This is a genomic window from Streptomyces sp. NPDC026515 (genome assembly GCF_055567595.1).
Window position 1 is genome coordinate 1 of sequence record NZ_JBVHQD010000039.1, and the last position, 47,800, is coordinate 47,800.

At 68.5% G+C, this 47,800-nt stretch carries 46 protein-coding genes and 6 pseudogenes; 33 read left to right on the forward strand and 19 right to left on the reverse strand.

The genetic code is table 11. The features are described from left to right. Window positions 1-368: 368 nt before the first annotated feature. The gene (locus ACZ4O3_RS42515; RefSeq protein ID WP_467727736.1) at window positions 369-929 is read left to right on the forward strand and encodes a hypothetical protein; all 561 of its coding nucleotides are present in this window, start codon (window positions 369-371) and stop codon (window positions 927-929) included. 5 nt (window positions 930-934) lie between these two features. Next, on the forward strand, window positions 935-4,306 hold the full coding sequence (locus ACZ4O3_RS42520) for a CHAT domain-containing protein (protein ID WP_467727737.1): 3,372 nt from the start codon (window positions 935-937) through the stop codon (window positions 4,304-4,306). Window positions 4,307-4,320: 14 nt separating this feature from the next. Here ACZ4O3_RS42520 and ACZ4O3_RS42525 read toward each other — a convergent pair whose 3' ends face one another. The 3 genes from ACZ4O3_RS42525 to ACZ4O3_RS42535 all read right to left on the reverse strand — a co-directional run bounded on the left by ACZ4O3_RS42525 (window position 4,321) and on the right by ACZ4O3_RS42535 (window position 6,770). Then, on the reverse strand, window positions 4,321-5,265 hold the full coding sequence (locus ACZ4O3_RS42525) for a hypothetical protein (protein WP_467727738.1): 945 nt from the start codon (window positions 5,263-5,265) through the stop codon (window positions 4,321-4,323). A 6-nt stretch (window positions 5,266-5,271) separates the two neighbouring features. Beyond that, window positions 5,272-5,685, reverse strand: coding sequence for a hypothetical protein (locus tag ACZ4O3_RS42530; RefSeq protein WP_467727740.1), 414 nt, complete (start codon window positions 5,683-5,685; stop codon window positions 5,272-5,274). A gap of 210 nt (window positions 5,686-5,895) precedes the next feature. Further along, window positions 5,896-6,770 (reverse strand): IS5 family transposase gene (locus ACZ4O3_RS42535; protein WP_467727742.1). Its coding sequence is split into 2 segments (ribosomal slippage): window positions 5,896-6,378 and window positions 6,381-6,770, totalling 873 coding nucleotides; the frame shifts between segments, so codons are not numbered across the junction. A gap of 10 nt (window positions 6,771-6,780) precedes the next feature. Here ACZ4O3_RS42535 and ACZ4O3_RS42540 point away from each other — a divergent pair. The 4 genes from ACZ4O3_RS42540 (at window position 6,781) to ACZ4O3_RS42555 (ending at window position 10,872) form a co-directional block, all read left to right on the forward strand. Continuing rightward, window positions 6,781-6,984, forward strand: a complete 204-nt coding sequence (locus tag ACZ4O3_RS42540; RefSeq protein WP_467727743.1) for a hypothetical protein — start codon at window positions 6,781-6,783, stop codon at window positions 6,982-6,984. Window positions 6,985-7,084: 100 nt separating this feature from the next. Beyond that, the gene (locus ACZ4O3_RS42545; RefSeq protein ID WP_467727745.1) at window positions 7,085-7,564 is read left to right on the forward strand and encodes a nuclear transport factor 2 family protein; all 480 of its coding nucleotides are present in this window, start codon (window positions 7,085-7,087) and stop codon (window positions 7,562-7,564) included. 120 nt (window positions 7,565-7,684) lie between these two features. Then, complete coding sequence (locus ACZ4O3_RS42550) at window positions 7,685-8,296, forward strand: TetR/AcrR family transcriptional regulator (protein ID WP_467727746.1); 612 nt, start codon at window positions 7,685-7,687, stop codon at window positions 8,294-8,296. 212 nt (window positions 8,297-8,508) lie between these two features. Next, window positions 8,509-10,872, forward strand: coding sequence for a glycosyl hydrolase family 95 catalytic domain-containing protein (locus ACZ4O3_RS42555; protein WP_467727747.1), 2,364 nt, complete (start codon window positions 8,509-8,511; stop codon window positions 10,870-10,872). A 244-nt stretch (window positions 10,873-11,116) separates the two neighbouring features. Here ACZ4O3_RS42555 and ACZ4O3_RS42560 read toward each other — a convergent pair whose 3' ends face one another. Beyond that, window positions 11,117-13,198: an NPCBM/NEW2 domain-containing protein gene (locus ACZ4O3_RS42560; RefSeq protein WP_467727749.1), complete on the reverse strand. Its 2,082-nt coding sequence runs from the start codon at window positions 13,196-13,198 to the stop codon at window positions 11,117-11,119. Between the two features lie 453 nt (window positions 13,199-13,651). Here ACZ4O3_RS42560 and ACZ4O3_RS42565 point away from each other — a divergent pair. The 5 genes and pseudogenes from ACZ4O3_RS42565 to ACZ4O3_RS42585 form a co-directional block, all read left to right on the forward strand. Further along, window positions 13,652-14,125 (forward strand): annotated as a pseudogene (locus ACZ4O3_RS42565) (transposase); the annotation flags it as partial. Window positions 14,126-14,400: 275 nt separating this feature from the next. After that, a complete protein-coding gene (locus tag ACZ4O3_RS42570; RefSeq protein WP_467727751.1) occupies window positions 14,401-15,438 on the forward strand; it encodes a transposase in 1,038 nt (345 codons plus the stop codon). A 250-nt stretch (window positions 15,439-15,688) separates the two neighbouring features. Then, window positions 15,689-17,788 carry an MMPL family transporter gene (locus ACZ4O3_RS42575; RefSeq protein ID WP_467727799.1) on the forward strand — a complete coding sequence of 700 codons (2,100 nt, stop codon included), beginning with the start codon at window positions 15,689-15,691 and terminating at the stop codon, window positions 17,786-17,788. A gap of 45 nt (window positions 17,789-17,833) precedes the next feature. Further along, window positions 17,834-19,105 (forward strand): sensor histidine kinase, encoded by a 1,272-nt coding sequence (locus tag ACZ4O3_RS42580; RefSeq protein WP_467727753.1) that lies wholly within the window; start codon window positions 17,834-17,836, stop codon window positions 19,103-19,105. After that, window positions 19,102-19,791: a response regulator transcription factor gene (locus ACZ4O3_RS42585; protein ID WP_467727755.1), complete on the forward strand. Its 690-nt coding sequence runs from the start codon at window positions 19,102-19,104 to the stop codon at window positions 19,789-19,791. Before ACZ4O3_RS42580 ends, ACZ4O3_RS42585 begins: the two co-directional genes overlap by 4 nt. 297 nt (window positions 19,792-20,088) lie before the next feature. On the opposite strand, the gene ACZ4O3_RS42590 is transcribed toward ACZ4O3_RS42585, so the two are convergent. From ACZ4O3_RS42590 to ACZ4O3_RS42600, 3 genes and pseudogenes are all read right to left on the reverse strand, one after another. Beyond that, entirely contained in the window at window positions 20,089-20,250 is a 162-nt protein-coding gene (locus ACZ4O3_RS42590; protein WP_467727757.1) for a hypothetical protein, read from the reverse strand. A gap of 127 nt (window positions 20,251-20,377) precedes the next feature. Continuing rightward, a pseudogene (locus tag ACZ4O3_RS42595) lies at window positions 20,378-20,554 on the reverse strand (IS630 family transposase); the annotation flags it as partial. After that, window positions 20,551-21,489 (reverse strand): annotated as a pseudogene (locus tag ACZ4O3_RS42600) (IS256 family transposase). The pseudogenes ACZ4O3_RS42600 and ACZ4O3_RS42595, both read right to left, overlap by 4 nt. 390 nt (window positions 21,490-21,879) lie before the next feature. Here ACZ4O3_RS42600 and ACZ4O3_RS42605 point away from each other — a divergent pair. The 5 genes from ACZ4O3_RS42605 (at window position 21,880) to ACZ4O3_RS42625 (ending at window position 26,277) form a co-directional block, all read left to right on the forward strand. Beyond that, window positions 21,880-22,860: an NAD(P)H-quinone oxidoreductase gene (locus ACZ4O3_RS42605; RefSeq protein ID WP_467727758.1), complete on the forward strand. Its 981-nt coding sequence runs from the start codon at window positions 21,880-21,882 to the stop codon at window positions 22,858-22,860. 299 nt (window positions 22,861-23,159) lie between these two features. Further along, window positions 23,160-23,645: a winged helix-turn-helix transcriptional regulator gene (locus ACZ4O3_RS42610; RefSeq protein WP_467727760.1), complete on the forward strand. Its 486-nt coding sequence runs from the start codon at window positions 23,160-23,162 to the stop codon at window positions 23,643-23,645. Window positions 23,646-23,841: 196 nt separating this feature from the next. Next, complete coding sequence (locus tag ACZ4O3_RS42615) at window positions 23,842-24,126, forward strand: hypothetical protein (protein ID WP_467727762.1); 285 nt, start codon at window positions 23,842-23,844, stop codon at window positions 24,124-24,126. A gap of 414 nt (window positions 24,127-24,540) precedes the next feature. After that, window positions 24,541-25,182, forward strand: coding sequence for a lipoyl(octanoyl) transferase LipB (gene lipB, locus ACZ4O3_RS42620; protein ID WP_467727763.1), 642 nt, complete (start codon window positions 24,541-24,543; stop codon window positions 25,180-25,182). Window positions 25,183-25,344: 162 nt separating this feature from the next. After that, window positions 25,345-26,277, forward strand: a complete 933-nt coding sequence (locus ACZ4O3_RS42625) for an IS5 family transposase (RefSeq protein WP_467727765.1) — start codon at window positions 25,345-25,347, stop codon at window positions 26,275-26,277. Between the two features lie 9 nt (window positions 26,278-26,286). Here ACZ4O3_RS42625 and ACZ4O3_RS42630 read toward each other — a convergent pair whose 3' ends face one another. Then, window positions 26,287-26,517, reverse strand: coding sequence for an e9imm peptide (locus tag ACZ4O3_RS42630; protein WP_467621826.1), 231 nt, complete (start codon window positions 26,515-26,517; stop codon window positions 26,287-26,289). A 353-nt stretch (window positions 26,518-26,870) separates the two neighbouring features. Here ACZ4O3_RS42630 and ACZ4O3_RS42635 point away from each other — a divergent pair, with 353 nt between their 5' ends. From ACZ4O3_RS42635 to ACZ4O3_RS42650, 4 genes are all read left to right on the forward strand, one after another. Beyond that, the gene (locus ACZ4O3_RS42635) at window positions 26,871-27,644 is read left to right on the forward strand and encodes an enoyl-CoA hydratase/isomerase family protein (RefSeq protein ID WP_467727767.1); all 774 of its coding nucleotides are present in this window, start codon (window positions 26,871-26,873) and stop codon (window positions 27,642-27,644) included. Between the two features lie 5 nt (window positions 27,645-27,649). Further along, window positions 27,650-28,885, forward strand: coding sequence for a CaiB/BaiF CoA transferase family protein (locus tag ACZ4O3_RS42640; protein WP_467727769.1), 1,236 nt, complete (start codon window positions 27,650-27,652; stop codon window positions 28,883-28,885). A 98-nt stretch (window positions 28,886-28,983) separates the two neighbouring features. Next, entirely contained in the window at window positions 28,984-30,942 is a 1,959-nt protein-coding gene (locus ACZ4O3_RS42645; protein ID WP_467727800.1) for an acetoacetate--CoA ligase, read from the forward strand. A gap of 438 nt (window positions 30,943-31,380) precedes the next feature. Next, on the forward strand, window positions 31,381-31,749 hold the full coding sequence (locus ACZ4O3_RS42650) for a hypothetical protein (protein ID WP_467727770.1): 369 nt from the start codon (window positions 31,381-31,383) through the stop codon (window positions 31,747-31,749). 383 nt (window positions 31,750-32,132) lie between these two features. On the opposite strand, the gene ACZ4O3_RS42655 is transcribed toward ACZ4O3_RS42650, so the two are convergent. Then, entirely contained in the window at window positions 32,133-32,693 is a 561-nt protein-coding gene (locus ACZ4O3_RS42655) for a TetR/AcrR family transcriptional regulator (protein ID WP_467727772.1), read from the reverse strand. A gap of 389 nt (window positions 32,694-33,082) precedes the next feature. Between ACZ4O3_RS42655 and ACZ4O3_RS42660 the strand changes: the two genes are divergently transcribed. Together ACZ4O3_RS42660 and ACZ4O3_RS42665 are read left to right on the forward strand one after the other, a co-directional pair. Continuing rightward, window positions 33,083-33,859 (forward strand): Hint domain-containing protein, encoded by a 777-nt coding sequence (locus tag ACZ4O3_RS42660; protein ID WP_467727774.1) that lies wholly within the window; start codon window positions 33,083-33,085, stop codon window positions 33,857-33,859. Then, entirely contained in the window at window positions 33,850-34,164 is a 315-nt protein-coding gene (locus ACZ4O3_RS42665; RefSeq protein WP_467727776.1) for a hypothetical protein, read from the forward strand. Before ACZ4O3_RS42660 ends, ACZ4O3_RS42665 begins: the two co-directional genes overlap by 10 nt. 97 nt (window positions 34,165-34,261) lie before the next feature. On the opposite strand, the pseudogene ACZ4O3_RS42670 reads toward ACZ4O3_RS42665, so the two are convergent. Then, a pseudogene (locus ACZ4O3_RS42670) lies at window positions 34,262-34,913 on the reverse strand (site-specific integrase); the annotation flags it as partial. Here ACZ4O3_RS42670 and ACZ4O3_RS42675 point away from each other — a divergent pair. Together ACZ4O3_RS42675 and ACZ4O3_RS42680 are read left to right on the forward strand one after the other, a co-directional pair. Beyond that, the gene (locus tag ACZ4O3_RS42675; RefSeq protein WP_467727777.1) at window positions 34,914-35,183 is read left to right on the forward strand and encodes a ZIP family metal transporter; all 270 of its coding nucleotides are present in this window, start codon (window positions 34,914-34,916) and stop codon (window positions 35,181-35,183) included. Beyond that, window positions 35,180-35,347 (forward strand): hypothetical protein, encoded by a 168-nt coding sequence (locus tag ACZ4O3_RS42680; RefSeq protein ID WP_467727778.1) that lies wholly within the window; start codon window positions 35,180-35,182, stop codon window positions 35,345-35,347. Before ACZ4O3_RS42675 ends, ACZ4O3_RS42680 begins: the two co-directional genes overlap by 4 nt. Window positions 35,348-35,476: 129 nt before the next feature. Here ACZ4O3_RS42680 and ACZ4O3_RS42685 read toward each other — a convergent pair whose 3' ends face one another. The 3 genes from ACZ4O3_RS42685 to ACZ4O3_RS42695 all read right to left on the reverse strand — a co-directional run bounded on the left by ACZ4O3_RS42685 (window position 35,477) and on the right by ACZ4O3_RS42695 (window position 37,321). Further along, a complete protein-coding gene (locus tag ACZ4O3_RS42685; RefSeq protein WP_402528346.1) occupies window positions 35,477-35,860 on the reverse strand; it encodes a DUF6510 family protein in 384 nt (127 codons plus the stop codon). Window positions 35,861-35,864: 4 nt separating this feature from the next. After that, window positions 35,865-36,563 (reverse strand): ferredoxin reductase, encoded by a 699-nt coding sequence (locus ACZ4O3_RS42690; RefSeq protein ID WP_467727801.1) that lies wholly within the window; start codon window positions 36,561-36,563, stop codon window positions 35,865-35,867. 158 nt (window positions 36,564-36,721) lie between these two features. Further along, a complete protein-coding gene (locus ACZ4O3_RS42695) occupies window positions 36,722-37,321 on the reverse strand; it encodes a sulfite oxidase-like oxidoreductase (RefSeq protein ID WP_467727780.1) in 600 nt (199 codons plus the stop codon). 226 nt (window positions 37,322-37,547) lie between these two features. On the opposite strand from ACZ4O3_RS42695, the gene ACZ4O3_RS42700 reads away from it, so the two are divergent. After that, window positions 37,548-38,195: an RraA family protein gene (locus tag ACZ4O3_RS42700; RefSeq protein WP_467727782.1), complete on the forward strand. Its 648-nt coding sequence runs from the start codon at window positions 37,548-37,550 to the stop codon at window positions 38,193-38,195. A gap of 245 nt (window positions 38,196-38,440) precedes the next feature. Here the strand turns inward: ACZ4O3_RS42700 and ACZ4O3_RS42705 are convergent. Further along, a pseudogene (locus ACZ4O3_RS42705) lies at window positions 38,441-38,632 on the reverse strand (ATP-binding protein); the annotation flags it as partial. A gap of 205 nt (window positions 38,633-38,837) precedes the next feature. On the opposite strand from ACZ4O3_RS42705, the gene ACZ4O3_RS42710 reads away from it, so the two are divergent. From ACZ4O3_RS42710 to ACZ4O3_RS42725, 4 genes are all read left to right on the forward strand, one after another. Then, on the forward strand, window positions 38,838-39,077 hold the full coding sequence (locus tag ACZ4O3_RS42710; protein ID WP_467727783.1) for a hypothetical protein: 240 nt from the start codon (window positions 38,838-38,840) through the stop codon (window positions 39,075-39,077). Further along, window positions 39,077-39,454 (forward strand): fic family toxin-antitoxin system, toxin component, encoded by a 378-nt coding sequence (locus tag ACZ4O3_RS42715; RefSeq protein ID WP_467727784.1) that lies wholly within the window; start codon window positions 39,077-39,079, stop codon window positions 39,452-39,454. Before ACZ4O3_RS42710 ends, ACZ4O3_RS42715 begins: the two co-directional genes overlap by 1 nt. A 474-nt stretch (window positions 39,455-39,928) precedes the next feature. Then, window positions 39,929-40,105, forward strand: a complete 177-nt coding sequence (locus tag ACZ4O3_RS42720; protein ID WP_467727786.1) for a hypothetical protein — start codon at window positions 39,929-39,931, stop codon at window positions 40,103-40,105. Between the two features lie 356 nt (window positions 40,106-40,461). Beyond that, on the forward strand, window positions 40,462-40,851 hold the full coding sequence (locus tag ACZ4O3_RS42725) for a hypothetical protein (protein WP_467727787.1): 390 nt from the start codon (window positions 40,462-40,464) through the stop codon (window positions 40,849-40,851). Window positions 40,852-41,098: 247 nt separating this feature from the next. On the opposite strand, the gene ACZ4O3_RS42730 is transcribed toward ACZ4O3_RS42725, so the two are convergent. Together ACZ4O3_RS42730 and ACZ4O3_RS42735 are read right to left on the reverse strand one after the other, a co-directional pair. Beyond that, complete coding sequence (locus tag ACZ4O3_RS42730; RefSeq protein ID WP_467727789.1) at window positions 41,099-41,494, reverse strand: hypothetical protein; 396 nt, start codon at window positions 41,492-41,494, stop codon at window positions 41,099-41,101. Window positions 41,495-41,533: 39 nt separating this feature from the next. Then, window positions 41,534-41,836, reverse strand: coding sequence for a hypothetical protein (locus ACZ4O3_RS42735; RefSeq protein WP_467727803.1), 303 nt, complete (start codon window positions 41,834-41,836; stop codon window positions 41,534-41,536). Between the two features lie 101 nt (window positions 41,837-41,937). On the opposite strand from ACZ4O3_RS42735, the gene ACZ4O3_RS42740 reads away from it, so the two are divergent. Both ACZ4O3_RS42740 and ACZ4O3_RS42745 read left to right on the forward strand, forming a co-directional pair. Further along, window positions 41,938-42,315: a hypothetical protein gene (locus ACZ4O3_RS42740; RefSeq protein WP_467727790.1), complete on the forward strand. Its 378-nt coding sequence runs from the start codon at window positions 41,938-41,940 to the stop codon at window positions 42,313-42,315. Between the two features lie 344 nt (window positions 42,316-42,659). After that, window positions 42,660-43,929, forward strand: a pseudogene (locus ACZ4O3_RS42745) (IS256 family transposase). A gap of 100 nt (window positions 43,930-44,029) precedes the next feature. On the opposite strand, the gene ACZ4O3_RS42750 reads toward ACZ4O3_RS42745, so the two are convergent. Continuing rightward, complete coding sequence (locus ACZ4O3_RS42750) at window positions 44,030-44,428, reverse strand: PIN domain-containing protein (RefSeq protein WP_467727791.1); 399 nt, start codon at window positions 44,426-44,428, stop codon at window positions 44,030-44,032. Further along, a complete protein-coding gene (locus ACZ4O3_RS42755; RefSeq protein ID WP_467727792.1) occupies window positions 44,428-44,703 on the reverse strand; it encodes a hypothetical protein in 276 nt (91 codons plus the stop codon). The genes ACZ4O3_RS42750 and ACZ4O3_RS42755 overlap by 1 nt, the downstream gene beginning before the upstream one ends. A gap of 483 nt (window positions 44,704-45,186) precedes the next feature. Here ACZ4O3_RS42755 and ACZ4O3_RS42760 point away from each other — a divergent pair, with 483 nt between their 5' ends. Then, window positions 45,187-45,354 carry a hypothetical protein gene (locus ACZ4O3_RS42760; protein ID WP_467727794.1) on the forward strand — a complete coding sequence of 56 codons (168 nt, stop codon included), beginning with the start codon at window positions 45,187-45,189 and terminating at the stop codon, window positions 45,352-45,354. Between the two features lie 325 nt (window positions 45,355-45,679). Here the strand turns inward: ACZ4O3_RS42760 and ACZ4O3_RS42765 are convergent, their stop codons facing one another. Next, on the reverse strand, window positions 45,680-46,231 hold the full coding sequence (locus tag ACZ4O3_RS42765) for an SMI1/KNR4 family protein (RefSeq protein WP_467727796.1): 552 nt from the start codon (window positions 46,229-46,231) through the stop codon (window positions 45,680-45,682). 807 nt (window positions 46,232-47,038) lie between these two features. Between ACZ4O3_RS42765 and ACZ4O3_RS42770 the strand changes: the two genes are divergently transcribed. Continuing rightward, window positions 47,039-47,386 (forward strand): hypothetical protein, encoded by a 348-nt coding sequence (locus ACZ4O3_RS42770; RefSeq protein WP_467727797.1) that lies wholly within the window; start codon window positions 47,039-47,041, stop codon window positions 47,384-47,386. Window positions 47,387-47,800: the final 414 nt, after the last annotated feature.

Sequence of the window (47,800 nt, forward strand, 5' to 3'; positions counted from 1 at the left end):
TGCCTCCAGCACCGCAAGCTGTTCGACGAACAAACCGCCTTCCTCGTCGAACTCGCCTCCGCCGCTTGACGAGTTAGAACCCTGAGGTGTCTCACCGGGCAATACACCTAGAACTTCAAAAATTAGGGCATCCAGGTACTAAACAGCGGAACGGAGCGCCCTCTGAGGAAAAGGCGACGCCGCCAAGGCGATGCCCAAGGAGGCGATCAGGGAGCTGGCCCGGGGGTGGCTGCACGCTGCTCGGTTGAGGGTGACTGTCCTCGTGGGATTCCCGGAAGCAGGGGTAATTACGTCGAAGTGGTGTACGTCAGGGGGACGTAGTGCCTCATAGTGAGTGAACCGTATTCGTCGCGTCAGGGGGACAGGCGATGGATTTCTTTGTGCTGCTCGTTGTCATCGGACTGGTATGGCTCGTGGTGGCTGTCGTACGCAAGATGATGTCGTCGCCACCAGGGCACCATGGGCAGACCGCGGGACGCTACTACCCGGACATCGACGAAGAGGACTTCGAGCCCGCCGTCACGCCGCGCGGGACCGCGCACCGGGACATCCCGCCGCTGTTCCCCGACTTCTATCACGGGGTGCTGTTCGCGGTGGGGAAGGAGCCGACGCCGCAGAACCTGCTCGCACTGGTCGAGTACGTGAGCCAGATGCTGACGATGAACGCCGTCGTGTGGTTCCAGCAGACGGGTGACGCGGCGGCGCAGGAGCGGTTCATGAACCGCTTCCGCGGGGGTGGCGGTGACGACCAGAAGCTGGAGTTGGTCACCGACGACATGATCGACTTCCTGTGGGCGTGGCGCCCGTCGACGCGTCAGGCGCTGCGCGACTGGATACCCGACCTGGAGCGGATGCTGACCGGACCGGACAGCAGGTTGTGGCGGTTTGGGGATGAACTGCCCTTCGGGATCTGGGAGATGAAGGACTGAACGCCATGTGTGATCCGTCCCGGCACGACGGGGTGCTCGATCCGGTCACGGCGCTCGCCCGGGTACACGAGCGGCTGGCGCGCTTTCGTGCGGGGGAGACGGCAGCCGTCCTCACCGAGGAGGCGACAGCGGAGGCCGCACGGGCCGTTTCCGAGCAACCCACCCCCGAGGGCGTCGTCGCGGTCGCCTGGCTCTACGAGTACCGGGCCCTCGCCGTCGAGGAACTGGCGGGTGAAGACGCAAAGTTGGCCCTCAGACTGTTCGGCAAGGTCGTTCGGGTGCTGCCACGGGAGGTGCCCACGCATGTGGCGCACGTACTCGCCATGCTGGACGCCCCTGCCCACGACGCCATTCACCGGGTGTCGCGGGCAGTGGCCGACGCTGAGCAACTGCTGGAGAGCGGTGCGGCGTCCGTCAGCCCCGCCCCGCTCGACCAGGTGGCCGAACTGCTCACCCGGGCGCTCGACGAGTGGCCCCGGAACGGGACGCGACGACACGACGCTCTCGGGCTGCTCGGCACCGCACTTCGGCGCAGGTACGCCTTCGATCCCGGGGAGCCGTGGCGCCTGGACAAGGCGGTCGCGGTCCTCACGGAGGCCGTGGCCGCCGGTCCCGCCGAGGACCTGTTCGGCCACACGCATGCCCACAACCTCTGCACCGCCCACCTCGACCGTTACGACGCGACGGGCGACCTCCGGGACCTGGAGGCAGCGGAGGAGGCGAACGCGGAGGCGCTGCGCAGGGTCGTGGCCGGGGATCCGCAGCGCACCCGGTTACTGACCCAGCGCGCGGACATCCTCCGTACCCGTACCTCGGCGGGTGTGGACAACCGCCTGGCGGAGGCGGCGGCCACATGCCGGGAGGCGATCCGTGCGCTGCTGCCGCAGAGTGCCGCGGCGCCTTATGTCCACTCGACCGCGGCGAACGTCCTCGCCGACCACTACGTGTACGGGCACGACCTCGACGTGCTCGACGAAGCGATCGACAGCGCGCGCATCGCGGTCACCGGGATCCCCGAGCAGGACGGTCGCGAGGCGGTCCTCGCGACCTACGGCAGACTGCTCATGCTGCGTGCCCGGCACACCGGGACCACGGCCGGCCTCGACGCTGCACAGGACGCCCTCGCCGCGGCCGTCGGGACGTTGCCGGCGGGCCACTCCGGTCGTACCGCCCACCAGAGCGACCTCGCGGACACCCTCTACGAGCGCCACCTCGCCACCGGCGCCGAGTCCGTCCTGCAACAGGCCCTCGAACACGCCCGCCAGGCCATCGACGGCGCGGCCGCGACCGGCACGGTCGTCCCCGATCTGCTGAACAGCCTGGGACGCATCCTGATCGCACGCTATGAGCTGACCGGCGACCCCACCGACCTGACCGAGGCCGTCGAACAACTCCGGCAGGCGGAGGAAGTGTCACCGCCGGGCAGCAGAATGCGCGGTATCACCCTGCTCCATCTCGGCAACGGGCTGATGCTCCAGGCCGCCCTCGTCATCGGAACCGAACGTCGGAACCGGGCGTACGCTGAGACCATGGCCGTGCTGGACGCGGCAGTAGAAGCCCTGCCGCCTGGACCGGACCAGCAACTCGCGCTCAACAACCTCGCCCTGGTCGTCCGCGGCCACGATGGTGGCGACCGCCCACAGGCACTGCGCAGGGCGCGCCGCATCTTCCGGGAGATCCTCGCCGCGGCCCCGGCGAACAGTCGGACCAGCGAACTCGCCATGTTCAACCTGGCGTTGACCCTGCTGCAGGAGCACGAGCAGCCTGGCAAGAACGAGCCGGACACGGACGACCGCCTCACCGAGGCGGAGGACCTGCTACGGGCGGCGCACAGCCGGGAGTCCCCCGGTCGGCATACCTCTGCGACCGTCGCCTGCGCGTTGGCACGTTGCCTCGCCCTGCGGGCCGCCGCCGACGGCAGGCCCGGCCCGCACGCGGAAGCCGTCGCCCTGCTGCGCTCGGTCGTCGAGGCCGCCGACGGCCACACGCCCAGCAGCCGGGTCTCCGCCGCCGCGCAGTTGGGGCGCCTGCACGCCACTACCGGTGACTGGGCCGCCGCCGAGCGCGCATACGCACGAGGGATCGAGCTGCTGGCCGCCGCCGCGGCGCCGCGGAGCGGCCGGGACGCGCAAGAACGCCACATCGGTGCCTTCTTCGGTCTTGCCGCGGACGCCACCGCCAGTGCCCTGGGCGCCGGCGATCCCGTACGCGCGCTCGAACTGCTGGAGACGGGCCGCGGCCTCCTGCTTCCCGCCCCGCGCCGCGGCCCGTCGCCCGACTCGTGGCCCGCGGCCGCGGACGGCCGTACCGTGGTCGTCGTGAACACCGGCAGACTCCGGTGCGACGCGCTGCTCGTGCGCGACGGGGCAGTCACGGTCGTTCCGCTGCCGGGACTCGACCACGCCACTCTCGTCCGCCAGACCGGCACCTTCCTCTGGGGCGTCCAGCGCGCCCAGGATCCGGCGTGCCCTCCCGAGGACCTGTACAAGGCTCAGCATGTCGCGGTTCCGAGCGTTCTGCGCTGGCTGTGGAACACCACCGTACGTCCGGTACTCGACGCCCTCGGTCTGACCGGGCCGCCGGTCGCGGGCGCGCGCTGGCCGAGGATCTGGTGGTGCCCGACCGGGCTGATGTCCTTCCTGCCGCTGCACGCGGCGGGCGAGCACCGCTCGATGTACGACGGGTCGACGGGCGCGGGCGCCATCGACCGGGTGGTCTCCTCGTACGCTCCCAGCCTGCGCGCTCTGGCCACGGCCGCCCGGCGGGCCGATGCCGTACGAGGCGGGGCCGGGGACCTTCTGGTGGTGGCACCGGAAACCCCTGGCACCGCCGTCCTGCCCCAGGTACCGCGCGAGGTCGCCGGGATCAAGGGGCATCGCCCCGGCTGCACTGTCCTGTTCGGGGCCGAGGCCACGAAAGAGCGGATCCTCCAGGAGATCCCACGGCACGCATGGTTCCACTTCGCCGGACACGGCACCCAGAACATCGAAATCGCCGACAGCGCGAGTCTGGTGCCCCACGACTACGGTTTGGGAGGCCGCCTCGGGCTGTCCGACCTGGGAGAGCTGTCCCTGGACAAGGCGCAACTCGCCTTCCTGTCGGCCTGCCAGACCGCGGTGGGCCACCTCGCACTGGCGGACGAGCACACGCATCTGGCCGGGCTGCTGCAGGCGGTGGGTTTCCCGCACGTCGTCGGCACCCGGTGGACCGTACGCGACGGCGTCTCCGCGGCCGTGGCGACGGAGTTCCACCGGCTGGCGGCCCTGCACGGCAGTGCCTTCGACCCGGCGCTCGGTCTGCACCTCGCGGTCCGGGAGACACGCCGAGTCCATCCCCAGCCGTACGCGTGGGCGCCCTTCGTGCACTTCGGGCCGTAGGGGCCGGGTCCGGATCAGCTGCCTGGGTCGAACACCAGCGTGGGGTCGTCGGAGCCGCGGTACACGTGGGCCGTCAGCCGTAGGCCGGCGAGCGGTTCGTCCGCCGCGGTCGCGGGGAGCGGATGACGCAGTGCGCGGTACAGCTGCTGACGGTGCAGGTCGAACGCGACCTGGAGCAGGACCGCGTAGTCCTGGCAGGCACGCGGGAGCCACCATCCCCAGGCGCCGACGACGAAGAGCAGGGCGGACAGAGCCCACGGTGTCCAGTACACCGCGGGCAGTACGAGCACCGCCCACAGGCCGGCCGCGACCGTGGCGTCCAGCCGGTTCCGGGCGACCGCAAGATCACGTTGGAGGGTCTCGGGGAGCAGGGTCCACAGATGCGGCCACAGCAGCACCGCGTCCAGGCCGTACTTGTGCTGCGGCTCGGCTTCTGCGGAGCGCAGAATGTTCCCTACGCGCGTCGGCATGGCCAGCGCCGGCTCGCGCGGGCTCCACCGCAGCCGGGCCTCCAGCCTGGCGTGGTCGGCGCGTTCCTGTGCGCTGAGCGGAGGTCGGCCGGCGGTCGACGGACCTCCCTCAAGACGCGTCTGGAGCGGCCTCCACGCGGCGGCATCGGCGGCACGGCGTCTGTTGTGTCGCTGTCGCAGCCACCCGCTCACCCCGGACAGGAACCGGGGCCAGTACCCCTCCATGAGGCGCAGGGCGGGAAGCGTCAGCTGCCGCATGAGCGCACCGGATCCGGCGAGTGCGATCAGTGCCACCAGCAGTAGCGTGATCTGTTCGCCGGGGTGCATCGTGCCCACGGCGTCGAGCCGGTCCGCCAGGGCCTGCCCGGGGTGGGGCTGTCCACCGACCCAGGCCAGCATTATGATCAGCCAGTACACCGCCGCGGCCAGCCCCGTGGCCAGCCAGCGCTCGACGAGCTTGCCGGCGGCCGCGCTCCAGAAGGTCGGCACCTCGCCTCACTGTGTCTCACGGCTCAGCACGCGGGTGCACACGGAACAGCGCGGCACCGGGTCGCCCATGAACCCGCGTATCCAGGTGTCGGTGCTCGCACACCCGAGGGTCTTGCACACGTACCGAGGAGCCGGCACGGCGGAGGCAGCGAACCCCGCACCCGCCAGCCCCTTGTACCCGCTGCTGCCCGGAGCCGTGCTCCGTTCCTGATACGGGTCGGGACGCGACTGAATCCAGGTGCGGACCCGGACGTCGGCGTACAGGGCCCGGCGCAGTTCCTCGGCTCCGCCGGGGCGGGACGAGGCGGCGATCGCGCGGTGGATGTCCGCCGCGATCCGGGAAGCGTCTGCGCCGACGAGCGTCGGCAGCATCCCGAGTATTTCCCTGGCGAGTGCCGCCCACGAGCGATGGTGCTCCATGCTCCGCCTCCCCCGGTCGGAACCGTCTACGTGCCCGATGCAAGTGTGACAGTTGCCGTCGAGCCGCGTGGGGCGATCGCCGGTTCCCCGGGCCGGCGGGAACGGCGCTGCACACACCTGCGGTCACCTCAGACGACCCACCGGGCGCGCAGACCGTGCAGCTGGGGCTCCGTCACTCCCGCTAGCTAGGGTGCGTTTCGAAAGTGCTGGTCACAGCCACTCGTTGATAGCCGCGACCAGCACGGTCGTCTCGTAGCGGACGGCGAGCTTCTCGTATCGCGTGGCGACCGCGCGGTGGCGCTTGAGGCGATTGATGCCGCACTCAACCGCGTGGCGTTCCTTGTAGTCGGTGTTGTCGAACTTCGGCGGCCGGCCGCCGTGCGAACCGCGTTTCTTGCGGTTGGCGACCTGGTCGCGTTTCTCCGGGATCGTGCAGCGGATACCGCGCTTGCGCAGGTAGGCACGGTTCGCGCGGGAGCCGTACGCCTTGTCGGCTCGAACCTTGTCCGGCCGGGTGCGCGGGCGGCCCGGTCCGAGCCTGTGCACCCGGATACGGCCCAGGACCACCTGGAACTGCGGGGAGTCGCCGCGCTGCCCGGCGGTAATCACCAGTGACAGCGGCTTCTGCGCCTGTTCGACCGCCAGGTGGAGCTTGGTCGTCAGCCCGCCCCGGGAGCGTCCGAGCCCGTGGTCGTCGGGCTCGGTGAAGACACCACCTGGCGGCTCGACCTGCAGATCCCCCTTTTGCGGGCACCCGCCGCATGCTGGTGGGCGCGGGCGATGGTCGAGTCCACCGAGACGTCCCAGGTAATCAGCCCCTCGGCATCGGCCCGGGCCTGCAGCTGCTCGAAGATACGGTGCCAGGTACCGTCCCGCTGCCAACGCCGGAACAGACCGTAGATGGTCTGCCACGGGCCATACCGCTCGGGCACGTCCCGCCAGGGAGTACCAGCGCGGGTGCGCCAGCGTATGCCGTCTATCAACTGCCGCTTCGTGTGCACCGGCGGACGCCCGGGCTTCTTCCCGACCGGGAGCAGCGGCTCCAGCTTCGCCCACTGCGCATTCGTCAAATCATGCCTCCCCACGAAGTGGATCTTGACACATCAAGATCCACTTCTGAAACGCACCCTAGCCTTCACCGCCTCCGGCCGACTCTCCCTGCGGGAACTGGGCCTCGGCCAGAAACTGCTCGCCTACCTCCCGATCCCAGTTCTCGGCGACGCCGTGGACCTCACCCTCGACGTGGTCCTGCTGCCGTACGACCCGACACCCATGCTGAACGACATTCCCATCGACTGACGCACCGCGCCGGGGCGGGACGGGGAGGGCGGCAGGTCCGAATTCATGCCTGTGGGGTATGGGTCGATGCGTGGATGATCATTGTTCCGGCCATCGCGCGATGCTGGAATCGAGTCATGTCCTGGCCCGCTACGTCCGCGCCAATGACACCCGCAACGGCTCCACTCTGGGGGAACTCTTCACCAAGGACGTGCTGGTCGAGATCTTCCAGCACGACGGCAGAGGCGGCCGTACCGAACTCGCGCCGCCCACCCGCGGCCGGGACACCCTGGTCAACATCTACGACAACTTGATGCCTCCGCACGAGCCGGACCACTGGAGCCATCACGTCACCTCCGACCACATTGTGAAGGTCGAGGGTGACCGGGCCACCCTCAGCGCCCAGTTCATGATGTTCCGGGTCCAGGGCGTGCGTAAGCCGGCCGGGGGCCGGCCGGCCGGGACGTTCGGCGCGCAGGGCACCATCACACCGGAGGAGAGCGGCTATTACGAGACGGACCTGGTCCGAGAGGACGGCGTCTGGCGCATCGCGCACCACCGCGTCCTGCACGATATCCCCTTCGTCATCCCGGCCGGCTGATCAGGGCGGTCTCCCGCCGGACGCTCCTTTCCAGCCGCACACAGTGGCAACGCCCCGGACCCTGGTGTCCCGGGGCGTTGCCACTCTCCGTCCGCAGGGCAGGAGAGGAACGCAATCATCATGAACTCACCCACGGGGAAGTCAGGTTCGGGCGGCAGGCCGCGGGCCGACGCGGTACGCAACCGTGATCTCCTGCTGCGCACCGCCCGTGCGGTGGTGACCGAGGACGGAGCGCACAAGGTGACGATGGAGCACCTCGCCGAACGGGCCGGAGTGGGCAAGGGCACGGTGTTCCGCCGGTTCGGCAGCAGGTCGGGGCTGTTCCAGGCGCTACTGGAGGACGACGAGCGGGAGTTCGACGCGCGGTTCCGGCAGGGACCACCACCGTTCGGGGCGGGCGGCGACCCGCTGACCCGCCTTGCCGTTTACGGAGGCGAACGGGTCGCCTTCCTGCTGGAACGGCACGCGGTCGTTCGCGCCTGCCTCGACCGGCGCCTGCTCTGCACCACCCCCGAGTCCGCCACCCAGGACCACCTGCGGCTGCTGCTCCGGCAGGCCGGGATCGGCTTCGGCGACCCGGACAGCCTCGCGGCCCAGCTCACCGGGGCGCTGGAGGGTCCGGTTCTCTTCCGGCTGGCGCAGCCCGACTCCGCGGTCACGCCGTCCGGTGCGGGAGCCGAGTCCCTGGTCGCCTGCTGGCGGACGCTCGTCGAACGTCTTGCATGCCCATGACGTCCTCTCCTCAAGTCGATACATCGGACCTAAACAGGGGAGAGGGTAGCGAGGATGAAAAATAAAGGCCATGAAAAGGGGCGTATCGCCGCAGAATTTCTCTAACGCAAAGTAAAGGTCGGATGAAAAGCGTCCGTTCTGTTGACATGGTCGAAACATGCCACCTACGTTTCGGGCTCGCGCGCTCATGCCTCCCTGGAAGGGAACTCTCCGTGCCCGCTTCCTCCCGTCGCGATTTTCTCCGCCTCAGTGGTGCCGCCGGCGGCGGCCTCGCCCTCGTCGGCGGCCTGCCCGCCTTCACGGCGCACGCCGCGCCCGACCGGCCGGCCGATGTGGATCTCGTCCCGGAAGACAGAGCCACCACCATCTGGTACCGGACGCCCGCCGATGAGGCGCACATCATCCAGGAGGCCCTTCCGGTCGGCAACGGCCGCCTCGGTGCCCTGGTCGGGTGCGATCCCGCCAGCGACTTCGTCTACATCACCGAGGGCTCCTTCTGGACCGGCGGACGCAACGACACGGTCACCGATGACGGGCAACTTCCCTACGGACGCGACGACTTCGGCAGCTTCGGCCTGCTTGCCAAGCTGCGCATCACCCTGCCCGGGCACACTGGCCCCCAGTTGACCGACTACCGCCGCCAACTCGACCTGAGCAACGGCGTGGTGTCCGCGTCGTACAAACTGCGCGGGGTCCGCTACCGCCGTGAGGTGTACGCCAGCCACCCGGACGACGTGGTCGTGGTCCGGTTCACCGGCGGCCCGCACACCGGCAAGATCTCCCTGGCCGGCACGCACGACGAGACCACCTCCGGCGGCAGCGGCCGGCTCACCTTCACAGGCAAGCTCGGCAACGGCCTGCGCTACGCGGCGGCCGTGACCGCCGCCAGCTCCACCGGCCGGATCAAGGTGGACGGCGACAGCCTCTCCTTCACCGACTGCCAGGAACTGCTGATCGTGCTGTGCGCGGGCACCGACTACTCGCCCGACGCAGACCGCAACTTCCGCAACCCTAAGAGCGACCCGCTGGCCCTCTCCCAGAGCAAGGTGGCCGCCGCCGCCCGTGTCTCCGGGAACCAACTGCTCGACACCCACGTCGCCGACTACCAGAAGCTCTACAACCGCTTCTCCATCGACCTGGGCCGCTCCACCACCCTCCAGCGCTCCCTCGACTCCTGGTCGCGCATCGCGGTCCGCTACACCGACCGCACCACGCCCGACCCGGAGCTGGAGGCTGCCTACGTCCAGTACGGCCGCTACCTGACCATCACCGGGTCCCGCGACTGGCTCCCGATGAATCTCCAGGGCATATGGGTGCACAACAACACCCCGGACTGGTACGCGGATTACCATACCGATATCAACATCCAGATGAACTACTGGCTGGCCGACCCGGCCGGCCTCGGGGAGAACTCGTACGCCCTGGCCCGGTACTGCGTCTCTCAGTTGCCGGTGTGGACCGATGTCACCAAGCGTCTGTTCAACAACGAGAAGAACCGGTTCCGCAACAGCAGCGGCAAGATCGCCGGTTGGGCGGTGGCGTTCTCCACCAACATCCACGGCGGCAGCGGCTGGGCCTGGCACCCGTCGGGCAACGCCTGGCTGTGCAACTCCCTGTGGCGGCACTACGAGTACAGCCAGGACCGCGCCTACCTGGAGCTGATCTACCCGGTCCTCAAGGGCGCCGCCGAGTTCTGGCAGGCCCGCCTGATCACCAAGAACATTACCGACGCAGACGGCACCTCCCGCGAGGTGCTGATCGACGACACCGCATGGTCCCCCGAGCACGGACCGGACAGCAAGGGCATCACCTACGCGCAGGAACTCGCCTGGGAGCTGTTCCACGAGTTCACCACCGCCGCCCGCGAACTGGGCCGGGACGCCGACCTGGCCGCCGCGCTCACGGCCATGCAGAAGAAGCTCTATCTCCCCCAGGTGAGTTCCAAGACCGGCTGGCTGGAGGAGTGGATGACCCCGGACAACCTGGGCGAGACGACCCACCGGCACCTGTCCCCGCTCATTGGGTTCTTCCCCGGTGACCGGATATCCGCCGACCGCAGCCCGGCGGAACTGGTCGAGGGCGTGCGCGCTCTGCTGACGGCCCGCGGCACGGACACCTTCGGCTGGGGCTGCGCCTGGCGGTCGCTGTGCTGGTCGCGCCTGAAGGACGCGGACAACGCCTACCAGCTCTACCTGAACGTGCTGCGGCCCTCCGTTGCCAACAGCAACGGCACCTCGGCCAACTGGTTCGACATGTACAGCCAGGGCAGCTACACCATCTTCCAGATCGACGCCAACCTCGGCGGCGCCACGGCCGCGCTGGAGATGCTGTTGTACTCCAGGCCCGGAGTGATCGAGCTGCTGCCCGCGCTCCCCGGCGCCTGGGCGGAGAAGGGCTCGGTGGCCGGGGTGGGCGCCCGCGGCGGCTTCACCGTGGACTTCTCCTGGCGCGACGGCAAGGCGACCTCGGTGACCGTCCGCAGTGTCGGAGGCACCACGACCGAACTGCGGGCCGGCCGGTTCCGCAAGCAGATCAGCCTCAAGCCGGGCAAGTCCGTGACGGTCCGCATTCCCTGACGGGCGGACCGAACACCCGTGGGCGGTGGCACCTTCACGTGCCGCCGCCCACGCGGTGTTCAGCCAGCGGCCGGACCTTGGCGGTCGCCGTGGAGCTCCAGGGCCGCGTTCAATACGCCCTCCACCAGAGCGTCGCCGGACAGTCGCGCGACACCGACCGCCGCGGCGCTGTTGGTTTCCTGGTTGCCCCATACGGTGGGCTCCGCCCCGCGTGATCTCTCCCACGGGGGCCTCTCCGATCAGTTCAGCAGGTGGCGTTCAGGCCGACCCAGTCGGCGCGGTCGTTGTAGCCGCCGTCCCCGGCGTCGCCGACCACCAGGTCGAGGACGCGGACCCCGGTCAGGTCGATGTCGGCCTGGCGGGTGGTGTCGCGGTCGAGGACACCGCTGTCGAACAGCACCTTGCCGTCACCGAGCACCTGGAATGTCGACGTGCCGCCTTCCGGGCCGACGTTGCGTACCGCGTCGTCGATGCCGACGGTGGTCGTCAGCCGAGTGCAGCGGTCGCCGAGGTAGTAGCGGATGGTGGAGGGGGAGGCGACGCCAATGCCGGTCGGGTGTTCCTGGCCGAGCAGGCTGAGCGGCGTCCAGCCGCCGACGCTGCGGTCGACGGTGGGGCTCATCCATCCGCTGGTGGCGCTGATCCAGTCGTGGTGGGACAGAGAGGCGTCGCCGCGCGGCGGAGCGGGTGCCACCACGAGTGTCGTGGCCGTCTCCTGCCGTAGACGCAGTTTGCCGGTCGTCTCGTAGGAGGTGGTGGCGGTCAGGCCGGCGCTGCCCGGTGCGGCGGTGTCCGGCAGGGTGACCGTGAAGGTGAAGGTCGTGGAGCGGCCCGGCATCAGCAGTTTCGGCGCGGTGCCGGTCGAGCGGGCCGTCCACCCAGTGGGAACCGCCAGCTTGACGCGGGGATCGAAGACGGGCTGCGGGCTGTCGTTGCGGACGCCGACCTGGACCTGCGCCTGGTCGCCGCCGGCGGCCACTGGGGCGATACCGGCCGGCACCGTGTCGCCGCCGACCTTCGTGACCTGAGGCAGGCCGGCGACGACGTGCGGGAGAACGGGCTTGCCCGCTGCCCGGGCGACGCGGAAGAGGACTGCGCCATGGGCCGGGACGGCCGCACTGATCGTGCCGGCGCTCTCGGTGACCCGGTCGGTCCAGGCGTTCTTCAGGGTGAACCGGCTGCCGGTCAGTCCCACCGAGGACGCCTTTGTGGCGAGGGTCGCCGGGCTGTCGCCGCGGTTGAGCAGCACCACGGCCCGGTCGCCGTTCGCGAGCCGCTTGACCCAGGTCTCCGTCGTGCCCGCCGGGCCGACGCGGACGGCCTGGATTGCGGCGCTGTCCTGGTTGATCGCGAGGACGTCGCGGTCCGCGAGGATACCGAGCGAGGCCTTTCTGAGCTTGCGGATGTCGCTGCCGATCACCAGCGGTGCGGCCGCTACCGACCAGAGCGTCATCTGGGTGCGGAACTCCTCGTCGCTCATGCCGAGTTCGGGGCCCAGGTAGTCCGGGTCGTTGAAGTGCCCCGGGCCGGCCGCCTCGGGATGGAGCGCGTTCGCGTCGTAGTTGCGCAGCACGTCCTTGAACTTGATCTCACCGACGAATCCGACGTCCGTGTACGTGCGCCAGGACTGGGCGATGGCCGGTGCGTAGGACCAGGAGTACGTCGACTGCTGCGTCTCGGGGTGGTTGCCCCAGTCCGGGGAGGTGACGGGGTTGCAGAGGTTGAAGATCATGGGGCGCCCGCTGGCGTTGTCGCGCAGTGCCTTGGCGAACTGGGTGTAGACGGTCTTCGGGTCGAGGTCTGCGGCGATGCCGCAGAGGTAGTCCACCTTGACGGCGTCGAACTCCCAGGCGGCGAACTGGTCGGCGTCGCGCTGGTAGTAGCCGTGGCTGCCCAGTCCGCATTTGCCGGGGATGTAGGGGCCGGCGTCGGTGTAGATGCCAGCCTTGAGGCCTTTGGAGTGGATGTAGTCGACGAGCGGCTTCAGCCCGTCGGGGAACTGGGCGGGATTGGGCACCAGGTCGCCGGCCGCGCTGCGTGGGGTGGGCGCGGCCCAGTTGCCGTCGATCCAGACGTACTTGTATCCAGCGTCGCGCAGGCCGCTGCTGACCAGGAAATCGGCGGTCGACTCGATCTCCGCCGCGGTCGGGTCGCCGCCGAGTGCGTAGTAGGTGTTCCAGCCCATGTACGGCGTCGGGCTCAGGACTTGTGCGGATGCCGACGTCGTGGTGGCGGTGTCGCCGTGTGGGGGAGTGGCGTGGGCGGGGGCCTGCGCGACCAGTAGCGTGGTCAGGAGGGCCAGGAAGACGGTGAGATGTCGTTTCACGTCGGATCCTTCGTTGTCCGATCAGGCGTGCCGAACCGCCCCGGTCGGGTATCTGAGGTGCCGCTGCGCGATGGTTGATGCGGCGGGTGTACCGGGGACCAGTCAATGTCCGCTTGCCTGCGGGTGGTTGCGAGGATCTTGCAGGGGGCGTCGAACCGCGTCAAGATTAATTACTAAATTAAGCATTGGTTCGGTCCTGTGGCAAAGGCTAGTGTCCTGCGCCAGAGATCCGTCGGCAGATCTGTCTCGTCTCGGCGGTCGGATTCCCGCTGCCAACCAGGCGCGTTGACCGTTCGCGGCTCAGTCGGGATGGTGTCCCGCCGAGTGGTGTAGCAGCGATCTCCGCATAGCCCCTGGTCATGGGGCAGCCATCGCGCAACTCTCCGAGTAGCGGAGCTCGTTGAAGTGAGAGGTGACGCGATGGCCTTGTCCCAGCATGACTTACTCCGCCTGATGGAGTCACTGCGTACGGCGGACGGAATCGAGTTGATCAGAGTCCTGGCCCAGCGGATCCTGCAGGAACTCATCGAAGCCGAGGCCACCGCCCACATCGGCGCGGAACCCGGCGAGCACACCGAGACCCGCACGACGATGCGCAACGGGCACCGGACGAAACTGCTGACCACGCAGGCCGGGGGCCTGGACCTGGCGATCCCCAAGGTCCGCACCGGCAGCTTCTTCCCCAGCCTGCTGGAACGCCGGCGCCGCATCGACCAGGCCCTCTACGCGGTCGTCATGGAGGCATACGTGCAGGGCGTGTCCACCCGGACCGTGGACGACCTGGTCAGGGCCCTGGGCGGGGACACCGGGATCTCCAAGAGCGAAGTCTCCAGGATCTGCGGCGACCTCGACGTGGAGCTGAGCGTGTTCCGCACCCGGCCCCTGGACCACACCCGATTCCCCTACGTCTACCTCGACGCGACGTACTCGCCGTCCGCTACGAGGCGACCGTGCTGGTCGCGGCTATCAACGAGTGGCTGTGACCAGCACTTTCGCAACACGCCCTAGCTTGACTCTGTCGGTGATCTTGGAGATTTCCGGTGCGGCAGCGTGATCAACGGGCATGCTCGGGGCTGTTCCGAAGGATCCTGTGATCGTCGAGGTGCTCGTTGTCGCTCCGTCCTCGTTCCGGTGAGCAAGTCCCGCCTCTGACCGCGCGGATCGCGCGGGCGAGCAACCCGGACGGTACGACGGCGATGTGGGTGAGAGACCGGCTGGACGGCCTGTGGTGCGACGAGGACTTCGCCGACTGGTACCCGCGTGACGGGCGCCCCGGCCTCTCGCCCGCCCAGTTGGCCACCGTCTGTGTGCTGCAATTCGTACTCGGCCTGTCGGACCGGCAGGCCGCCGAGGCGGTCCGCTGCCGCATCGACTTCAAGTACGCCATGGCCCTGGCGCTGGACGATCCCGGCTTCCATCACAGTGTGCTGGCCGACTTCCGTGACCGTCTCGCTGAAGGCGACCGTGCTGACCGCCTCCTCGACCTCGCGCTGGCCCGCCTCAAGGAGGCTGGCCTGGTGCGCGAGCGCACCACGCAGCGCACCGACTCCACCCACGTCCTGGCCGCGGTGCGGGATCTGACCCGCCTGGAACTGGTCACCGACGCGGTCCGCGCGGCACTCGAAGAAGTCGCCGGCATCTCTCCCCACCTGCTGGACGGGCTGGTCGATGAGGACTGGGGCCGCCGCTACGGCCGTCCGGTCCGCCTGGGCAAGAACCCCACCAAGCCCAAGACCAGGATCCTCGCCACCGGCAGCCGGCGCGGACCAGGCGAGGCGATGCGGGTCCGCGGGGGACCGGCATCGCCTCGCCGTGGTGGGCCGGGCCGGCGGTTGTTGTTACTTGGTGGCGAGGAAGAGGTAGCCGGCGGTGTAGGGGATGCGGGTGGTGGGGTTGCAGGTGCCGGTGGGGGCGACGCCGCCGTGGGTGTTGAGGCGCAGGACGGTGGTGGTCTTGGCGAGGAGTCCCTGATTCTTGCCGGTCTGGTGGGCGCGGAGGAGGAGTTGGGGGATGTTGCCGGGGCCGTTGTCGAATTTGTTGAGGACGGTTCCGGTGACGGAGGAGTGGTCGGGTGCGATCCACTGCGGGGGGCTGGCGGGGCCGTGGTGGGCGAAGCTGTGGCGGATGTGGCCCTGGAGGGTGGCGTCGACGTTGTCCTGCTTCGTGCAGGCGTAGACCTGTGCGCCCGACCCAGCGGGAGTAAATGTCAAGAGCTGTGGATCAGCGGTGGCTCACCATGATTCGCGGCCCAGGTGCACGAGACCGTGAATGGTGCCCAGGCGGGTGTGCAGGGTGGGTTCTGGGGCCGGGTGGTGGTGAGCAAGAGGACCCGGACCGCCGGGTGTTCCGGTGTGTACTCCCAGGGGAGTAACAGGGCCTGTTCCGCACCCCGAGCAGTAACGTCGGGCTCGGTCCCGGGTCGGACGAAAAGGTGCCCCAGTGCCGGAAGCCTGGAAGTGATCAGACCGCCGGCCCGGAGGGAGGCCCATGATGGGGGCCCCGAGCACTGAGACCACATCTACCGCTGTGCCGCCGCCGACGCGAGGGCGGGGGAGGGGCCGAGGTGTCCGCGCGATCCCCTGGGCGGTGCTTGCGCTGTGGATCGCCGTACTGGCGCTGGCGGGCCCCCTGGCGGGCAAGCTCGGGGATGACCAGCAGAACCGGGCTGTGGACTACCTTCCGGCGAGCGCCGACTCCACGCGGGTGGCCCGGCTCCAGGACGCGCTGCCTGGCGGTGAGGCCACCGAACTCGTGGTTGTCTACCACCGCGACGGAGGGCTGACCGCCGCGGACCGGGACAAGGCCGCCGCTCAGCTCGCCGGTGTCGCGGGGGCGTACCGGCTCACCGGCGGCGCGCCGCGCGCCGTCCTGTTGCACGGGGACACGCTGCTGTACTCCGTGGCGAGCACGGAGCCCGGCCAGGACGACGGGGCCAAGGGAGCCTTCGTCGCCGACGTCCGTGACCGTGCCGAGGGTGGTGGCGGGCTGACCGTCCAGGTGGGCGGCCCCGGCGCGCTCGGCACCGACATGAAGGAGGTCTACTCCTCGCTCGACGGGCCGTTGCTGTGGACCACGGTGGCCGTCGTCGCCGTCCTGCTGATCCTCATTTACCGCAGCCCTCTGCTGTGGCTGCTGCCCTTGCTCGTCGCGGGCGTCGCTGACGCCGCCGCGATGGCCGGCGTCCACGGACTCCACCAAGCTTTCGGGATCACCGTCACCGGCCAGAGCCAGGGCGTGATGACCATCCTCGTCTTCGGCGCGGGCACTGACTACGCCCTGCTGCTTGTCTCCCGCTACCGCGAGGAACTCCGGCGCGTGCCGCGCCCGTACGACGCCATGCGCGCCGCGCTGCGCGGCTGCGGGCCCGCGGTCCTGGCCTCCTCCGGGACGGTGGCCGCGGGCCTGCTGTGTCTGCTTGCCGCGGACCTCAACAGCAGCCGGGGCATGGGCCCGATCGCTGCGGTCGGGGTGCTGTGCGCGCTGGTGGCGATGACCACCTTGCTGCCCGCGCTGTTGGTGCTGCTGGGACGCCGGGTGTTCTGGCCGCTGGTGCCTGTCTACGGAAGCGAAGTGCCGCGTCCGCGCGGCCTGTTCGCGGCGATGGGCGGCTCGGCCGCACGCCGCCCGCTGGCCGTGCTCGCAGGCGGCGCACTGCTGCTCGGCGCGCTGGCGCTCGGGACCCTGGCGCTGCCCGGCAGCCTGAAGAACGACGACGCCTTCACGAGCGTGCCGGAGTCGGTCGCCGCCATGCGCACCCTCGCCGAAGCCGACCCCGCTCGCTCCGCCCAGCCGATCACCGTCATGGCGCCCACCGGCCGGGCCACCGAGGTACTGGCCGCGGCCCGCGGCACCGCAGGCGTCGCGTCCGCCGAACGCGGGCGCAGCGGCGGCGGCTGGACGGAGGTGTCGGTGACCGCCGAGGCGCCGCCCGAGTCGCCTGGCGAGACCGCGACCATCCACGCCCTGCGCGCGGAACTTGATGGCCTCTACGGTGCCCACGTCGGAGGGCCGGGTGCCCAGCAGGCCGACCTGGCCGACACCAGTTCGCGCGACCGGTGGGTCGTCGTCCCGCTCGTCCTGGCGGCCGTGCTGCTGATCCTCGTCCTGCTGCTGCGCAGCCTCCTCGCGCCGCTGCTGCTCGTGGTGGCCGTGATCGCGGTGTGGGGTGCCGCGCTGGGCATCGGCGGGCTGGTCTTCGGACCGCTGTTCGGCTTCGAGGGCACGGACCCGGGGCTGCCGTTGCTGTCGTTCGTCTTCCTCGTGGCGCTCGGCGTCGACTACGGCATCTTCCTCATGCACCGGATGCGCGAGGAGTCGCTGGCGGGAGCAGCGCCGGCTGCTGCGGCCGTCACCGCACTGCGCACCACGGGCGGGGTGATCGCCTCGGCGGGGCTGGTACTGGCCGCCACTTTCTCGGTACTGGTCAACATGCCGTTGGTGTCGCTGGTCGAAATGGGCTTCGTCATCGCCGTGGGCGTCCTCCTGGACACCTTCCTCGTGCGCACCTACCTGGTCACTGCCGCGAGTGTTGCGCTGCGCGAGCGGGTTTGGTGGCCCGGGCGGCTGAGCCGGCCGCGCACAGGCCCGTGAACCCCTGTCTGTCCCGGTGCCGACCCCGTAACGGAAGATGGAGCCGTGTCGAGACCGTCACCCCTTCCGCCCGCCGTCCACGCGCACAAGGACGCCGCCCTCGCCCTGGGCGTGCTCGTGCTTCAGAGCGCCATGGGCGCTCTCCTGCCATCCGGGCAGGGGCACCGCCCGGACGCGGCGGGATGGGCGCTGCTGGTGGTCACCGCGCTCGTACTGGCGGCCCGGCGGCGGTGGCCGATGACTGTGATGCTCGTGATGGTCGCGGCCGTCGCCCCCTACCACGCCATGGACAACCTCCACCTGGCCGTGGTTCCGGCCAGCATGGCGGCGGTCTACGCGCTGGCGGTCGCCGGGCCACCGCCGCGGACCTACCTCACCGTGGCAGCAGTCGTCGCGATCATGGCCGGGGTGATGTCGGCGACACCTGATAGGCACGCGGCGACCGACATGCTGCGTAGCGGCGGCTGGGTGGTGGCGGTGGCACTGACCGGCGAGGCGGTCCGCATCCACCGCAAGTACGTGGCCGCCATCGTCGAGCGCGCCCAACGCGCCGAACGCACCCGCGAGGAGGAGGCGGCCCGGCGCGTCGCCGAGGAGCGGCTGCGGATCGCCCGCGACCTGCACGACCTGCTGGCCCACAGCATCACCGTGATCGGCGTGCAGACCTCGGTCGCCGCCCACGTGCTGCTCGCCGACCCGGACCGACTGGACCGGACGGCCGTCGCCGGGGCCTTGGACAACATCGCGGGCACCTGCCGCGACGCCCGGGCGGAACTGCGGGCCACCCTGCAGGTGCTGCGCGGCGACGACGAGCGCGGTCCGCTGCCGGGCCTGGACGGGGTCGGCGACCTGGCCCGGTCGGCGGAGGCCGCCGGGGTGCGGGTGGAACTGGCGGTCGCGCCCGGTGCGGACGGGGTGCCCAAGGCCATCGGCGCGGCGGCGTACCGGATTGTGCAGGAGGCCCTGACCAACGCGGTGCGGCACGCGGGCGGCGGCACCCTGGTCCGGGTCGGCCTCGCCCTCGACGCCGAAGCGGCGGCTCTGCGCATCGCCGTGACCGACGACGGCCCCTGTACCGGGACACAGACGCAGGTCCCGCAGCAGGACGGCAAGTGGCGGCCCTGGCGGGCCATGACCCCCGCCCGGCCGCGAGCGGAGGAGCCGGCCCCGGCCGGCTACGGCCTCATCGGCATGCGGGAGCGGGCCCGCAGCGTCGGCGGCACTCTGACCGTCGGACCCTGCCCGGAAGGCGGCTTCGCCGTCGCGGCCGTCCTCCCGCTCGCCGGCGACGGCGCGCTCGCGGGGGATCCGGCATGATTCGCGTCCTGCTCGCCGACGACCAGACCTTGGTCCGTGAGGCCTTCGCGATGCTGGTCGAGTCCGCCCCCGACATGCAGGTCGTCGGGCAGGCGGCCACTGGGCGGGAAGCCGTGGAGGTGGCCCGCGCCAGCAGCCCCGACGTAGTGATCATGGACATCCGCATGCCTGACCTGAACGGCATCGAGGCCACCCGGCTCATCGCCGCCGACGACGACATGGCCGGGGTCCGGGTGTTGATGCTCACCACATACGACAGCGACGACCACGTCGTGCCCGCGCTCCAGGCCGGCGCCAGCGGCTTCCTCGTCAAGGACACCCGCCCCGCCGAGCTCCTCGACGCCGTACGCACGATCGCCGCAGGCGAGGCGCTCCTATCACCGGGGCCGACCGCGCGGCTCATCGCCCGGGTGCTGCGCCTCCCGGAGGGCCCGCCGCCGGGCGCCCCGGCCCCGGAACGCCTCGCCGCACTGTCCGCACGGGAGCGGCAGGTGCTCACCCTCGTCGCGCGAGGCCTGAACAACACGGAAGTCGCCGGGGCACTGGACCTCAGCCCGCTCACCGCCAAGACCCACGTCAGCCGGATCATGGGCAAGCTAGGAGCCCGCGACCGCGCCCAACTGGTGATCGCAGGGTACGAGTCGGGACTGGTCGCGCCCGGCGGAACGACGGGGCTCAGCGGCTGATGCCCGCTCCGCCGGCGTCAGCGCACACGGCACCACCAGCACCCACTCCTGCGGTGCACTCCTCATGGCCCGCACGAACGACTCCCTGATCGACCCCCGCCGCTCCTTGTGCGACGTGGTCGGGAAACCGTCCGGGTAGTACTTCTATCGCCGCCTCGAGGATGGAAGAGTTCTCGACGACGGTCAGTGGGTGCGGCGCAGCCGGGGCGGGGTGCGGGTGAGATCGAGGAGGTTGAGGGCGGCGGGACGAGTCCATCGCCGGTGCATTTGCCGGCCAAAGTCGAACAGCTGGAACACTCATACCCGGGAACCCAAGGTGACCTTGATGTCGATCCCGCCGTCCCCGCCAGGTCCGTTGACCGACTCCACCCGTGCGGCCGCGTCGTAAACGCGGTGCACCACGGCCTCGACGATCCGGTCGAATCCCGGTTGTCCGATCCGCTCCCACTCAACCGCCACGACTGCTCCCGCCCGCGATGCCCTCGGGGAAGATGGTCCCACTCGGCACTGACAACCACCCACGACGCCGTGTACCGCGCGCTGGTGGGCAGTGGACGGTTCCCCTCCTCTCCCGTCAACAGGCTTACTACTGACCTTTTCGGGTTGCTTTCGGGTGGTCTGGAGTGAGGGTCAGGCCGGTCTCCGTGAGGCAGCCGTCGATGAGTCCGGGATGGCGCTGGATGTGGGCGAGGCCTCGGCGGAGTGTGCGCTCGAGGTGGTCGGGGTCGGTGAACGCGGTGTTGGCCATCCACCCCCGCCTCAGCTACTGGCCGTGAGCATGGTGGAACGCTGCCAGATTGCCCATGAGCAGGGGTGTGTACGCGTTGACCGTGCGTGTTGAACGGATGTGGCGGTGGCGTGCTGCGCCAGTTCCCAGCACCGTTCGGCCTGCCCGGAGAGCAGGGTGTTCACGGCGTCCGGGAGACCGGTCAGGCCGTCGCAGACCAGCATCAGGACGTCGGCCGCGCCGCGGTTCTTGATCTCGGTCAGGACCTGGAGCCAGTACTTCGCGCCCTCCCCGCCGTCGCCGATCCACAGACCCAGGATGTTTCGGTGTCCTTCGGCGGTAACCGCCACCGCCATGTAGACGGGCCGGTTGGCGACCTGCCCCTCCCTGACCTTCACGTTCACGCAGTCGATGAAGACGACCGGGTAGACGCGCGGGTTTGCGCGGGCGGCTCTGCCATTCCGCCATGCCTTCCAGGACCTTGTCGGTGATGGTGGAGATGGTCTGGCGGGAGACATCGGCGCCGTAGACCTCCGCGAGGTGGGCCTGGACCTCGCCGGTGGTCAGTCCCTTGGCGGCCAGCGAGATGACCATCTCGTCAGGCGCTTCTGCCGTTTCTTGACGATCCTCGGTTCGAAGGATCCGTCGCGGTCGCGGGGCACGGTCATCTCCACCGGCCCGACGTCGGTAAGCACGGGCTTGGAACGTTTGCCGTTACGGGAGTTGCCGCCGTTCTTGCCGACCGGATCGTGTTTGCCGTAGCCGAGGTGGTCGGTGATCTCGCCCTCCAGGGCGGACTCCGGCAGCCGCTTGGTCAGCTGCTGCAGCAGGCCGCCCTCACCGGTCAGCTGCAGACCCTGAGCCTGGGCCTGGTGCACCAACTCGTCGATCAACTGGTCGTCCACGGCCTTCACCGACACAGCCTTCACAGGCTCGACGGCTCCGGACTCGGACACGTTCTCACCGGTCATCGATGCATCTTCCATGATCGGGAGTTACACCGAACGTCTTACAGTCCCGTCCAGGCCGTAGTGGTGGGGGTGCTGGTGACGCGGTGTTCTGCCGCGCACCAGAGTCAGGTGGCTGTGGTTTCGACGCGCGTGGGGGAGGGGGAGCTGGGCCGTGACTGGATGTCGTCGGTTTGGCGGCGCCACCAGTCGGCTTTGTTGCTCTCGCCCACAAGGTGATGCAGGTAGAGGCAGTACGCGGCGGCAGGCTGTCATCGCCGGCGGTGTACTGCCTGTGGGTGCGGTGGACTTGGTCGCCCACTGCTTACTTGCAACGCCAGGAGACCCAACTGTAGGCTGGCTAGCGTTACCCCTAGTCAGGGGGTAGTCATCACTTGAGGAGTAACGCCCTTTATGTACGCGATCACGATTTCCGAACCCGGTGGCCCCGACAAGCTGGTATGGCGGGAGGTCCCCGACCCGGTGCCCGGCGAGGGCGAAGTACTGGTCGAGGTGGCGGCCAGTGCCGTCAACCACGCCGACATCCTGCAGCGCCAGGGCTACTACAATTTGCCGCCCGGCACCTCTCCCTACCCCGGCCTGGAGGCCTCTGGCCGGATCGCCGCGCTCGGCCCTGGCGTCTCCGGCTGGAAGGTCGGCGACGAGGTGTGCGCGCTGCTCAAGGGCGGCGGCTACGCCGAGAAGGTCGCCGTTCCGGCCGCTCAGCTCCTTCCCGTCCCCAAGGGGTTGAGCCTCACGCAGGCCGCCGCACTGCCCGAAGTGGTCGCCACGGTGTGGTCCAACGTGTTCATGATCTTCAAGCTGCGTGCCGGAGAGACCCTGCTTGTACACGGCGGCTCCAGCGGTATCGGCACCACAGCCATCCAGATCGCCAAGGCGCGCGGCGCTAAGGTCGCCGTGACCGCCGGCAGCCAGGAAAAGCTCGATCGGTGCGCCGAACTGGGGGCGGACATCCTGATCAACTACCGCGAGCAGGACTTCGTCGCCGAGATCAAGGAGGCCACCGGTGGGGCCGGCGCCGATGTCATCCTCGACAACATGGGCGCCGCCTACCTCGAGCGCAACATCCAGGCTCTCGCCAGCAACGGCCGGCTGTCCATCATCGGCCTGCAGGGCGGGACCGCGGCCGAGCTGAACCTGGCCGCCCTGCTGGTCAAGTCCGCCTCGATCAGCGCGACCTCGCTGCGGGCGCGGTCGGTCGCCGAGAAGGCGGAGATCTTGGCCGCCGTACGCGACAACGTGTGGCCGCTGGTGGAGGCTGGTCAGGTGCAGCCGATCATCGACCGCGAGCTGCCGATGAGGGAAGCGGCCGAAGCCCACCGCATCCTGGAGGACAGCACGCACGTCGGCAAGGTGCTGCTGGTCACGTCCTGAGGGACCGCCGCCCCTCGGGGCGGCATCGCGGGCGTTCGCGGTTGGCCGCCATGCTGCTGTGTTGTGTCGACGTGGTGGATGTCAGGCGGGCTTTCCATGGCCGGCGGCCTGGCGGTCGGCCGTCAGTCGGTCGGCCACATTCTTCGGACGCCGACAACGGGTCTCCCGCGCCGACAGCCGATGCACGGCAGGCGCGGGTCGGCCCAGCGGGAGCGGATGTCCTGCGTCTCGCATTCCGACTGCGGCCACGACGACAGCCTTGACTTAGGTCAACTGCAGTCAGCTATATCATAGATGTCATGACTCTGCCCCTTGACGAACGGCTGGCGCCGCTCGACTGGTCTCGCGAGAACTGCTCGATCCGGCGCACCCTCGATCTGCTCGGCCCCCCTTCCTCGATGCTCGTGCTGCGCGATGCCCTGTACGGCACGCGGCGCTTCGATCAGTTCGTCGAACGCCTCGGCATGTCGGAGACGAGCGTCGCCGCGCGGCTCAAGCACCTCACGCGGGCGGGGATGCTCGAACGCCGACAGTACCGGGAACCCGGCAGCCGCCCCCGCGACGAATACGTCCTCACACAGCGGGGTGAAGACCTCGCCCCGGTGCTGATGGCCCTCCTGCAGTGGGGCAACCGCTACCTCCAGGACGACCCGGCACCCCTCCATCTCGTCGACGCCGAAGGCAACCCCGTCCAGATGACCTTCCAGCGCGAGGACGGCAGCACGGTCGCACCGAAGGAACTCCACCTCCGCTCCCGCGAGGACCCCGAGAGGACCTCACGGTGACGAGGTGTACGACCCAGCACCTCGCTCGACGGGCACCCCGAGGTGGCAGGTCCGGCGAGGGCGTACGGTCCGTGGCAACCGGCCAGGACACTGCGCGGGCGACTTCGCCGACCGGAGCGTGACGTACAGAGGTCCGGCGTCGGGCGGGCCGGACAGCGGCTGAGGAGTCGGCCGCATCCAGGGCCGGCTGTACTGGGTGGCCGACTCCAACTACCAGGCGATGTTCCTGACCACACGCGACGGCGTCGTGCTCATCGACGCGATGCCCACCCTCGGGCACAACCTGCAGCGCGCCGTCGACGAGACCGCCGCGGCGAACGGCAGGCCCCGTAAGCCGACGGGTTCGGATCGCACGGTGATGTTCGTCCCGACCGCGCCGCTCGGCACCACCCAGCTGCCGGAAAGTATGCAGGTCAGTGCTACGTCCCGGCACCTGGACATGCAGGTCACCGCTGTCGTCGCGACGGATTCTATACCTTGAGGCATATATATTTACGGTAATCTGGATCCATCTCGGTCGGGGCTGACGGTCGCGAGCGGACGATCACGTTTCTGAGCTTGTGGATGACCTGTCCTGCCTGCTCCCCGCTTGACGGAGTGCGAGTGACCGCTGAAGACGTCGTGGAGCTATGGCTTGTGTTCCCGACGTAGACACCGAGAGCAAGACGGGGCTAAGCCGACTTGGGGTGCCTCGGTGACCTGCAGAAAGAGAAAAGTGCACCACACCCAGCCGGACATCGGCAGAGCGGAGCACGGAGGAACGACGGGGCAGGCTGCCCGTCGGACACGCATTGCTGCGACGTCGGCGCCGCAGCAGGCGACGCTCGCTTTGGTCTCCCTCGTTCACCGCGCCTTGACGGTCTCTCGAATGGTCTAGGCACTAAAGGAGTCGATTATGGACAATAACGGGCTGGAGCGAATCGATTTGGGTGAGATCCCCTACGTCGAGGCAATCGAGCAGATGGGTACTTGGGTTTGCCAACGGCAGGAGGGGCTGATCCCGGATCGGCTGGCGTTCCTCACCCATCCATCAGTGATCACCTATGGCCCACGGACGCCGCGTCACGAACTGCCGGTGCGATCCGGGATCCCTATGGTCGAGGCTGACAGAGGCGGCCAGGCGACCTACCACGGACCCGGGCAGCTGATCGGCTACCTGATCGTCAACCTCCGCGAGCGCGGCCCAGGGGACATCGTGCGCTGGCTGGAGAAGGGCTTGATCAATGCGCTGAGTTCGTTGGGCCTGCAAGCCGTCCGACGAGACACCCCTCCCAAAGCGCAGAGTCTGGTCGGGATCTGGACACCGGAGCACAAGAAGGTCGCCTCGATCGGCATGAGGATACGCGGCGGGGTGACAAGTCACGGGTTCGCTTTGAACATCGCACCGGATCTGGCCGCGTTCTCCACCTTCACAGCCTGCGGACTGCCCGAAGTCGCCATGACCTCACTTGCGGAGATGGCCGCTGCGACGGGAAAGGCCGCGCCTACCGAAATAGCGGTGCGAGACGCCGTAGCCGCCGTTCTCGGGGCAATCTGAGCGGTCAGGATCGACCCGGCATCGCCCGGAGGCCTGATTCTCCGTTCGGCTGACGCTTCGGCTGTCCTTGGGTTGGATCGTCTGCCTGTCCGGGCGATGCCGCTTGGCGTGTGGAGCTGGGCGATCATGTGACCGCCCCGTGCCTGGGTCGTTGTTGTGGGCATGGGGCGGGGCGATCTGACAGATGCCGAGTGGGAACGGTTGCGGCCGTTCCTGCCGGTGAGCAATGGACGTTGTGGCCGATGGCGGGATCATCGACAGGTGATCGATGGGATCCTGCACCGGGTTCGGACCGGAGTGCAGCGGCGGGATCTTCCCGAGCGGTTCGGCCCCTGGAAGACCGTCTATGAACGCCACCGGCTGTGGTCGGTCGACGGGACGTGGGAACGTCTGCTGCAGCAGGTCCAGGCCGCTGCCGGCGTCGCGGGCGAGATCGACGGGGGACATCTCGGTGGACTCCACCATTGTGCGGGCCCATCAGCACGCGGCCGGTGCCCGGACCGACCCGCCGCCGACGCCCGCGTCAAAGGGGGCCGAAGCGGCAGAACACCAGCGCGAGACACCCTGGCAAAGCCTGCTCGCCCGGCTGGTGGAGGTGGTGCAGGAGGTGAGGGCCTGGGCCGCTCGCGGGGCGGGTTCACCAGCAGACTCCACCTGAGCGCGGACGGCCGTTGCCGCCCGCTTTCCCTGGTCGTCACCGGCGGACAGCGGGCAGACTGCACTCAGTTCCAGACGGTGCTGGCGAAGATCCGCGTTCCGCGGGTCGGTGTGGGCCGGCCCCGCACGAAGCCCGACAGCATCGCGGCCGACAAGGGATACAGCAACCGCTTGTGCCGCGAGTACCTGCGACGCCGGGGCATCCGGCACACCATCCCGGAGAAGTCCGACAGCCGGGCGGCCCGCCTGCGTAAAGGCTCACGAGGCGGACGGCCACCCGGCTTCGACGAAGATCGGCACAAGAAGTGCAACACCGTCGAACGAGCGATCAACAGGCTGAAGCAATACCGGGCCGTGGCCACTCGCTATGACAAGCGCGGGTACGTCTTCCTCGGCACCGCAACCACCGCAGCTCTGCTCATCTGGCTTCGGAGTTGAGTCCCGGTCTCACAAGGCGATTGGCCGATACGCCAGGGCCTGATCGACTACCTCATCAGCCGAAAGCTCCCGCTCCGGCGGCCAGAAGATCAAGTCGCTGACATGACCTGAGGGGCATGCCAGTGCTCTGTCGAGCCTGTCCAGCCAGCCGTCCACCTCGTCGTCTGAGGCGTAGTCCGCTTGCATGATCCGCTGCACGAGCGCGACAGCATCCGCGCGACTCATCTCCACAGCACTCATCAGGTCCCTCCGTCGAGTCACTCTAAGGGGACCCGTGATCGCCCGGACAGCTCCTAGTCGAGCTCGTCGGCTCGCCACTCGACTGTGCGCGGCGTTCGGTGTGGGCCGCATGCCATGACCCGGGCCTTGGCGAGGCGTGTTCTATGCGCAGCACACAGCGCCCGCGAACCGTCGAGTGCGGCTACAAATTCCGACCAAGGTCATCCACCCTCTCGGGCTAGTCGCCGCGTTGACATGTATGCCTACCTACATATAACTTCGCGTTCGGCAGTTGTAAGCGAGAAAGGGGTGAGCTGGAGATGACTGAAGAACTGGCGAACGTGAATGGCGGCCAGTCAACGGACGGACAGCCCATGGGTGACGACGCGGTAATCATGCGGAGCATGGACGGCCCGGTAGCGGTGCTGACGATGCGACACAGGCCGCACAACTTCCTGGGGCAAGTCCTGGTGGACGCGCTGCTGGAGAGCCTTCAGTGGGCCCATGAACAAGGCGCGCGGGCCGTCCTGCTCCGCAGCGGACTGCGGAACTTCTGCGCCGGCGCTGACCTGACCCTGTTCGAAGACCTCGACGGACAGGAGCCGGACGTCGACCGGATCGGATTCGTGCACGCGTTCGACGAGCTTCCGATTCCCATCGTGGCCGAGGTACGCGGTGTCTGCGTGGGCGGTGGATTCGAGCTGGCCCTGGCATGCGACATGATCGTGGCCGGCGAGTCGGCGAAGTTCGGGTCGGTCGAGGCGACAGTGGGACTGACCCCGCTCTCGGGCGCCGTTCAGCGGATCGCGCAGCGCGCCGGTGCCGTCCGGGCCAAGGAGATGGCCATGCTGGGCCGCCGATACGACGCGCGGACCCTCGAGCGATGGAACATCGTCAACCGGGTCGTCGCGGACGACCTGCTCGACGACGTCGCACTGTCGCTGGCCCAGGAACTGGGCCACGGACCCACTGTCGCGCACGCCGCCACCAAGGCGGTCGTGTCATACACGCTCGAGCACGGTGTCCGGGCCGCGGACGAGAAGATGGCCGAGCTGCAGCGCGGCGTCTGGTCCTCACACGATCTGCAAGAGGGGCTGGAATCGGCCCGCACCAAGGGCCTCGGCTCGGCTCGATTCGAAGGCAGGTGAGTCACATGGCCCTCCCTCTGCACGGACTGCGCGTCATCGACTTCACCCGGGTCCTGGCCGGACCGCACGCCGGAAAGCTTCTGCTGGATCTGGGCGCCGAAGTGATCAAGATCGAGCCCCCGTCGGGAGACGTGTCCCGTCTCTCCTTCCCGGAGCAGGGAGCGATCAGCGGTTACTACGCACAGCAGAACGCCGGCAAGCGCAACATCAGCATCGACCTGAACGTCCCCGAAGCGCGGCGGATCGCCCTCGAGCTGTGCGACACGGCCGACGTCATCATCGAGAACTTCCGACCCGGGGCACTGGGATTCTTCGGCCTGGACTACGAGTCGGTCTCGAAGCGGAACCCACGTGTGGTCTATGTGTCCATGAGCGGCTACGGGCAGCACGGACCATGGCGCAACAGGATGGCGTACGCACCCACGGTGGAGGCCGAGACCGGCTTCACTGCGAACACGCTGCGCCACTTCGGACTCGCCGACGGCGACCAGCACAAGACGGACCCGCTGTCCCACGCCGATGTCTACACCGGGCTGCACGGGCTGGTCGCGGTGCTCGCCGCGCTGAACCACCGTCACGCGACCGGGAAGGGACAGTACGTCGATGTCGCCATGGCGGCGGTCATGACGTCCGTCAACGAGCGTACGCACTACGACCTCTCCGGCATCGACCTCGGCGCCGAGCCCCCGATCCTCGGGGCGGCGGACGCCAACTTCTTCATCAGCCCGGAAGGGCGCGAGTTCGTCATCGCCAGCAGCCTGGTGAGCAGCCTGACCTTCCCGTTCTACCTGAATGCGATGCGGCGGCACGACCTTGCGGACGATCCGCTGTTCCGTACACCTGAGCTGAGGGCCCGGCACATCCACCGGCTGCGTGCCATCGTGCAGACCTGGATCTACACCTTCGATGACATGGCCTCGCTCGACGCGCAACTGGACGAGGCGAAAATGGCGAGCGGATACGTGCGGGCGTCCGAGGAGTTCGCGAGCGGTGAGTGGGCCCGCTCCTGGCCCGCTGTCCGGGACGTGCCCGACCGGGCAGGCGGCCAGATCACCATCCCCGCCTCGCCCTGGCACTTCGGCAGCAACGACGAAAAGCCCGGGTCGGTCGAGCAGGTCCCCGCTTTCCAAGGCGAGCACAACCGGGCCATCCTGAGTGAGCTCGGTTACGAGGAGGACACGATCGCCGATCTGCTCGCGAAGGGCGCCCTGGTGGAGCCGGACCGCGAAGTGGTCGAGTGACCGGGCAGCGAGCACACCGGCCGCCGCACGACCCTGAGATCGAGGTGCCTGCGCCGTCGTCTCCCACGGCGACGGCGCAGGCCGCGATCGAACGGCCGGTGTGGGTCCCCACACAGCGTTCCATCGACCGGGCGAGGGTTACCCACTTCATGCGGTACGTCGCCGAGCACTACGACGTGCAGCTCGAAAGCTACGAGGAACTGTGGCAGTGGTCAGTCACCGACCTCGAAGCCTTCTGGACGGCGGTGGCGAACTACTTCGACGTGCCGTGGTCCCACCGTCCCTCCCGTGCCCTTGTCCCGGGCCGGATGCCAGGCGCCCAGTGGTTTCCAGGCGTAACCACGAACTACGTCTCGCAGGTTTTCCGCCACTCCACCGGCACGGCCGTGATCGCCCGCGATGAGCTGGGTGAGTCGACGTCCTTGACGTGGCCGCAACTGCGTGCGGCGGTGGCGTCGCTCGCAGCGACACTGCGAGCCAACGGTGTCACCAGCGGAGATCGCGTCGTCGGGTACATGCCCGACATCGCGGAAGCCGTCATCACGTTCCTGGCCACCGCCAGCATCGGCGCCGTCTGGGCAGGCTGCGCTCAGGACCTGGCGGCGCCCGCGGCAGCCGAGCGGCTCGCCCAACTCGACCCGGTGGTTCTGGTGTTCGCCACCGGATACCACCACCGCGGCCGCTTCGTGGACCGGACCGACGCGGCACGTGTTCTGGCCGCTCGGATGCCGACGCTGCGGCTCCAAGTGGTCGTACCCCGAGGTCCGGTTCAGGATCCGCTGCCGGCCGGCCCGGGCGGCGTCCGGCAGATGACCTGGCAGGAGGCCGTGGCCGAAGAGGCCGAACTGGAGGTGACACCGGTCGCGTTCGATCACCCGCTCTGGGTGCTGTTCTCCTCGGGTACCACCGGCGTACCCAAAGGCATCGTCCACGGACACGGCGGCGTCCTGCTCGAACAACTGAAGAGCGCTGCCCTGCACAGCGACCTCGGCCAGACCGACCGCTTCTTCTGGTACACCACGCTCAACTGGATGATGTGGAACGCCCGCAACTCGGGTCTGCTGGTGGGTGCCACAATCGTCTGCTTCGACGGCACTCCGACGGCCACCTCGCTGTGGAGTGTCGCTGAGGCGGAGAGTGTCACTGCACTCGGGGTCAGCCCCAGCTATCTGGAGCTCACCCGGAACGCCGGCGTACGCCCGGCTCAGGATTTCGATCTGTCGGCGCTGCGCTCTCTCGGCAGCACGGGGTCGGTGTTGAGCCCGCACACCCACCGATGGATCGCCGACGAGCTGGGCCCCGAGGTACTGGTCGGATCCATCTCAGGCGGGACCGACGTCGTCACTGCCTTCGCCGGCTCGGTTCCGACCGTGCCGATCCAGCCGGGTGAGCTGTCCGTGCGTTGTCTCGGCGTCGACCTTCAGGCGTGGACCGGCGCCGACGAACCCGTGATCGACGATGTCGGCGACCTGGTGGTCGTCAGGCCGATGCCGTCGATGCCCGTGCGATTCTGGAATGACCCGAACGGAGAGCGCTACCGCGCGGCCTACTTCGACGTATTCGAGGGGGTCTGGCGTCACGGCGACTGGATCACGCTTACGAGCCGCGGCTCGGTGATCGTGCACGGCCGCTCCGACGCGACGCTGAACCGTAACGGCATCCGTATGGGCAGCAGCGACATCTACCGTGCGGTCGAATCGCTCGGCGAAGTCGAGGAAGCCTTGGTCGTCGGGGTCGAGGAGCCTGACGGTGGATACTGGATGCCGTTGTTCGTCGTCCTGCAGGGGAACGCGCCGCTGACCGACGAACTGCGTCAGCGGATCCTCGCCGTCGTCTCCCACGAGGTCTCCCCGCGTCATGTTCCCGACGAGGTCATCGCCGCCCCAGGTGTACCGCACACCCGGACCGGCAAGAAGGTAGAGGTCCCGATCAAGAAGATCCTCGCCGGGCAGACGGACGGAGTCATCGCGGACGACGCACTCGACCGGCCCGAACTGATCGACTTCTACCGGTCGGTCGCCGCCCGTCGACGCACCGCACCGCCCTCCGGCACCTGAGGGTGCAGGACGCGGCGTCTCGCCGAACCCGAATCCGCATTCGTCCGCCCGACGAGTGCGGGTCAGGCCCTCCCCGCGACCAGCAGTCCGTCCTCAGCCTCAGCCACAGCCACGAAACAGAGAGGAACTCACGTTCCGCGCGGGCAATTCCGCCACGGCGTGCCTCAATAAAAAAAACCAAGTACGAAGTATTCTCCGGTTGCAGTCACATACTTCCATCCTGCCGGGAGAACAGCCGTGACGGTAAGCAGAGAGCCCACGCGGGAAGAAAAGATCAAGGATGCACTCAGCGCTGCCCCGCGTTTCATCGCTGAGACGGCAACGGTCCTGGATTCGGACATGGAGACGGTCCTCCGAAAAGGGTCGCCTGACTGGATCTGCATGCCGACTCCGCCAGGCCGGCCAACACCGGGCCCCATGTGCCTCGACCCTACGTGGATGCAGTTCGCCAGAGAGGTCACGCAGGGCAGGACGCCAACGATCGACCGCATCGGCATCTCCTACATGCTGATGGGTGAAACCGGCGCTGATTTCGATGATCTGATGGCGACAGAGCCCCCTCCGGGGAAGGGCTGGTACAAAGCCGGGCCGCATGAAATGTTCTGTTTCCCTCAGGGCACCGGACACATCCTGAACGGAATTGGAAGCGACACCCGGTCGGGACAACCTTATGTGAGGCCGGTCCCAGGGGCAGAGCCCATGCTCGTCGTTCCCATCGCCAAACCGGGCGAAGCAGCCTGCGGCTGTCGAAGCGACTGCCCCTGTTGTCAGAACTCAAGGGAAACCGGCTCTGAGTCCAGCGCTTGACACGCCCTGAGCCTCGACGATTCGTGACGGTCCGCCGGCGCAGTCGGTGGATCGTCTTCGTGCCGTGGGCTGAGGTCGGGCAGGCCGGGGGTCGAGTGTCTCGGGGTGGTGAGGGGTTCCACTGCTCCGGGTGTTGCACCTGCTCAAGCGCTCGATGCAGATCGCATAGCCAAGCTGGACCGTCCCTCTGATCCCGCCGCGGTCTGGTCGTGCCCGCACCTGTGCGACCGACCAACTGGCGAGGCGGGGCTTGGAGGAATCGCCTTCACCAGGGAACGCGTACTCAGTGAACTGGTGACGGGCCATGTGAACGGAGCAGTTCCACGCCGACATGTGAACGCTGGCCCCGTCCAGCGCAGCGTCTGCGGACAGCCCTGTTCTGGTCAGGTGGCGGTGTGGGTGCGGCCGGGGTCCATGCTCTGCTGAAGGAGTTCGATCAGCGCGTTGAACGGAGCGGGGTCGTTCATGGCCCGGGAGACGATGAGCGCGCCTTCGTAGCCGGTGACCGCGGCGGTTGCCCAACGACGCGCGTCCGATTCCGTCGCGCCGCGCTCAACCAGGAGGGCGGCGAGTGTGCCGATCGACGTCTCGATGGCTGTCGCGGCCGATGCGAACAGCGCGGGGGATGTGTGGCTGCTTTCGAGGATGACCGCCCCGATCGGGCAGCCTTCCCGGAATTGGGTCAACACGGCGTAGTCCCGGGCCGCCGTGAGGAAGGCGAGCACCGCTTCCTGCGGAGTGTCGCATGTGGCGGCCAGTCGGGTCACTCGAGCGATCTCGGACTGGCTGTGCGCGGTGACGACTTCACTGGCGAACTCGTCCTTGCCGCCGGGGAAGTGGAAGTACACCGACCCGCGTGGGGCACCGCTCTCCGCGAGCACGTCGGAGAACGCGGTTCCTACGTATCCGCGGGCGCTGTACAACCGGCGACCCGCCTTGATCATTTTTTCTCGACTGTCAGACCTGGACGACACGAGAACCAGACTACCACTATTAGGTATGTCAATCGACATAGCGGCGCATCCTCCGAGTGGAACCGCGTTCGGGTTGTTGCCCGCGACGGCGCTGCGAGTGCGGAATCGGTGGACACGGGGGCACGGAGAGGGCGCACTGGATCACCCAGGTACACACGGGCGAAGGTGCCACTCGGTACCGAGCGCGTCACGCTGCCGAGGGGGCGTCGAGAAGCGGGTTGGTCGCGCTGACCGCCTGCAACAACGTGCGCGTCCCGAGATGACAGTGCAATCACGAAGCGTCCTACCCGCTCGGCTCACGGCCGAGCTCCGCGAGGTCGCCGAGCTTGGGGTGTGACTGCTCCAGCGTCGGCGTCTCGATGTCGCCGGGGCAGATCGTCCCTCGACGGCGCCCGCCGGCGCCTGACCGGAACCGGCTCCGTCACCGGGCCGCGGCAGAGCGGGACGGTCCGCGGCGGAGTCGGTGGACGCCTACGCGTTCCGGCGCTGACGGCAGGCAGGGGGGCGGCCCGGGTGTCGCGTTCGACCTCCGCATCAAGCGCACCGACGGGACAACCGAGACCCTCCACGCCGACGCCAAACACCCCTTCTGGGACGACACCCTCCACACCTGGATCCCTGCCGGCCAACTTCGCGTAGGCCATGCCCTCAACACCGCCGCTGACTACCACGTCCACGTCGCCGACATCACCAAAGTGCCTGCCGACCGCGACATGTACAACCTCACTGTCGAGGGTCTCCACACGTACTATGTACTCGCTGGTCAGACGCCGGTACTCGTTCACAACAGCGGAGGCCACACCCCAGACGACGGGATGGTCACTGTAGGCCGTTGGATGTCTGCGGCAGAGCATCAGGCGATGATGGAGACCGGAATGGTTCAGCGTGGCGGGGGTGGTTTCACCTACGTGGTGTACCCGGCAAGCCGAGACGCATACATATCGGCACGCCCGGGATCCGTGTACACAGAATTCGATGTGCCGAAATCTTCGCTTATTCCCGGCGGCAGGCCGGGGGACTTCAATATGTCAGATTCTGACACCATCTTTGCTCGTCTGGCACAGAAGAAGGGGGACCCTGTTCCTCAACTTCCCGAGGCGAAGAACATCAGGCTGGGAGGATGGGGATGTCCCTAGGTAGTGCGTTGCTGGACCGGGCTCAGGAGTGGATCCGGCAGGAAATCCACAAGATGGAAGCTCTGCGGGATATTTCAGAGATTGGGACATCCCCCAATGAGGGTGAGCCGACATCGGTGAGCTGGATCCTTGATGGCGGTACCTTCATGGCCCAGGTCGTGCTGTGGGATACCGGGGAATTCGAGGAAGATCTAGTGAACGCGGAGACGGGTCGAGTTCGGACGCGGAGCGGCCGCCTGGCGACGCCCGGCGATCTCGAATCCTGCCTTACGGCTGCCCGCGATTGGGTTCTCCAGGGCCTTTGAGGATTCGCCAGGAGTGTGCGTTCGCAAACATGAAGCCCCGTCAGGTGGTTCCTGGCGGGGCTTCAGCGTGCCGTGACGGCAGTAGTTGACGGCAACGTCAGCGGACGGGAGCCGCGCAGAGCGGTGGTTCGTCGCTGTCGTCGGACTTGCCGGTGATCTCGGCGGGGTTGCGGAGGGCGTGGCCGAGGAGGTTGATGGCGTCGCGTTGGAGTCGGAGCCGGACGTGGGCGTAGACGGTGGCGGTGACGCCGATGTGGGCGTGCCCCAACAGCTCCTTGACCACGATGAGTTCCACTCCTTGCTCCAGTAGGAGGGTGGCCGCCGAGTGGCGGAGGTCGTGGAACCGGATGCGGCGGAGTCTGGCCTGGCGGAGCAGGGTGTTGAAGTCGGGTGAGAGTGGACCCTTCGATCGGGGCGCCGTCGGGGCGGGTGAAGACGTAGCCGCTGTCCTCCCAGCCCGCCCCCGCCGCCTCACGTTCCTGGAATTGTCGGCAGCGGTACTGTTCGAGGGAGCGTAGACACGGCGTCGGCAGGGCGATGCGTCGTTCGGAGCTCTTGGTTTTGGTCGGGAGGGGGGTCAGGCCGCCGGAGTTGGTGCGCTGGAGGGTGCGTCGGATGCTGGCGGTTCCGCCGGCGAGGTCGAGGTCTTCCCAGCGCAGGCCGAGGAGTTCGCCCTTGCGGAGCCCGGTTTGCAGGGCGAGCTCGAACAGCGGCTGCAATCGGTGACCGCTCGTCGCTGCCAGGCGCTGATGATCGCCACCGGTATCGGCCTGCACAACTTCGCCGAGGGCCTAGCCATCGGCAACTCCGGCGCTCAGGGCGAGCTCTCCCTCGCCGTCCTGTTCATCATCGGTTTCGGCCTGCACAACGCCTCCGAAGGCTTCGGCATTGTCGCCCCACTGGCAGCGGAAGGTGAACGCCCGTTCTGGATCACCCTCCTGCGGCTTGGCCTGATCGGCGGCGGCCCCACCTTCCTGGGAACACTCGTCGGCCAGCACCTGGTCAACGACACCTGTTGATCGTTTTCCTGGGTCTTGCCGCCGTTTCGATCCTCTATGTGGTCATCGAGCTGCTGGCCGTCGCCCGCAGGACAGGACTGAAGACACTCACCACCTGGTGCATCCTGCTCGGCTTCCTCCTCGGCTTCGCCACGGACGCCGTCGTCACGGCGGCCGGAGCCTGACCCGCTCCGGCGACGCGAGCCGATAGCCGGCCTTGCCGCACGTGACACACCCCCGGTGCCCCCACCACGGGCACCGGGAGGAGCCCACCGCGAGGCGACGAGCTCCTCGAGGTCTTCTACCGTGCCCTGTCAGGACGGCGACGGTAGCGGAATCGCCAGGGAGACGGCGCCGTGCATGTCGAGCCAGGCGGTCTGCGGGCCTCGCACCAGGCGCAGGACGACGTGGGTGCAGTCGGGGCAGCGAGCGGTCCAGCCGGGGCCGCGGGAGTACACGTGAAGCATCGCGACCGGGCCGGTGCTACCGCAGTGTGCGCAGCGCGTGACGGCGGCGGTGACGTCGACGGTGAAGATCTCCGAGAGCGGTCCGGCGAGCGCGTTGCCGTCCTCGTACCCGTCGTCCTCGTAGTGCACCTCGTCCTCGTGGACGACGCCGTCGCGGTGCGCGGACGCGGACCCTGGGGAGGCTGGGACGTTGGCGGACGTGCCGTCGAGGTGATGCGGGATGCGGGTCATGGGCTCATCCTCCGGTCGGGCCGAAGCGTTCGGTGCGGATCCGGCCCGGATCGTGGCCGAGGCCGACCAGGAAGACTGCGGCGGTCTCGACGAAGCCGGTGGGGCCGCAGACATAGACGGCGGGCTCGAAGTCCGGCGGCCAGCCCCAGGCGACAAGGTCCTGCGGGGTGAGCCGGCCGGCCGGGCGCGAGGAGCCGGGCGGCGCGGTCCGCGAGTAAAGGAACGTCGTGTCCAAGCCCGGCGCGCCGCGCTCCAGCTCCTGCGCGTAGAAGCGGTCCTCGGGAGTACGCACGGAGTACAGCAGCCGGAACGGCACCCGGATGCCCAGGTCCGTGCGCACCCGGATCATCGCCATCACCGGGACGATCCCGGAACCCCCGGCGACCAGCAGCACCGGTTCGGTCTGCTGCCCGGGCCGCCATACGAACCAGCCGCCGACCGGACCGCGCAACTCGACGAGGTCGCCGGGCGCCATGTCGTCTGCGAGGTAGGGCGAGACCTCGCCGTCCTCCACCCGCTGCACAGTCAGCTCGACGAGGTCGCCGTCCGGAGCGGATGCGAGGGAGTAGCTGCGCTGGGTGCTGTAGCCGTCCTCGGCGGTCAGCCGCACGTCGACGTGCTGTCCTGGCAGGTGGCCGGGCCATCCGGGGACGTGCAGCACCAGCGTACGCGCTGAGGGGGACTCGGTGCGCCGCTCCGTCAACTCGGCAGCGTGCCAGCGCAGCGGCCGGGCCTGCGGACGGTTCCCGGTCGCGGCGCGGGCGCCCGGGGCGTCCGCCGTGCCGGTCGCATCGGAACCCCCGGCCGTGCCCGTACCCCTGCCGGCGGCCGCGCCTTCGCTCGCGTCCACGCCCGCTTGCCCTAGTCGCCCTGGTAGCGCTGCTCGCGCCACGGGTCGCCGTAGTCGTGGTAGCCGGCGCTCTCCCAGAAGCCGGGCTTGTCCTCGGCGAGCAGCTCGATGCCACGGACCCACTTCGCGGACTTCCACAGGTAGAGGTGGGGGACCAGGAGGCGGGCCGGGCCGCCGTGCTCGGCCGGCAGGTCCTCGCCGTCATAGGTGTGGGCGATCCACGCCTTGCTGTCGAGAAGGTCCTCTAGCGGGAGGTTGGTGGTGTAGCCGCCGTATGAGTGGACCAGGGCGAAGTCCGCGGCGGTCTCGACGTCGGCGAGTAGGTCGTCGAGTGAGATGCCTTCCCAGTGTGTGTCGAATTTCGACCACTTGGTCACGCAGTGCAGGTCCACGGTTGGGGTCTGGCCGGGCAGCGCGGTGAGCTGCGCCCAGTCCCAGGTGTGTTTCTGCCCGGTCTCTGTGGTGATGGTGAAGGTCCACTCGTCCCGTGACACCCGCGGTGTCGGTCCTGCGGAGAGCACGGGGAAGTCGGAGGTCTCGTACTGGCCGGGAGGCAGCTTGTGCCCGTCGGTCGGCCGCCTGCCGTGGAATCCCCGCGACACGATCCCCATGGTGCTCGACCCTTCCTGTCCGCCCTCCTCCCAGGATGCGGCATGCCCGCGGGCGAGGCGAACTCGCACGGATGAACTCGCCGTCTATTGGGCGTCCACCGGCCCGCGCTCCCGTAGCGCCGCCCCCTTCTCGGCGACAGGATGACGAATGGGTGTTCCCACGATATGTGGAGCCGAACGTCACCGTCTCGCCCATGGGCGAGCAGCCCGAATGGAGGTCGCGGCTATGGAGGAGAGCACGGACCGGGAGCTGCTGGAGCTCGCCAGAAATGTGGGCGTGGCTGACGTGATGGACGCGATGGGCCGTCTTCACCGGCACCACAGCCACATGGTGGACCTCTCGAGCCCCATGCCGGACCGCTTGCTGTTCGGGCCCGTTGTGACGATGTCGTTCTTTCCGTCGTGCGAGGACGCGCTGCCCTCTAAGACGTTCAACTTCGTCAATGTCTTCGACCGGGCTGTCCGTGAGGGCGGCCGGGGCCGTGTGCTGGTGATGGCGAGCAATGGGTACCCGGGCGTGTCACTCGGCGGAGGGACGAAGATGTCACGGCTGGTGGGGCATGGCCTGTGCGGCGTCCTCGCCGACGGCAGGCTGCGGGACTTCGGCCAGCTGGCGGAGCTTGGGCTCGCCGTGTACTGCCGGGGCGAGGCGTTTAGATGGGGCGGCGACAAGGTCACGCCGGTCGAGGCCAACCGGCCCGTCGTGGTCGGCGGGGTGGCCGTCCGGCCTGGGGACTACGTGTTCGCCAGGGGGTCCGGCGCTGTGATCATCCCCCGAACCCAGGTGCTTGAGGTGCTGACGGATGCGAAGGCGACGATGGACAACGAGGCCGCGGTCGCGGAGGGGTGGAAGCGCGATCCCGACGACGGATGACCGCAACGGCCGGCCGGCCGTGCGATGCGGGGGCGTCCCGTCCCGCTGGCGCGTGTCAACGCGTCTCCGGGACGGGACGCCACGGAGACGCGTTGCAGTCTTCTTCGGTCCGCGGAGTCCGGGAGCAGGCCCCGGCCGATCCGCTGTCACGGCTGGAGCGGCCGCGGACGCCGATGTGACCGGGGTGACCCCCGAGGACATCACGGCGGCTCGGAGCGAAGTCGCCCGGGACATGGGCTGTTAGTTCAGCCGTGGTGAGCGGGAGTGAGGATCTGGGCGTGGTGGACAAAGCGGCCGATCATCGCGGCGGCGACGTCGTCGCCGGAGAAAGTCTCTCCCCGCCGTTGAAAGGGCAGGTTCAAGGTGACCATCACGGAGCCCTGTTCGTAGCGCGATGCGATGAGCTGGAAGAACAGGTTCGGGCGTCCTGGTCGAACGGGATGTAGTCCACCACGTCGATGATGATCAACCTATACCGGCGGATCTTCTTCAGCTCCGCTTCGAGCCGACCGGCCTGGGGGACCGAGGCAATGCGGGCGATCCAGTTGCTCGCGGTGTCGAACAGGGCCGAGCAGCCGGACCGAGGTGGCTACTGCTCACGCGGCTCCTTCCACGTACGGTAACAGCTGTTACCATACTGGTATGGCGAAGACACAACTGGGCGCGCGCGTGGACGCGGACGTCGCAGAACTCGCGAAGAAACGGGCAGCCGACCTGGGACTGAGCATCGGCGACTACCTCGCCCGGCTCGTCCACGACGACACCAGCGGCCTGCGCGCCCGCGCGGTGGACGCTGCTGCTCGCTTCCTCTCCGAACACCAGAGCGTCTTTGACGACGCCGAACAAGCCCAGCAGGCACCACGGGGAGCGCACGCGGCCTGATGGACCTGAACATCGACGTCCCCTGGATCCTGCAGGTCGCCGAGGCCGCCGGAGCCGATGATCCGGCGCCTGACGACTACGGGGTCCCCGTAGCGGCCGTCGCCCGCCACCGGGCCGACCTGTTCGAACACCCCGTCTACGACGGCCCCTACGCCAAGGCGGCCGCGCTGGTGCACACACTGGGAAGGTGCCGGTGGCTGGAGCGCTCCAACCTCGCCGTCGCCGCAGCCACCGGCGTCATGTACCTGGAAGCCGCCGGGATCGGAGTCAAACCCGCACGCGAGGACGCCATCGCCCTCAAGGATCTGCTCCTCGACCCCGCCTGCACTGCCGCGAAGATCGCCGCATTGCTGCGGAGCTGGCCCACCGCCACCTGACTCCCGCGCCCTGGGCACCACACCGCCCGTACAGAGCGGCCCGTTCCTCATCGTGAATAAGGAGGGCCGGGCCGCGAGCCGAGGCACACTCCCAGGAAACCGTGCACGCCGCGCCCGGCGGCCTGCCGCCGGGCGCGGCAGACGTGCGGTTGTCTCCCGGTCCACCGTGCCTGCGAGTCCCCGTCTCTTCCTGCCTTGCTCTGCGGGGCGCTCCCCTGACGCGTGTCGTGTACTTCGTGGTGGAGGCGCCGCTCGCCAATAGCAGGTCCGCCTCCGCGTCGTCGTACCCGAAATCGCGGGTCATGTACGCCAGCGCCTCCCGCCGCATGCTCTGGCGTTCCCTTTGGCTCATGGCCTGTGCGGCGGTGATGGTGACGGCCATCGGCGGTCTGTGACCGCGGTCGCTGGTACCGGAGTGCCATCAGGTCGACGAGCGAGTTCTGCGAGCGGATCGTCGGCCACTTCGTCCACCACGTGCCCACCGCCGAGGACGAGCAGACCCCCGGCGGACCGCAGGCGGCCCGGGACCGTGCCCTCGCGGCCATCACGGCCGCCGGGTACGCCGTCGACGAGGAGCTGTGGCCGGACGTGGCCGACTGCGCCCAATGCCATGCCGGGTGCACCGACAGCCCCAACGGTGGCAAGAGCTGACGTAGCGCCACCGATCCTGCAAGACTCCGGCCGCCCGGTGTCACAGCCGGGCGGCTGGCCCTATGAGCGGAACACCACGTGACAGAGACAGCGATCGCCTGGGACACCCACTCGCGGCAGCGGCCTGAGCGCCGACCGGTGAACGCGCGCGGCGAAACCACCTGGTTCAACTGGACCCAGTACCAGGACCATGGCCCGGGCGCCGAGCTGCTGGAGGTTGCGGCCGGCGGGCGCGTGCTGGACCTCGGCTGCGGCAAGGGCGGCAACGCAGCGCACCTTGCCGGCCTCGGAATGAGGAGCATAGGGGTGGACGTCTCACCCCGGCAGTGGCCGCCGCACGGAGACGCTGGGGCATTGTGCAGGGACTGGAGCTGCACCAGGTGGACGCCCTCGGATTCCTGGCCAAGGACCGGGAGGGCTTTGACGCGCTGTACTCGGTGTATGGGGCCGTCTGGTTCACCGATCCCGCGCGGCTGCTACCCACCATCCGTGAACGGTTGCGGCCCGGCGGCCGACTCGTGTTTTCCCAACGGCCCGCGGTTGAGGGCTGCTACGGCTGCCAGGCGTCGTACATCCCGCGCAGCGACGACGAGGACCCACTCGTCCTGAAGCGTTGGGACTACGAGCCGGACAGCTGGGAGAGCCTGCTCCTACGGCACGGCTACACCGACGTTGACGCGCGCGTGCTCGCCGCACCGCCCGGCAACCGGGTGATCGGAACCCTCATTGTCCGGGCTCGCGCCTGAGCAACGACCCCCGCACTCCGGGACGGACGCGATTCAACCGAGGCCGCCTTCCGGCAAACGGGCCGGCTTCTTACCCGGTCCAGCCCGTCGACCAGCGGTGGATCTGTAGGTTCTCACTTTCGGTGTCAGGCGCCGACGCTGTGACCTGGACGTTCCCCTTCAGTCTCACGACGTGTCGGCAGGCGGCTGTCTCAGAGCGGTGTCATTTCCTCAGGTTGTCCAGCCGCCTCCACCACTGTCCAGGGCGTCACGAACCTGTATCGGCAGCCATCCGTTCCACCCACTCACGCACCTTCACTGCTCGCTCGATGCGGCTGACGGTGTCCTTCTTGGACGCCGTGTCCAAGGTCTCCGGGATCTTGTCGCAGGTGTCGGGAAGAACGTCGAGGAGACCCCAGATCTGTTCGCCGGTGCTGACGGTCCGCAGTTGCTGGCACCTCCACTGCAGCGGCGTCTCGGGCCGGTGCGTGAGCCACTGCACGAGTGTCGGGAACAGGTAGTGCGTCGCATCTGCGGCGAGGTGCTCTCGAAGCCAGTCGACCGGGAGCCGCTGGCTGAAGCCGTGCATGGCGGCCTCCTGAGCCAGGTCCAGGAGCTGCGCGGTGTCGACGGCTCGGACGGTGCGGGGAAGGGTCAGGGGCATGTCGAGATGATCCCAAGAAGCCTCTGCGGCGCCGAGAGGTCAGATTGGCCGGGACGCGATCTGCCGACGGGCAGAAGCCCAGACTTCCTCGAACTCCTCGGAGGTGAGTTGTTCGGGGTCGTGGCCTTCCCATTCCGAAACGGGCAGCTCGGCTGTGATCCCGAACCTGCTGTCGTACTCGTCGAGGCGGCCTGCGTCGCGGGCCCGCTGCCACTCGGCGAGGGAGGCAGCTGCGATCGGGATCAGCTCAGGCCCTTCGAGTTCGACCTGCCGAGTCACCCAGCCTTCGGCGTCGACCTCAAAGTAGAACCAGACATCTTCCTCGTCCCAGTAGCAGCGCATCCATGTCTTCACGAGCCCATGATGGCGGCGGTCTGCGCGCCAGCCGCTGCGGTGTCCAAATTCCTGTGGATGGTCATCCGGGCTACTGAGATGCTCCTGCTGTGACCACCACGACGAGCAAACTGCAGACCGACGCCGGATGGGACGGCCCCTATTTCCGTGCCCGCGCCGAAGGATTCGAGGCACTGTTCCTCCCGAGCCCTGACGAGGTGCTCGATGAGGTCTGCAACGTGGATGTCGAGGTTCACCTCCCCGACGGCTCTCGCTGGAGTGCAACGATCTTCACCGTCGCCGAGGTGGACCGGCTGATGAGGATGTGGGAGGGGACCGGAGAAGCAGCAGGGGGCCGGTGCTTCTGGTGCTCGGACGGGCTGATCGTTCGAGACCCTGGCATCCAAGGCATGGTGAGCGTGATCGCCAAGCTGCTTGCGGCGGGAGAGTTCGACGGAGCTTTTCATCGCCTTTCCGACCCGGAGTGAACTTCGGATTTCATGACGCTGTCTGGGACGTGCGAATAGCTCTGAGCACCCTCCTCCCCAGGGGGGCAGCGTCATGGGCCGGCCTCGTTCGGCTCTGACCAGCAGCGGTCCGCGGAGCTCTCGTTCGATCCGATTGATCTGCGCGACGAGGGTGAACGTGTTGAGACCGAGGCCGCTCGCCGCCGCGCTGAGGCTGGGAAAGGCGGATGCGGCCGTGAATCGGCTCAGGCGTTCGCTGGCACCCTGACCGCTTAGTGCCGGCCGGAGGACGCGCGGCGCTCGATGGGCCTGGTCCGGGGACAGTAAGACGTTCGGTGTAACTCCCGATCATGGAAGATGCATCGATGACCAGTGAGAACGTGTCCGAGTCCGAGGCCGTCGAGGCCACGAAGGCTGTCTCGGCGAGGGCCGTGGACGACCAGTTGATCGACGAGTTGGTGCACCGGGCCCAGGCTCAGGGTCTGCAGCTGACCGGTGAGGGTGGTTGCTGCAGCAGCTGACCAAGCGGCTGCCGGAGTCCGCTCTGGAGGGCGAGATTACCGACCACCTCGGCTATGACAAACACGATGCGGCCGGCAAGAACGGCGGCAATTCCCGCAACGGCAAACGTTCCAAGACGGTGCTGACCGACGTCGGCCCGGTGCAGATGACCGTGCCCCGCGACCGCGACGGCTCCTTCGAACCGAGGATCGTCAAGAAACGGCAGAAGTGCCTGACCGGCGTCGACGAGATGGTCATCTCGCTGGCTGCGAAGGGCCTGACCACCGGCGAGGTGCAGGCCCACCGAGGGCATGGCCGAATGGCAGAGCAGGCCCCTCGAGGCATAGGTCCGACTCCTCTCGGGTGTCGCAACCACCGATGGAAACCGCCCCGTCTATCCGGTCCTCTTCATCGACGCGATCCACGTGAAGATTCGTGACGGCGCGGTGGCCAACCGGCCCATCTATGTCGCCCTGGCCGTCACCACCGAGGGCCGGCGGGAGATCCTGGGGCTGTGGGCCGGCGACGGCGGTGAGGGCGCCAAGCACTGGCTGCACATCCTCACCGAGATCAAGAACCGCGGTGTGAACGACGTCCTCATGCTGGTCTGTGACGGGCTCAAGGGCCTGCCCGAGGCGGTGGAAACTGTCTGGCCCCGCACCATCGTGCAGACCTGCGTGGTGCATCTGCTGCGGAACTCCCTCCGCTATGCCGCCCGCCAGGACTGGGACAAGATCGCCCGTCTCCTCAAGCCGGTCTACACGGCGTCGACCGAGGAGGCCGCACTTGTTCGCCGAGTTCGCCGATGCCTGGGGCAGGAAGTATCCGGCGATCGTGAAATTGTGGGAGAACGCCTGGGAGGAGTTCACCCCGTTCCTGCGGTTCGACACCGAGATCCGCCGCATCGTCTGCACGACCAACGCGATCGAGTCGGTGAATGCCCGCATCCGCCGGGCGGTCAAGGCCCGTGGACACTTCCCCAACGAGCAGGCCGCCCTGAAGTGCGTCTACATGGCCATCATGTCCCTCGATCCCACCGGCAAGGGCCAGGCCCGCTGGACCATGCGCTGGAAGACCGCGCTGAACGCCTTCGACATCACCTTCGACGGCCGCCTGTCGGCGGCCCGCCAGTAGCCTAACAACTACCCCAGTTACACCACTTGTTTGACAGTCCCCAGCGCAGCCGCTTTGCCCGAGCGGCTGCCGGATCGCGGCGGGCCAGGGCCGATGACGGCTACTGGCCGGGGTGGACCGCCTGCACGCCGGTGCCCGCGTACGCCTTCGGCGTCAGGGTGAGCAGAAACCGCCCGCCGGGGTGGGCGGCGGAGGGACGGGCGGCGTGGATGGCGTGGACGGCGGCCCAGGAGTGCCCGAAGCGCAGCAGCTCGGTGGCGGTGACCGCGGCATCGGTGTCGAACGCCTCGATCCGAACGAATCGCAGCCCCTTGATGTAGCCGAGCAGGCCCGGCCGCTCGGCGTCACCAGCCGTCAGCGACAGCACCGGCGCATACAGGTCACCCAGCCCACCAGAGGCCTGGACATAGAACGCGGCGACCGCCTCGTTGAACGGATCCTTCGGGTCATACAGCGCCGTTGCGGTCGTGTGGTCCAGCACGACCGAGATCGCCGCCACTACGCGGCCGCCTGCGGACCGTGCGCCGCGGCTCCCAGGCGTTCCAGCAGAGAGCGGGCCTTCGCCTCGGCCTCCGGGCTCGGCGCGTGGCCGAGGGCGGAGGCGAGCTCGGCCCGGGCCAGCTCGGCCCGCTCGGCATACTCGGCCTGGGTCGGAGTGTCCTGCGCGAGGTCCTCCACCAGACTGCGGATAGTGGTGCCGTGCTCGGCCGCCAGCTGTGCGAGCCGGTCCCGCGCGGCCGTGCTCACCTTGATACTCGTCTCGTCTGCTGCCATATCCCCACCCTACCGCCTTCCTCTACCGCCGGTAGAGGAATCGAGGGTCTCGCTGACGCCGATACCCGTCGGGGCCGGCCCTGGAGCCTGTCGCCGGAGGACCGGGTGCTGCTGGTCGCCGCATACCGGCGACTCACTCTGCGCCCTGCTGTTCGGGGTGTCGAAGTCGGCCGCAGACCGCATCATCGACCACTGCGGGCGGGCGCCTGTCGGCGTACACGTGAACGCGGCTCTGGCAAGATTTTCGTAGGCGTAGATCATCTTGGCGCTGCGGTCGACCGGTCCAGGAAACGGGCAGTAGTCGAACGTGCCTTTCTGAACTGCCCTACCTTTTACCGCACTTGGCGGGCGTGTCGGTTCTCTCGGCCCACGGCTCTGGCCCTGTAGCGGCTGTCCGTGCGCGTACGCGGTCGCACGCTCCCGCGCCCGTGTACGGGCTGCGGGATACCGAGTCTGTACTGCGAGAACGCCGCTTGCAGGAAGGTGACGTTCGCCGAGCAGATACCGGAAACGACCGTCCGATACCAGTGGGGCACACCGCTGCTGCAGGAGGTGGTCGAGGCAGCAGAAGTGCTGCCGGCGGGCCGGGGCATGGCCCGGATACTGCGGGTCCTGAACGTCACGCTGTCGCGGTGCACCGTTCTGTCGTAGCTGATGCGGATGCCGCTCCCGCTCCTTGTCACTCCACGGGTGCTGGGAGCGGACGACTTTGCGCTCTACGGCAGCGCCTACGGAACTCTCCTGGTCGATGCCACCACTCGTCTCCCCCTCACGCTCTGCGAGGGACGGGACAACGACCCACCGAAAGGCGGGGGACCATCCCCGTGGGCGCGGGGAGCAGTATCCAGGCGCACGGAACGACGGGCTCTCCTCGTGTGGAACTTCACGTAATTCCCCAGCACCAGCGTCAACTTCCCCGCGCATAGGTTCGTGCCGGATGCCCTCGTCGTGCGTCGGGGCTCTGTGCGGGTAGCGGTCAGTCCCACCAAGCGTCGCCAGCGTGCCAGCGTTGAATCCATTCCAGGAAGCCGACCGCCTCCGGCATCGGATAGGGGCAGGCGCCGACTTCGGAGACGGCCCAGACCTTGCCTCGCTGGGGACCGGTCACGACCAGGACCCAGTAGGAGGGTCCGTCGTCGGTGCCAAGCACGATGGAGCCGTGGTTGTAGACGTCGGCCACGCGCTCGTGACGGTCGTCGAGAGGGTCGTCTTCCCAGGCCCAGGCCTCCTGGAGCGGGAACGGGGCGGCGGGATCGCGGTCTCTGTCGTACGGCCAGTCCGGTGGGAGCCAGCCCAGAGGGAGGAGGCCGCCATCTTCCGGCGGTCCGAGGGACGACCCGTTGGTGATCTCGGCGATCAGACTCCGGTACGGCTCCGGAAGCATGACCCCGTGCTCGGATTCCCACGCCGAGACTCCATCGTGTCCCAGTGCCGGCTCGCGCCACTCCGTCGCAATTGCGGAGCGCAGGAACTCCAGGGTGTCCTCGGCAGGGCGCTGATCAGGTGATGTGGTTGTCACCGGCAGCATGCTTGCAGAAGGGACTGACAGTGCCCCCTCGGGGCCATCGGGCTCGAACGCTCGGGCGGGGAAGTTGACCCTGCCGCTGGGGAATTACGTGAACGTCGACACCTCGGGACCATCCCCGCGGGCGCGGGGAGCAGTGCCCCGCCGAGCAGCGGGACACGCTGCACGCAGGACCATCCCTGCGGGTGCGGGTGCGGGTGCGGGTGCGGGTGCGGGGAGCAGGCGGAGCAGGCGGAGCAGGCGCAGGAACGTGATGGCCAGGCAGGAACATTCCCGCGGGCGCGGGGAGCAGATCAAGGTCACCAACACGAACGGCGAGGAGTCGGGACCATCCCTGCGGGCGCGGGGAGCAGCGCGGGAAGGCTCTGGCCGCGCTGGTGGAGCGGGGATGGTCCCTGTAAGGCGGCGATCAGCGTCTTCATGGGGTTCTGCTCCCCGCGCCCGCGGGGATGGTCCCTGAACCATCTGTGCTGCTTTTTCGGCGTGATCCTGCTCCCCGCGCCGCGGGGATGGTCCCAAGACCGTCATCGTGCGGCTGGGGCAGCCTCTCTGTTGAACCTGGACGGCTGGACCCTCTCGGACGAGGGTGGGCCCGTGTTTGCGCGGGGAGCAGCTCCCGCTTTTCAGGGTGGGGTTCTGGCGTGGCGTCACGGTGCCACGCAAGTGTCCCGGGGCCGCCCTCCGGGTGCCGGGTCCTACGCCCCCGGCGTGGCCGGCCCCGGTCGGGTCGCCTTCGGCGTCCCCAAGTCCCGCGTCACCACGTGGCCTTCGTGTGCCTCACCAGGATCCCCACCCTGAAAGGGCAGTCCCATGCACGCACTCACCTGCGCCTCCTGTACCACCGGCCCCGGATCCGAATTCCGCTCCCGACCCACCGGCCTGTTCGAGTGCCCCGCCGGCCACCCCCTCGTCGTCCAGGACCTCGACCTCGACGGCCCGCACGTCTGGGCCGTCGACGCCTCCGGCACTCTCGGCTACGTCACCGACCCCCACCACGCCCTGGACGCGATCGGCGAAGCCCTCGCAGCCCTCAGCGAGGCCCATGAACTGCCCACCGCGGAATACGCCGCAATGGATTGCCTGCGGAACGCCGTGAACGCATTCAGTGAATGCGTGGCAGTGTTCCGGGTTGGCGTGGCGCCGGTATTCGTCCAGTAATGGAAGAGGGGGCGCGCCGTCATCCCAGAATCCATCCCGTCCGGGAAATGACGCATTCTCCGGACGGGCATGCGATCGAATTCTTTGGGGAATCTCTGCGTCACGCGAGAGCGAAACGGAGGGTGGGATTTCAGCCCAGAACCTAGCTAGGTTGCAGGTTTGACGCACCCTCCGGTACTGATGATCGGTCAGCACCGGTCGGGCGCACGCGAGTCGGGCCACCCGCTCCCTACTGCTGCCGCTTTTGCCTGACTGCGGAGCTGTCAGGCCCCGGACCAGCGCGGAGCGTTGGTCCGGTAAGCCAGGCACGGAGTGCCTGGCTTACCCCGGGCGGAGCCCGGGGGGGTCCGGCGCGCAGCGTCGGGAAGCGGCGCGTAGCGCCGCCGCGTCGTGTCTGCGGAGCAGACCGCGCGC

Coding starts and splice junctions, on each gene's coding strand:
- ACZ4O3_RS42515 (WP_467727736.1), top strand. CDS start 369: ATGGATTTCTTTGTGCTGCTCGTTGTCATCGGACTGGTATGGCTCGTG.
- ACZ4O3_RS42520 (WP_467727737.1), top strand. CDS start 935: ATGTGTGATCCGTCCCGGCACGACGGGGTGCTCGATCCGGTCACGGCG.
- ACZ4O3_RS42530 (WP_467727740.1), bottom strand. CDS start 5,685: ATGGAGCACCATCGCTCGTGGGCGGCACTCGCCAGGGAAATACTCGGG.
- ACZ4O3_RS42545 (WP_467727745.1), top strand. CDS start 7,085: ATGCTGGAATCGAGTCATGTCCTGGCCCGCTACGTCCGCGCCAATGAC.
- ACZ4O3_RS42550 (WP_467727746.1), top strand. CDS start 7,685: ATGAACTCACCCACGGGGAAGTCAGGTTCGGGCGGCAGGCCGCGGGCC.
- ACZ4O3_RS42575 (WP_467727799.1), top strand. CDS start 15,689: ATGGGGGCCCCGAGCACTGAGACCACATCTACCGCTGTGCCGCCGCCG.
- ACZ4O3_RS42585 (WP_467727755.1), top strand. CDS start 19,102: ATGATTCGCGTCCTGCTCGCCGACGACCAGACCTTGGTCCGTGAGGCC.
- ACZ4O3_RS42605 (WP_467727758.1), top strand. CDS start 21,880: ATGTACGCGATCACGATTTCCGAACCCGGTGGCCCCGACAAGCTGGTA.
- ACZ4O3_RS42610 (WP_467727760.1), top strand. CDS start 23,160: ATGACTCTGCCCCTTGACGAACGGCTGGCGCCGCTCGACTGGTCTCGC.
- lipB (WP_467727763.1), top strand. CDS start 24,541: ATGGACAATAACGGGCTGGAGCGAATCGATTTGGGTGAGATCCCCTAC.
- ACZ4O3_RS42625 (WP_467727765.1), top strand. CDS start 25,345: ATGGGGCGGGGCGATCTGACAGATGCCGAGTGGGAACGGTTGCGGCCG.
- ACZ4O3_RS42630 (WP_467621826.1), bottom strand. CDS start 26,517: ATGAGTGCTGTGGAGATGAGTCGCGCGGATGCTGTCGCGCTCGTGCAG.
- ACZ4O3_RS42635 (WP_467727767.1), top strand. CDS start 26,871: ATGGGTGACGACGCGGTAATCATGCGGAGCATGGACGGCCCGGTAGCG.
- ACZ4O3_RS42640 (WP_467727769.1), top strand. CDS start 27,650: ATGGCCCTCCCTCTGCACGGACTGCGCGTCATCGACTTCACCCGGGTC.
- ACZ4O3_RS42650 (WP_467727770.1), top strand. CDS start 31,381: ATGCAGTTCGCCAGAGAGGTCACGCAGGGCAGGACGCCAACGATCGAC.
- ACZ4O3_RS42655 (WP_467727772.1), bottom strand. CDS start 32,693: ATGATCAAGGCGGGTCGCCGGTTGTACAGCGCCCGCGGATACGTAGGA.
- ACZ4O3_RS42660 (WP_467727774.1), top strand. CDS start 33,083: ATGTCGCCGGGGCAGATCGTCCCTCGACGGCGCCCGCCGGCGCCTGAC.
- ACZ4O3_RS42665 (WP_467727776.1), top strand. CDS start 33,850: ATGTCCCTAGGTAGTGCGTTGCTGGACCGGGCTCAGGAGTGGATCCGG.
- ACZ4O3_RS42675 (WP_467727777.1), top strand. CDS start 34,914: ATGATCGCCACCGGTATCGGCCTGCACAACTTCGCCGAGGGCCTAGCC.
- ACZ4O3_RS42685 (WP_402528346.1), bottom strand. CDS start 35,860: ATGACCCGCATCCCGCATCACCTCGACGGCACGTCCGCCAACGTCCCA.
- ACZ4O3_RS42695 (WP_467727780.1), bottom strand. CDS start 37,321: ATGGGGATCGTGTCGCGGGGATTCCACGGCAGGCGGCCGACCGACGGG.
- ACZ4O3_RS42700 (WP_467727782.1), top strand. CDS start 37,548: ATGGAGGAGAGCACGGACCGGGAGCTGCTGGAGCTCGCCAGAAATGTG.
- ACZ4O3_RS42710 (WP_467727783.1), top strand. CDS start 38,838: ATGGCGAAGACACAACTGGGCGCGCGCGTGGACGCGGACGTCGCAGAA.
- ACZ4O3_RS42715 (WP_467727784.1), top strand. CDS start 39,077: ATGGACCTGAACATCGACGTCCCCTGGATCCTGCAGGTCGCCGAGGCC.
- ACZ4O3_RS42730 (WP_467727789.1), bottom strand. CDS start 41,494: ATGCCCCTGACCCTTCCCCGCACCGTCCGAGCCGTCGACACCGCGCAG.
- ACZ4O3_RS42735 (WP_467727803.1), bottom strand. CDS start 41,836: ATGCGCTGCTACTGGGACGAGGAAGATGTCTGGTTCTACTTTGAGGTC.
- ACZ4O3_RS42755 (WP_467727792.1), bottom strand. CDS start 44,703: ATGGCAGCAGACGAGACGAGTATCAAGGTGAGCACGGCCGCGCGGGAC.
- ACZ4O3_RS42765 (WP_467727796.1), bottom strand. CDS start 46,231: ATGCTGCCGGTGACAACCACATCACCTGATCAGCGCCCTGCCGAGGAC.
- ACZ4O3_RS42770 (WP_467727797.1), top strand. CDS start 47,039: ATGCACGCACTCACCTGCGCCTCCTGTACCACCGGCCCCGGATCCGAA.